The following is a 57671-nucleotide window of genomic DNA, read 5'->3' on the forward strand; positions in this document are numbered from 1 at the left end:
AAAAACGACTAAACCATCGTGCTCCAGTTGAATATCGGATCACGATGGCTGCATAGTCTTTTTAGAGCTGTCTACTTGACGGGGTTAAGTCCAAATGATTGGTCTTTTTTTTTGCTTTTGTTTGTACATTTGCCTAATCATCATTGGGAGAAAAATCATATGTTACTCGTAAGGGGGTGAAGAAGATGAATTATGCAGCTGGTTTATATTTAGCGTGTATTTTAGCAGGCTTTGCCTTAATAAAAGTGCCAACAATCGGTTTTTTAGCTGGCCTATATCCTTTTTTTCATATCGTTGGAGTTCTTGCCATTCTAATTTTTGCTTTTGCACTTATATATTATGGATTAAAAGCACTTATTAAAAGTTAGTAAGCGTTTTCGATTCTGGATTAAAAAAAGATCAGGTTATCCGTAACCTGATCTTTTTTTATGGAATCCTTTATTTCGATTTAATCATAATAATTTCTTCTTCGGCTTTCGCTATTTTGACTAAATGAGAATCGAGCCGGCGATTAATATTTTGAATTTCACTGCTCTTTGTCTCCTCAATTCGCTGAAGCGATTCTTTAATATCAGATAGATCAATTTGGTTCACAGCCACTCTGTGTTCGATACTATCTACTTTTTCTAATCTAGTAAGTCGTTTTTCAATATTATCTAATTTTTCATTAAATTTATTAATTAAAGTTTTGATATCATTAATATTCTCTGTCAAGTTTTCAAGTTCACGCTCCATGGTATCATCTCCCCTTCTTGTTGTCATTATTTTATCATCGTTTGCACTATGATGAAGTTGTTAAAAACGACAACAATGTTAACACTTAGAAACAAAAACGTGAACAATTTATTAACTCATCCTTAACGACAGAGCTAAGTGAATATTATCACAGGCAGATTACTAAAAAAATTATATTCTTTCAATATAGGGAAAAGATACTTCTTTCCTCTAATAATGTGATTCTTACCACGTGAAAAGGTTGGTGTAAAATATGTTCATTTCGATTGATGAAAAGGCTGCCAGATGGTTCACTAAAGAGTTTGAATTTAATAAGCCATTTAGTATTCGAATGTTCCCAAGATATGCGGGATTTGGACAGCAGCATAATGGTTATAGCCTTGCCTTCACTAAGGAAACTCCTGAAGACATGGGTTTTACAAAAGAAATAAACGGTATTACTTTTTATATTGAAGGAAACGATGTATGGTTTTTTGAAAATACGGAAACATATTTGTCAGTTAATGACCTGATAGATGAATTGCAGGTTACCTTTAAGGAAGAATTCGCAACTGCCATTAATTAAGGGATAAAAAAGCAAGCCGAATCGCCGGCTTGCTTTTTTCGATTATTTAGTTTACTTGTTTACCTAAGCTTGGAGCAAGCAATTTTGCCCCCTCAAATACTGCAGCAAGCTTCTGTTCACCTTGTGCAAAGGTCGCATCAGCTGCTTCAAATGCTGGCTTGTCTTTTTTCAATTCATCAGCCTTCGCTTGATAAGATGCAGCATAATCCTTAACAGCAGCCTCAAGATCCGCTTTCTGATCCTTTAATTCAGCAGGAATTTGCAGACTATTTAGGTCTGCCGCTACTGCTGCAGCAGATGCACTTGCAGCAGCTCTATCCTCAGCTGTAGGCAATTCTTCAGGTTTCGCATCCTCCTTTGAGGCCTTCGCAACGTAAGCATTTAAATCAACATCTTTTGCGTTAATACGCTTACCAAGATCCATATAGAATTTGACTAATTCTTTTTTTACGTCAACTTTAGGAGCAGCTGCTTCTTGTGATTCTTTTGTGTCCTTCTTAGCTGTCTTCTCCTCGTTGCTGCTTGAGCAGGCAGCAAGTCCAGCAGCCATTGTTAAAGCTGATAATAATAACAAAAACTTCTTCATATTGTTTTCCCCCTAATATTCTTTTTATAAGCCTTGCTTATTTTACAACATTTAATAAGACGAAAGATATAAAAAAAGGTTTCAAAGATAATAGTTTTATTACCAATTACAGAAATCAGACAAAACCTCCTCTCATTTTGAGAGGAGGTTTTGTTTATAGGTGCTGATTATTGAATCCAGGCACCATCTTTCCCAATTTTAAACTTACCAATCATGGTATTGACAGCCATATGTCCGTCATTGTATAGATAGTACCACTTGTTGCTCACTTTAATCCAGCCGGTTACCATAATACCGTCAGCATTTAAGTAATACCATTTTCCGCTAGATTGAACCCATGAATTTATTTTCATGACTCCATTCCAATCTACAAAGTACCATTTTCCGTTTGCTTGAATCCATGAATTTATTTTCATGACTCCATTATTATCGACAAAGTACCATTTGCCGTTGGAAAGAATCCACTTATTAGTTGCCATTTTTCCATTTGCAGCAACATAATACCACTTACCGCTTGATAGTACCCATGCATTTGAAAGCATTGAACCGTTTCCTGCAAAATAGAACCAAGAGCCGTCGATTTCTTTCCATCCAGTAACCATGGTGTATTCTTCTTCGTCAAGGAAATATTTCTTCCCGGCAATTTCTAACCATCCACTTACTAATTCTCCAGTTGCAGGATCAATATAAACCCAAACGTTCTTATTGACTTCAATCCAACCGGTTTCAGCTTTAATTACTGTGGTTTCTACCTTTTCACTTACATTACCAGAAGCATCAGTAGCTGTCAGAACTAATACCGTACCTACTGCCTGTGCTTGGATTTCAATTTCAAAGTATCCATCTTCGTCAGCAATACCTGAACCGATCAACTTATCTTTTACTCTTACTTCAACTTTTGAACCTGCATCTGCATAACCAGCAACAAAAGTATCGAATTGTGTTACATCATAAATTAATTCTGGCACCGAAGGCGCAATTACGTTCATAACAATTACTTCAAACGCATTACTTTCATTCCCTGCAGCATCTACAGCAGTTACAAGGATCTTTGTACCTGCAGCCTGCTTCTCAATAGTAATTGAGTATTTTCCATCTGCATCTGCTACTGCTTTTCCGATTTCTTTGCCACCGACTTTTGCAATTACAGTTGCGTTAACTTCGGCAGTTCCAGTGATGACAACATCGTTTTTCGAAACCGGATTGGCTATCGGTGTTTTTGGTGCTGTAGCGTCGCTTACTGTTACAATCACTTCAGTACTTACGTTGCCTGCTGCATCGGCTGCAGTTACGACAATCTTTTTACCTGCTACTTGTTTTTCAATTGTGATAGTAAATTTGCCTTCTTTATCGGCTGTTGCTTTACCGATTTCTTGTCCGTCTACCTTCGCGACAACTGTTGCTCCCACTTCCGCTGTTCCGGAAATGACAGTATCATTCTCAGATACTGGTTGTACTACTGGTGCTTCTGGCGCCGTAGTATCTGGAGCAATGGTTCCAACTAATTCTTTTGTATCTCTTACACGAATACGTGTACCCTGTGCAAAGGCACCAGATAGACCGACTGCTTCAAGAGTGTCACCCTTTGAAAGAACTGGTACCGGACCACTTTGGTTCACAATATAACCGTCCGTAAAGACTAATACATCACCAGAACCATCATTAATCACATAAGAATTATCATCAAACTTAGAGACTACAGTTCCCTTCACCTTCACAAGCAGTCCTTGGTTCGCAGCAGAAGTTGCTTCACCAGTTGCTACTTGTTTCGGTTGGACAGGATCGACAGTTCCAATTTTAATAACATCCTTAGCAAAACTTGTAAACTCTAATTCTTTGTTATTTTCAAACGTCTTAATGTGACCGTACACACGCACTTTGTCACCTGGTTTAATAGAACCTTCTGGAACCTCTTGGAATGCCATAATACCGCCCGTTGCATCTTGCACGTAGAAGGCATCAAAGAAATTGCCTGCACCAGTTGTAACGGTTCCTTCGACAACAACATCTGTTCCATCATCAAGAGTACGTACATCCGCAATATTAGAAACTTTTGCTTCGCGGTGCGCTAACCAGTTGATAGCGTTAAACGTGAACTCGTCGTTGCCTTTTGGTTCAAACGATTCATCCATTTGCTTATCGTTGAAGATGTTCATACCTGATACAATTATACGGCCTTGATTGCCAATTTCTTCTGAAGCAATCATTGGAATGGCAGAACCGCCCGTTGTATCGGATACAGAGTCATAAGTGTATCCACCCTTGACATTGCCTTGATAGGTTGTTTCGTTACCTTTTGCGAGGATGACAACCTTACCGCTTTCTGTTAGCGCTTGGTTATCAACACCTGAAAGACTTGTTCCGCTGTAATAATCGATAAACGATACGCGGTCAGTGATATAGTTTGAAACTAAACTAGGATGTAATCTCACAGCATATGGGCTGACTTTTGGATCACTCCAGAAGTTACCTGTTTTGCTGTCATCAAATACCCCGTCGTTACCCATGCGGATAGATGAACCAATATCACTTAATAATGCATTGTTAATCGTAGGGTCTGTGCTGTTATTGCTTTTTCCAGCCATTAACAGGGAGCCGCCGTTTTTCACGAACTTCGCTACGGCTGCATTTTCATCAGCTGATAAAGCTGTTCTTGCGTGTGTTAAAACTAATACTTTTACACTGCTTAACACTTCGTCGGTTAGTGCCACTTTATTTTCAACTACTGTGTAGCCTTCTTTTTGAAGCATGAGTGTAAATGCTTTTAAATTGTCTTTATACGTACCGCTGTCTGCACTTGTATTTTCGTTGCCGTGGTTGGCATCGATTAATACTTTAATGCCAAGCGGCTCTTTGATTTGAACTGGTACTTTAAAGGTTGTGTCACCTAGATCTAAGCCATCAAGCGATGTGACAACGGCAATGAGCTTATGGTCGCCTTTGATCGGACTTGCCCAAGTTGCTGTTGCAGCAGCTGATCCTTTAGATAGAATAGATGAAATATTGTTTGTTCCAATTAAGTTTTCAGGCTTAACTTCATCGTAATAGAAGTCTACCTTAAGATTTTTCACTACTTCTGTTCCGTTGTTCGCAACAGTTGCTTTTAATGTAGCAGGGTTGCCGCCGACAATCACGCCGCCATCGACATCGATGCTGTTTACTTTTACATCGACTGACTCTTCTTTTGACCAGATTGGTGCAGAGTAAATGCGTTCGCCGTCCATTTGTGTAACCTTTACAACAAACCATTGTTGTCCGCCCGTTACGGTGTATGATGGCTTCCAAGTGAATTCTTTTTCCATCGGTGAAATCGAATCTACCACTTTTCCACCGTTTGTAATCAATTCCACTTTTTGAATTCTATCATCAGACTTATAAGATGTTGGAAGGTAGTTATAGTCGCTGTCATTATGCGCTTCAGCCACTAAGTCGCTTCCTGTGATGTTGAAGCTCAATTTTTTGCTGTCAACTGTTGAACCCATGTAGTATCCATTTGCTAAAACATCCAATGTAAAGTTTGGATCTTCTTCCATGTACACGCGCATGTTACGCATAGAGTGTAATAGGGATGCTTGGGAAAGGTCGTCCGCTACGATTACGGTACGAGCATTTACTTGGCCCCATGTTCCTTCATGGTTGTCTTCTCCATAAGTTGGAGCAACGTGCCAGCCTAAATCAAGAGCAGAGTAGAATTTACCTTCTGCATTGGCATATCCATAATGACCAGAACCATTACCCACCTCTAACATCGTGAATAGCTTGTCTACGTCTTTGTTATAAGGTTTAAAGTTGTTAAACGCATTAGCAGACATATCTGGGTGGTTAAATTGACCGACAATGTCGTCGTATGTCATAACCCATGCATAATATTGATTTAAATCTTGATATTGCTTCCCATTAATGTTTCGGTCGATAAAATTATCTGTACCGAAGATATTGGAGTGACCCCAAGTAGTTGAAGTCATTTCAAATGCAGGAAATACAACATAATCACTTGTAGTGTATTGCTTAGCTAAGTCTTTTGTTAATTGCCATTGTGATCCGCCTGAACGCTCCGGAACAGACACACCTGAAGCTGTTTTACGATCTACTGTATCTGAACCTAATTTTTCAGGGTCGATATCATGTGAGTGGTCAGAGAAAGCGAACCAATCGTAATGATGGGCTTTACCAGCTTTTAATGCATCTTCTGGTGTACCCGCACCATCATGTGAAATATTCGTGTGGTTGTGTGTTGTCCCACGGTAATGGTTTCCACCTGTAAAACGTGGAACCACTTCAAAGGTCCATTCTTTTTCAGCAAGGTTGCCTTTACCGTCTTTTGCTGAAACCTTAACCGTATGTGTACCTAGTTCAAGATCCGTTTCAGGAACATATTTCACTTGTGTTTTACTGATCGTTGCTGCAGGGGCAGTAAGCTCCTTGCCGTCAAGCCAGAATTGAATTGTTGTATCGTCAACACCGCTTGGGTCTTCAAGTAAAGCGGAAATTTCCGGTGTTGGACTTTCTACTTTATCTCCAGACTGTGGAGTTTCACCGGTAATTGCTGGTCCAGTCTTATCCTCCACCAATACTACCGCATATGGTGAAGCACTTGTTCCAGCTGATTGGACTTGAGTCCCTGCCTTAGCTTCAATGTAATACTCGAATCCATTTTGTGGTACATTCGCTGCTGTTAAAGTCGCAGTATAACGTCCGTCACCGCCATTTACCATTGGTAATGCAGTATATTCAGTAGAATCTTTTGCTCTGTAGTATACAGTTACAGATTCTGCACCATCGGCATTAGCTTCGAATTCAACATTTGTCTCTTTGTATACTTGCGTTAATGCTGTGTGCGTAATGCCTAAAATTGGAGATATATCCTTTACATCACGTGGATAGACTTGATATCCGTTTGTTGCTGAAGCATTCGTTGTATATTGGCCTAAAACACCTGTAACGACATAGCTTTTTCCAACTACAAGGTCAGTGTCAGGTTTAATACCTGTGGCACCCATTACCCGTAAAGTAGTAGCTTTGGCGTTTTCATCAACAAATGTTACGTTATAGTTCGCACCTGATGCAGCAACTGCAGAAACCTTTCCAGTTACAGTTACAAGACTGCCTTCAACCGGCTCGGCCGATGCGTACGTATTTAGGTCTAATATCGTTAACGCTTTAGGTGTTGGAATTGCGTTCCCTTCATTGATTTTCTCAATAGAAGTCGGTTCGAATTCCGTTAAGCCGTTATAACCTAGTACTTTACCTGTGATCCGTAATTTATCGCCTTTTAAAACCTTGTATCCGATATCAAGAGAAGAGCTGAAAATGTTGATCCCGGCTGTATCATCTTGAAGATAAAAATTTTGTTTTTGTGTACCAAGAATTTGGTTATCAACAGTGGCTACACCTTCAACCGTGAAGAACTTATTCAGGTTTACCGGCTGGCCTTTTGAGTCAGAAGCACGTACGTCCGCAAGCTTTGCAAGTGCCGTTGTATCGGCTTTTGTCACTGAAACTGGAACACTTTCTAACTTAATTCCTGTTGCAGAGCTTGTCATTTGCGTTACATAAACCTTATCAGGAGCATTGTTGATCGTTACGGAGAAATCTCCCGTTGTTCCTGCTTTAATTTCTTGCGCATTTAATTTTTCTGTTTTTGTTGCCGTATCGTTTGGATAAACATTAATGATAGCATTTGCTGCGGCAGCTCCTGCGCCGCCGATTAATGTCCCGACACCATCGGCTACAGCATAGCTTAATTTTGCTTGTGTCACAGAGGCACTCGCTGTCGCTAAATCAATTTTTATCGCAGCACTTTCAGCCAGACCAGTCTGGGTAGCCGCTACATAAACCGATGTTAACGCAGTTGAAAAACTAATATCAAAGGAACCATCCGCATTGGCAGTTCCAGTCGCAAGAACTGTACCTTTGGATGCGTTATCATAAATCTTGATGGTAGAATTCGCATCAACCGCTTCAGCTAGACCTGTTACTTTTGCTGAAGTGCCATCTTGTAAAAATTGAATATTCATTCCTTTTGGCTGTAAGCTTAATACTGGAACCATTGGATCTTCTGTTGGACTTGCAGTGTTTCTTGGAACAACCGTTCCTACAGCAAAATCCGCTGCATTATCGTCTGTATCCCAAGCATTTCCTTTACCAGGTGCCGGGTCTACGTTTGCGTATGGTCTACGTTGAGCACTTGTTGAATTTCCTGGAGCTTTAGTAGCTGCAGAACCTTCAAAAGCAGTTGCAGTCCCCAAACCAACAAAATCAATTGCTTCTGCTGGTTTTGCCACAGATGATGCCGTAGTTTTATCCTTAAATAAAGCAACTTTTGCATTACTAGCACCCATTGTAATTGCGCCAGTAACATCTGGAGTAGGAAGTTCTACACCATTTCCAGCACCGGCTGCTTCAGCAATTAGGTAATAACCATGGGCTTTAATCGTTCCCTTTAGAGGAGTTACCTGCCAAGTTGCTCCGTTGTAGGAAGCATATTGGACAGACCAGTTATCAAGGACAACATCTTGATTAGTTGGATTGTATAACTCGATAAAATCATTCTTGTACGGAGCTCCTGTATTACCTCCACCGCCAAAAAACTGGGAGATAACAACATGATCAGCTTGCTCGGCATGAGCCCTGCCAATTAAACTGCTTGGCAAAAATGTGCTGATAAGTAGCAGTGCTGTCATAAATGTACTCGTCCAGCGCTTTAACTTTCGATTGCTTGCTATCATTCACCTACCACCTTTTGTCTATATATTTTGAAAACACAAAATAGAAAGCGTTTTCATAGGCCTTCTATCCTGCATCTAGTTCTCTATAATTCTACAAAATTTTCAAACTGAAAGATATAAATTTTTTGTAAATTTATTATATAGATATTAAAAAAAAATTTATTAAATATGTACAAACAAGCACAAAATATGATTATATAGAGGAGAAATTTTATTTCACTTTAAATTGGTAAATTCAAGTAATTATTTTAATATAATATTTATCGAGAGGATTTTTTTAATGTATCGTTCTAGCAAAATTCGACAAGGGTTGAAAGTCAGACCTCTAACCTTGATTTCCCTAGTGCTTTTACTATTTATCTTTACCTCCTTCCCCTCCCAGTCATCAGCACATGCGTATAGTGCAAGTTATACACAGATAACAATGAATCAAGTAAAGACAGAAGTGATCTTCTCCATTGATACGTTATCGATACTGGAGTTACTTCCAAAGATAGATAAAAATAAAAATTGGGTTTTAGAGAAAACGGAAATTAACAGCGACAGGCATCATCTAGATGAATTAATTACAGAGGGGCTTACTCTTGATAAGGGTAACAGGGAACTAGAACCGAAAATCGAAAAGATGAAAATCGTCAAGAAAGGAAATAAAGAATTTTTATCAACTTACATGAGCTATCCTGCATTCTCACCAGGTGAAACACTCTCTTATAATGATGGATTTTATTTCAATGACACGGGCACTAACTATGTTGATCTCATCTCAGCATCCTATTTGGGTGAAACGAGTGAAGCAGTTTTAGAGGGGAAAAATAGAACCTGGACCTTTCTGGCCACCGAGGTGCAACAAGAGCAACAGGCTCCAGGAGGGCAATCGGCTCAGCAAAATACAAATCAAAGCCCAACAGACCAAGCAGAGCTGGAAAAATCCAATACTCCTACTTCCTGGTTCTCTTTTTTCAAATTAGGAATGATGCATATTCTTACAGGATATGACCACTTATTATTTCTATTTGCCTTATTGTTAAGAAAACAAACCTTTAAACAATATGCTGCCATAGTCACTTCTTTTACCATTGCACATAGCATTACATTAAGTCTTGCTGTCTTGGGCTGGATCACTTTGCCTTCACGCTTCGTCGAGGCGACAATCGCCTTCAGTATTTGCTACGTAGCACTAGAAAATATTTTCCGAAAAGAGATTAAATATCGCTGGAGTATCACCTTCTTATTCGGATTAATACATGGGCTGGGATTTGCCACTATATTAAAAGAAATGGCCATTCCAAAAAGCCACCTTGCCGTGGCGTTAATTAATTTTAACCTTGGAATTGAAGCCGTTCAGCTTACAATTGTTCTAATACTTTTGCCTTTACTTGGTTTAATCCAAAAGAAAATTTCTTACAAAAAGATTGTCCAAATTGGCTCAATTATCATCACCCTTTTGGGTGGGTTCTGGTTAATTGAGCGAATCTTTACTTAAAAAAGGATAAATACTTCTTAAAAAATATTTCACTATTTTATTAAGAAGTATTTTTTGCTTTTTATAATGTTAAATTGAGATAATAACATTACCATATTTATCTAAGAACGAGGGGTACAAAAATGTTCAAGCAAAAAAATAAATCAAGGCATCTTGCCGCTATTTCCCTTGCTGTGATGGCAATTGGATTCATTGCTACAATGCCTTATCAGGATTCACTTTGGGGTTTAATCCTGCAGGGTGGTTTCGAGGCAGGACTTGTCGGAGGGCTAGCCGATTGGTTTGCCGTAACCGCTTTGTTTCGACATCCACTTGGTATTCCTATTCCACATACAGCCTTACTCCCCAAGAATCGTAAAAGAATCATCGGGGGCATTATTTCAATGTTGGAAAATGATTGGCTGACAAAGGAAAGTATTCGTAAGAAAATTGATACCTTTCATTTCTCGGATAAAATTCTTTCCTTAATTGAAAAGGAATTACACTCGCCTGGTGTGCAAAAAAATTTCAAAACCCTTATTCAATATCTACTTAACAAAGTAGATATTAATAAAATTGCTCCCATTATCGAAAAGGAAATAAAGAATTATCTAAATGAACTGGATATTAAACACTTTCTACCTTTACTTATTGATCAAGTATCGATTAGGAAATACGATGAAAAAGCACTTGATTTTGTATTAAAAGAGATTGATGAATGGGCAACTAAAGAAACAACGAAATACAAACTCGGGGGAATGGCAGTTGACGCTATTGAAAATATAAAGGCAGATGGTATCATGCAGTTTGCTTTGAAGTCCTTTAGCAATCTAGTTAATGAGGAAAAATTAGGAGGAATTCTCCAGAATCTAATCCTTAAAGGCGTAGATAGTTTCCGTGATCCCTTTAATCAAAATAGACAAACCTTGCTCATTCATATCCATAATAAATTGCAAAACATTAAAAGTGATGTAAAGATTTATGATGAGATCGAACATTTTAAAACTCAATTGATTGACAAATGGGAACCTGAAGAAAAAATTATCAGCTTTTTAACTAAACTTCAGCAGAAAGCTGTTGAAACTTTAGACGATCCTATATTTATTAATGAATACTTACTGCCTTTAATTGAAAATAGCTTAAATGAATTTAAAGCAAATCCTGAAAAAATAAACAATCTGGAATCTTGGATTAAGAGACATATTTCCAACTTTGTCGATAATAATCATTCAAAAATAGGCAAACTTGTCGAAGAGAATTTAGAAAAGCTTGATAACGAAACACTCATCAACATGATTGAAAACAATGTCGGAAAGGACCTCCAATGGATCCGGGTAAATGGGGCTGTTTGCGGATTTTTAATCGGCCTCGTACTAATTGGAATAAAAACCTTTTTCTAAGCAGCCTTAATTTTGGGCTGTTTCTTTTTGAAAAAAAACAAATTATGTCCTATGAAATGAAAGTTCTTTTTCCATGTAGTTCTTCATATTTAGTACTGAAGTCATATTTTTTAGCTAAATAAGGAGGCTGAGGAATGGGGATCAGGTTTATTAAAATCTCTGTCGTGTATTTTGTCATTGGGGTTTGTATGGGAATGTATATGTCCATGACAGAGAAATTTGACCTAACGCCGGTACATGTCCATGTTAATTTGTTAGGATGGGTGTCAATGGCCCTAGCTGGACTCATTTATGCAGTTTATCCAAGTGCAGCGGAAACAGGATTAGCGAAAGTTCACTTCTGGCTCCATAATATTGCATTGCCTGTCATGATGATTGCCCTCGCGTGCTTAGTTTCTGGAGTTGAATCCGCTGGTCCTTTCATTGCCATTGGCGGAACATTATTGGTTCTGGCCATCATTCTTTTCGCCATAAATATCCTAAAGAATGTTAAGAGCTAGAAAAGCAGTAAAAGAATAATGATATTAACAAAGGACCCCAGAGGGTCCTTTGTTTCATAAAATCGTAAATCATAATCTATATCCAATTATTAATTAAAGCTGTTTCGATAAACATAGGGATCTTTAGGCTGGTTGATTGTTTTATAACTTGTCACTTTGATAACAGGAATTCTTGTCTTCATTTGAGGATAATATACGGTATCCACTTTTCCTGTTACCTGGTACCATTGGTCATTTGGAATATGAATGTCATTCGGGAATTGAATCATCATACCAAAGGCCCCAGAGTCTGCTATACAATGGATGATCCCAAACCGAAGTAAAAAGATTTGATTGTTGTTTAGGTCAGGACCGTTATAAGAGAAACCTTTAAAAGTAATTGTTTTCCCGACGAAATCTCCAGAATAATTATAAATAACTTCCAATGCTTTTAAATAATCATTATCAGTCAAGGTAATATTGTTTTTTACTTTATAAGACTTGGACTCCTTACGAACTAAATCTAAGAAGGCATCTTGCCCTAAAAATTGGCTCATATCAGGATTAAGAACTTGATGCATTCCGTACTGATCATTGCCATCCTCTAAGGTAGGGAATTGAAACCCTTTAGCATTCACTAGCTGTGAATCCAATGTTGCAACAGGCAAAAGAACACCTGTAAGGGCAGGTATTAATACAAAGGTGTAAGATAAAAATCTTTTTACCTTTTTTCCTTTCGATACTGTCTTTTTGTCAATTTCATGGTTATGATTGTGTTCGTGATCATGGTCATGGTCGCAATCACAACCAATGTGTTCCTTTTGCAGCTTCCTGTCAGATAAATACCATCTTATTCCTTCAGCAATCGTCAACAGAAATAACACCACGATCATGCTTTTAGATAGGAAGGCATATTTCATGTTTATATATTTCGAAATGTTCCCTGAAAGGTGTAGAGTAAAAAATAAGTTGGTAAACAATAATAAGATTACAACTCTAAACATTTAAATCCTCCTTTACAGAAGAAGTGAGCCAATGAATACAAATACTGAAATTAAAGATACCAATATAATAACGATTTTTTTCTGAAAATATCCAGTCATCATCAAAACATTTTTTATATCTAACATGGGCCCTAATACAAGAAAAGCTACAATAGAACTTTGGCCGAAACTATTTCTAAATGATGAAGCAACAAAAGCATCCGCTTCCGAACAAATCGATAAGATGAACGCTAAGCCCATCATGACTAAAATTGCTGTAACTTTTGTATCACCTAAAGTAAGCAGAATCTTTGTAGGCACATAAACCTGCATAGCAGCTGCAATCATTGACCCCATGACAAGAAATTTAGCTACACTTAGAAATTCATCAATTGTATGTGTAACAACACTAATCAGCTTTTGTTTGGTGTTTTGGTTTGAATGATCATGCACGTGCACATCAATATTCTCTTTCAATGGATTTTCTTTTATAACAAAAGATAGAACAATACCAACCAAAATAGAAACAACCAACGCGAAACCTGCTCTGTAGAAAACCATTGTCCAACTATCACCAAAGGCGATGAATGTGGCGAATACTACAATGGGATTGATAATAGGCGATGAGAGCATAAAGGAAATAGCCGCATGAGGGGCTACCCCCTTCTTTATTAATCTTGAAGCTATTGGGACAATTCCACATTCACACCCAGGGAATAATACACCTAAAAAACTAGCTGTAATAACTGATAAAAATCTATTTTTAGGCATCAGTCGAATAATCATATTTTCAGAAACGAATACTTCTATCAGTGCAGAAATTAATGCCCCTATGACAATAAACGGGATAGCTTCAATCACAATGCTGATAAAAATCGTATTTAATTGTAATAATCGATCCATAGAAGTACCTCCTTGAAGAAACACTTCATTACTAGGTTTATTTAAAAAACAATTTCTATCATATCAAAAAACAATGTATTTTGTTATGTTTTCATTTTCCAAATGTGGTAGATTACTTGGTTCAAAAGAATAAATACATCATACTACTTTAATTTTAATAATAAAAGCAAAAAGACAGCTCCATTAAAATCGGAACTGCCTAATGATAATTACTATTAAATCATGGTTGAAATGGCTCTAAATTATCTTTCCTTAGCTTTGCTTTTTCAAGATCAGATCTTCTGGAATCATATTGATAAATGGCACCTTCCCAATCTCCATACATTGGATTAGGGAAAACAATTAACTTCCTTCCAAATTCATACCTTTGCTTGTCGGCCATTTGTGCTCTTTGGGTTACAGACAGCCCCTCAAATCCACTGAAATCTCCAAGATTATCACCGAACAACAACACAATATCATGTGTTTTGGCAACCTGCATACGGCGTGCTTCTTTTCCTCTTTCTCCCTTTTGCTTCAATAAAACATGTGCTGCATCCGCTTGAGGCGCTCCTATATTTTGTAAATTTCTTATCGTTGCTGCTTTTAGAGCCTCTTTACGATTGGATATATAGTAAATTGCTACACCTTTTGAATCAGCATACTTTAAAAAGTCTATCGCTCCTGGTAAAGCTTCGGCAGCAGAACGTTCAACCCACGTTCCCCAATTTAAATAGGCAGTCGGCGGTGACATGATTTTCTTAGCGAATAGCGGGCTATTATCAATAACGGTCTCATCTAAATCCAGAACAATTGCAGGCTTCAATCCTTGTTTCCATTGTTTTTTACTAAGGATGTCATCCAATCGCATTCTTCCAATGTTATATCCTTGATAAAATAATGCCCTTGCCTCCCCTGCTTTTTGAAACCATAGAACTGACATTGTATTTTGCTCCTGCAACGGGTTAATAATGGTTTGTGACTCTGCCTGATCACAGGAAAAAGAAAAAAATAAGGTTAATGCTGTAATGCAGAGCATTTTACTCTTTTTCAATATGCGGCCCTCCTTTTTGATTTTATCTTAGTATGTGGAATCAAAGTAAAAAAATGAGGCCCTTTTTCCTGGGCCTCATTTAAACTTAACTTATTTGTTTTTTAGATGTAGTTTGGTTTATATCTCTTTTATGAAAACCTTTTAAATAATAAACTCCAACCAAGAATACTAGGAATAGCGGGCCAATCACTAAGGCAATTCTTGTATCCGGATTATAAGCCATTAGAGCAATGACAAATGCTAAAAAGGCTAATGAGATATACGAAGTAATCGGGAATAAAGGAACTTTGTATTTTAAATTCGTCACTTCATTCGGCTTTAAAGATCTACGATAACGAATTTGCGATAACAGGATAACTCCCCATGTCCATATCGCTCCAAATGTTGCAATACTAGTCACCCATGTAAAAACTTTTGCTGGAACGATATAGTTCAGCACTACACCAATTAATAAAGCACCTGCAGAGGCTAAAACCGCAATGCCTGGAACCCCATTTTTTGTTATTTTAGCAAAATTCTGAGGTGCTTCGCCGTGCTCCGCTAGATTGAATAGCATCCGTGCTGTACTAAAAATACCGCTGTTACAAGAGGAAAGGGCTGCCGTTAACACGACAAAGTTTATTATTCCTGCTGCTCCTGGAATGCCGATTTTTTCAAAAGTAAGAACAAACGGACTTCCTTTCGTTCCAATTTCTTCCCACGGATAAATCGACATGATCACGAACAAGGCACCTACATAAAAAATTAAAATTCGCCAAAAGACAGAGTCAATCGCCCTTGAAAGAGATTTCTCGGGATTTTTTACTTCCCCGGCTGTTACCCCAATCATTTCAATTCCAAGATAGGCAAACATAACCATTTGTAAGGACAGGAGAACACCTTTAATTCCATTTGGGAAAAAACCGCCATGTTCCCATAAATTTTTAATTCCTGTTGCAAGGCCGCCGTTTCCTAATCCAAAGAAAATCATTCCTGCTCCTACAGCGATCATTGCCAAAATGGTTACAATTTTAATAAGAGCAAACCAGAATTCCAATTCCCCATACGCTTTAACCGCTAAAAAGTTTACAGTTGCCATAATGACAAGTGCAGCAAGTGCCCAAATCCAACGTGGAACACCCGGGTACCAATATTCCATATAGATTCCCACTGCCGTAATTTCAGCCATACAAGTAACGACCCACAAAAACCAATAATTCCAGCCTGTTATATAACCTGCAAGCGGTCCCAAATAATCACGTGCGTATTTACTAAATGAACCGGCAACAGGTTTTTGAATCGCCATTTCCCCAAGGGCCCTCATAATGAAAAACATAATCAAGCCGCTAAAGGCATATCCAAATAAAATACCTGGTCCAGCCATTTTAATTGCGGTTGCCGAACCTAAAAACAGTCCAACTCCTATCGCTGCCCCTAAAGACATCAAGGTAATATGCCTTTCTTCTAAACCGCGATGAAGTTCTTTGCCATGAGTGTTCTTGCTCATATATTAATCTCCCCCTGATTAATCAACTTCAATTTCTCTTCCATCCCAATTCATTTGATTTTATTAAAATAGTAACAATATTATTTATTTTACCACAACGGTATAAAGTATTAGTGTTTTTTTCTCCCTTTTTCCTAATTGATAACGCTTTCAAAATAGAGTTTCTTAAATAATTACTTTTTTGAATATTTCTTGAAATTATCTTAACATTATTGTGAGCGATTTTTTTTGTAAAAAAACAAGAAATTTGCGCTTTTATTTTGTAAAATTAAACAAAGGTTATTATTAATTCTTCCATTATGGAGGTCACAAGTTTGAGTAATAGATTACATGATCCTTTTAGAACAGCATTTGATAGTTTAGATGAATTTGCTGACCTCATTAGTCAGGTTTTGAAGTGTCCTGTGACCATTGAGGATTCGAATCATCGGCTTCTTGCCTATAGTACCCATGATGAACGGACAGATTCGGCAAGAATTTCGACGATTATTGGCCGCAGAGTTCCAGAGAAAGTTATTAATCAATTATGGAAAGAAGGAACGATTCCTGCTCTCCTTAAAACAAATGAGCCAATTCGTGTAAAGAGTATTGATGAAGTAGGACTCAGCAACAGGGTCGCCATTTCGATTTGGAAGCAGGAAGAGGTAATCGGATTTATTTGGGCATTAGAAATCGACAAATCCTTAACGGATGATGATTTTAGCCTATTAAAACAGGCTGCAGATGCTGCCAAAAATAAACTCCTTCAGCTTCAGACAAGGAAAAATAAAAAGGAAGAACGTTCTCAAGAATTTTTCTGGAAGCTTTTAACCGGTCATTTGAAAGTTCAGGAAGAAATATTGGAAAACTTCCATACTTTGCAAATAACACCTTCGTCTTCGTTTGCCGTTTTAGTTTTCCAGTTTAATAAAAATATTACCAGTAAAGAAGAGCAAAACATCTCTTATCTTTTAAAAACAAACCAGCGCCTGAAAATAATGCTTTATACCATAGACTGTAACCAGCTCATTCTATTAATATCTGCTGAAGGATTAGAAAACCCGCTTTCAGAGCTTGAACAATTTAGTAAGGTTTTTGTACTAAAGATGGGGGATCGATACGGAGTTAGGGATATCACACCTGTTTTGAGTGGTATTTATAAGGATTATCAAAAAATCAGGCAAGCCTATGAAGAGACATTATCTGTTTTATCTGTTAAACAAAAATTCCCTTTCGAAACAAAAGACATATACAATTATCAAAAGCTTGGCATTTATCAATTCTTAGGTCTCCTGTTGGAAAAAAGGAAAAACGAAGAATATGAAAACTATTCCTTAACAAAGCTACACGATTATGATCAGAAGCATAATAGCAATCTTGTGGAAACCTTAGAGATTTTTTTAAATAATGATAATAACATTAATGATGCTGCTAAGGAATTAAATGTCCACGCTAATACGTTAAATTACCGCTTGAAAAGAATCGCCGAAATTGGCGAGGTGAATTTTAAGGATCCGAATCAAAAAATGATGCTTTACGTAGATTTAAAACTTGAAAAATATCAGGGGATTTGAACCTTTTGTGAAAATCCCCAAAAAGTGAAAGAATCTTTCTCCTTTCTTAACAAAGAAATTTTTTGGCTAACCTTTTATACTTTAGCCATAGGTAAATTACTTTTAAGTTAATTAGGGAGGAATTTGGGTTATGTTTATTGGTGTACCTAAAGAAATTAAAAACAATGAAAATCGTGTAGCACTTACTCCAGCTGGAGTTGTTTCATTATTAAATGCGGGTCATATTGTTTTAGTAGAAAAGGACGCCGGTATTGGAAGCGGTTTCACTAATGAGGATTACGCAAAAGCCGGTGCTGAGATTATCGACAGTGCTGAACAAGTTTGGACAAAAGCGGATATGATTATGAAGGTAAAAGAACCTCTTACAAGTGAATACAAGTACTTCCGTCAAGGTTTAATCCTATTTACGTATTTACATCTTGCTGCTGAGCCCCCTCTCGCTCAAGCACTTAAAGATAGCGGCGTAATTGCTATTGCTTACGAAACAGTAACAGCAAACAGAACGCTTCCACTTTTAACTCCAATGAGCGAAGTAGCTGGACGTATGGCTGCTCAAATCGGAGCACAGTTCTTACAAAAGAATAATGGCGGCCAAGGCATCCTTCTTGCAGGTGTACCTGGGGTTAACCGAGGTAAAGTAACCATCGTCGGCGGTGGGATTGTTGGAACAAACGCTGCAAAAATGGCAATTGGTCTTGGTGCAGATGTTACCATCATCGACTTAAGCGCTGACCGTCTTCGCCAGCTTGATGATATTTTCGGAAATCAAATTAAAACATTAATGTCTAATCCCTTCAATATTGCAGAAGCAGTTGCAGAAGCAGATCTTTTAATTGGTGCAGTTCTAATTCCTGGTGCAAAAGCTCCTAAGCTTGTAACAGAAGAAATGGTTAAAACTATGAAACCGGGTTCAGTTATCGTGGACGTTGCCATTGACCAAGGTGGAATTGTTGAAACAATCGACCATGTCACAACTCACGACAATCCAACTTTCGAAAAGCATGGAGTGATTCACTACTCTGTTGCGAATATGCCTGGTGCTGTTCCTAGAACTTCAACTATTGCTTTAACGAATGTAACGGTTCCATATGCCCTTCAAATCGCTAATAAAGGCGTTTATAAGGCTATTGCTGAAAACGCAGCATTAAAACAAGGCGTGAACGTTGCTAACGGTGAAATCACATTCGAAGCGGTTGCCAAGGATCTTGGTTATGAGTATGTAACAGTAGAAGATGCTCTTCAAAAAGAACTTGCAGCTATCTAATAAAAAAATGTGCCCCTCAAGAGTTTTCTTGGGGGGCACATTTTTTATTCCTTCCATTTATATAAAGTAATATCATGATATACAGGGTCAAAAAGTTCATTTGATTGAAAGCTTGAGACCTTTGTAATTTTTCCGTCCAAAGAAACCCCTTGTGCCCGGAAACCTTTTACGACCTTATCCGTCAGCAAAATTGTTTTACCATGATAATACTTTAAATCCGAGAGGAAAAATTCGTACGTTTCGATTCGTTTGTGAGTATATGGGGCATGCAAGTATTGCAGAACCCTTGTTTCTTCCCATGTATATAGCACGATTGGCTCGTCAATTTTTTCAAGGTAAGCATTCATTTTATAAATAGCCGGGCTTTCTGTTGCCTCTGCCTTTACTAATATAACATCGTGCCAAACCTGTTGTCCCAATAGGAACAAAGACAGTGCAAGAATCAGAAAAGAGGATTTCCTTGAAAAAATGATGATACATAGTAAAAATACCAACAGAATTACAAGCGGCAGCGTGTGCCGTGCCTTATCAACGTTTTGTGCCAGCAGGCCCCATATAAAATAACTGCTGAACATTAAATATACCAACCTCATTAAAGGGTGAGCAGGTTTATTTTTTTTAGATAAAGCTAGCAGGATTGTGTAAATAAGAATGATTATGGCTGATTTGGCTGCGAGTCCTGTCCAGATGATATTATCCCAGGTAAAAATAAAAAACCTTTCAAAAAAACTTATTTTGGATGTTTCAATTGCACCGCCCCAGTCATTGAAATGACCGCTTGTAAAGGCTAAGGAGAGCTTGATAAAACCAGTCAGACTGCCTTCCGAATAAATGAGTGCCACTACCCAGCAGGCTTGAAAAGCAAAGCCAAAGAGAGAAAAATAAATAATCTCTTTCCAAGTGGTGGTATTATTTTTCATTTTAGAATAAAAAAGAAAAAGGATGCCGATTGCAAAAGGCAAATAAGAAAGGCGAATACCTAACATGATACTTAACAACCCTAATGGCAGCAAAATATAGGTTGAATTTCTCCTTTCAAATGCAAAAAGCAAACTCCATAAATACCACCAAAAGGCGGCAAGTGCCGCCCCTTCTGACATAGGCTGATTGACCATGATAATACAATAACTGGTTGAATAGATTATAGCTGTTGAAAGCCATGAATAAGGGCACGTTAATAATCTCCTGCATAACTTGTAAACGGGAAAAATTGAAGAGGCATAAAATAAAATATTAAATAACGTTAATGCCTCTGATGGATTTTTCACAAAAGGACTCAACATTTTACCGCCAAGAATAAAAAAGGGATATCCCGGAAAGTGTGGCTGCATCGCCATTAAATCAAAACGCAAGACGGCAAGAGTAAAATCAACTTGATCCCAGGACGAGGTAAACGGATTAACAAACAGGAGTTGAGAAATAAAAACGATTATGATTGACAAAATAGATAAGGTAATTAACAGGGTGCATTGCAACGGAATAGATATTTTCATATTTTCACACGCCTTATAGAGAAAAAGTACAAGGCATTATTGCCTTGCACTTTTATTATAAAAGATTATTTTGCTTGTGGTTTAAGAACCTGAGCATTGTTTGGAGCTTCTTCCTTTTTATGCTTTGCAGCCGACGGCTTAGAGGATGTCAGCAGCAAAATTGCGACAAAGTACCCGATATAAGCTAACACTTCTTCAATTGATGGCATCGAAGAATAGCCAAATAATGCTTTTAAGAATACACCGATATCTCCCGAAAGAATTGGAGCCGTTCCGTGGTCACGCAGATAATGTGTATAATCAATCGGATGCTCTGGCAGAAACCAGGTTAAATCATAAACATGAGGAAGAATACTTCCGATTATGTTAAGGTCCTGCATCATGGAGATTGCTTGAACGAGTAATCCAGCAGATATTAAAATGATAAAAGCACCTGTAAATTTAAAGAAAGTACTCAATGGCACTTTCATAGTACCCTTAAAGAACAAATAAGAAACAATCGCGGCTATAACTACCCCAGTGATGGCCCCCCACCCCTGCATGGCAGCGCCGATGTTTCCGCCCGTAATAGCCGCAAAGAAAAACACAGTCTCTACTCCTTCACGAAGAACAACGAGAAACGAGTGGATAACCATGCCGACGACATTGCCGGTGGAAATAAATTTATTCATTTTTCCTTCCATGTTCCCTTTTATATCACGGCTATGACTCGCCATCCAGAAAACCATTTGGGTTAATAAGACCGTAGAGACCAGCATAATCCCTATTTTGAGATACATTTCGCTTCCCATTGCAGCAAAGCCGGTAAAAACTAGTTGGAATAATAGGGCTACCCCAACACTCGCTAAAACAGCAAGCCCAGCCCCTAACCAAACATATTTATTGAACTGCTTATGATTAACTCTTCTTAAATAGGTTGTAATAATCCCAACAATTAATAACGCCTCTAAGACTTCACGAAATGTAATTAACAGTGCTTGAATCTCCACAGCCTTTTCTCCTCCCCAATGGTGTCTTTTTATTTTCTTCTTCTACGGATTACAAAAATAATAACGGCAATAAGGACAGCGACGATTAATACGAGCGGAATCCAGTTTCGAATATTAGAAGGATCCGTCCAGTCCTTTTTAGCTGCAGCTTGTTCGGTGGCACTTTCAGCAAAATGACCGACCTCAAGGCTTTTTAATTTAAATTCTGTTTTTAAACTATTTAAGATTTCATCTTTATTTTCTTTAAAAGCATCTAAATTTGCTTCCTTCTTCCCTACTCCAAACAATCCTGGATTCCCCAATGCTTCGAGTGATTGATCAAAATCCGCTCGAATCTTTTTATCATTCTCAGGATTTTCAGCCTCAACCTTAGGAGATAAAGCATCGTATGTAGCAAATCCTTTGGCAAGCAGACGTTTGGTTGTGTCATATTCTTTAAAATTGCTTTCAATGCTTTCCAAGCGTCTGGCAATATTTAAAACCAACAACTTTTCCATATTGGAAATGGCGGCTTCTTTATCTTTTGCATCGAGATTGCCAATAATTAATTTAGCAGGCTCAGGACCCATATGCATGTCAATTTCTTCTTTTACGGTTTCGAATAGCTTTTTCGCAGATGTGAAATTGGGAGGGTTCTCATCAAGCTTTACGACCATTTCCTTGTATACTTCAGCAACCTTCTCTTCATTTGGATCCCCGTAGGAATAAGCATGGGCCCCGGTAATGGAGAAGCTGTTCAATATGATTGCCATAATAAAAAATAAAACTGAGAATTTTTTCATCTACAAATTCCCTCCTACACTGATAATGATAATGATTATCATTCGTGATGTCAATGACTCAAAACAGAATGTCACATAATTAACATAATTATCTTATTTATTGTTCTTGGTTGCTATTCATATAGGGATGTACCTTTCCATTCACCTTCCGTTTTATCCTATCTTCTTTTTTCACAGGTCTTCGCATTTCTTTTAAAATGGCTGGTAAGACAGACGTCATATAGGCCTTAAACTTAATAAAGGATTCTCCTGTTTTCCGCACTTGATAACGAATCGGGATTTCCTTCATCCGAAAGCCCTTACGGATCAGATTAAGCGTGACTACTTGGGCATAATTGTAGTCATGGATAATTTCTGCTTCAATCATCGCATGCCGGGAAAAAGCTCTCATACCAGATTGACCATCATAAATCCATTTTCTTAGCAGAAGTGCCTGGAGAAAAGTAAAACAGTAATTTCCGAGTCTTCGGTTCCATCTCATTCCCTTTATTGTTCCAAGGAATCGGGAACCCATCACATAATCATGCGTTCCTAATAAGATTGGTTCAATTAATTCCGGAATTTGCTCAGCAGGATATTCATTATCTGCATCAATCATTACACCAATGTCTGCACCATTTGATACACATAACTCTAGACCTTTGCGGACGGCTGCACCTAAACCTTTATTTTTTGGAAAGGTGTGAACATAATCAGCACCTGCTTCCCAAGAAAGCTCTTCAGTTCGATCACTCGAACCATCATTGATGACTATAACTTCCACACTTACATTTTGATTAAAATGTCTTGGGATCTTCTGAATGACCTCAACGATTGATTCTTCCTCATTAAAGGCTGGTAGAAAAACAATGACTTTTTGCTGCTTCATTCCTTAATTACTTCCTTCCTAATTGCATCAATTAAAACAGGACCTCGGGATTTATCCGGGAAAGGAGCCCCTAATAAGTAAGAGATAGTCGATGCCATCGATACTAAACTATGCTTTTCCTCGACACTCTTTCCTTGTTCAATCGCAGGGCCGTACATAAAGAAAGGTACAAACCGTTCACCTTCATCCAAGTGGCCATGGCCTCCGATACCATCTGCCTGGCCATGATCGGCACATACAATAAAGGTGTAATTATCAAGCTTGCCTTTCTCTTTAAGCCAATTAAAATACTCTTCAATCAGGCTATCAGCTTCTTCAATTTTTTGAATGTATTCATCATATAAAACGCCGCGGCTGTGTCCGGTTTGATCTGTACTAATTAATTGTACAATCTGCAGGTCTGGATTCTTCTCGTCCATGATGTTTTTTGCTCGTTCAATAATGCTCCGGTCGACGATACTATTATTCATTACGGCCGTATAGGTCTCGACATCCTTACCAAATGAATCAACGAGGTGGGCAACAGCTAATAATGATCCCTTTTTCCCTATTTTTCTTAGACTATCGAACACACTCTCTACTTTAATCCCGAGCTTCCACACCATATTGGATTTAATTCCGTGTTCAAATGGATAGGTTCCTGTGAACATGGAAGAAAAGCAAACGACCGTTCTCGCCGGATAGACTGTTTCCATTCGGGTATAGTCTGTGCCATTTTTTCTCAAAAAATCAAGAAAGGGGGTATTGGCCTCTTCAAACCGTTCTTTCCTCATGCCGTCAATAACCATAACGATAACCTTTTCGTTAATGGCAGAATCTCTCGCTTGTACATTGGAGGTATAGGTAGGAATCACTTTTGGTTTCCAGTCAAATAGGTTTTTATGGAGAATCCATGAAAATAATAAGATCCCAGCATAAAAAAGAACCAATAATCCAACGTCTCTTCCAGACCAATCCGGTTCTGATGCTGCTAAATTCCAAAGTGACAGCAGAAGCAGAAACTTAGGTAATTGTTCTTGGGCATTTCCACTTGTTGAATCACTATTCTTTAAAACCAGCTTCCAAAACCGGGTAAAATTTAGCCATGACGTTCCAATCCGTAAATGATAGTAAAACGTTCCCCAAAAAAAGACGGTAAAAAAGAAATATAAACCGATTGCTGTTAGAAGCAGACCGAGATTAACATTGTTCCAGATAATAAGATAGGCGGTAAATGGAATCCATAAATAATTTCTTAAGAACAATGGATAGTCGAATAAATAATAAATAACCAGCATTGGTATAATAGCAAGCAGCCCTAAAGAAAAATCCGCTAAAAATGAAGGGTCACTTAGTTTGGAAAATGAATAAATGACGATGGTGCCAACCGTAAAAATAGGGGTAAACGGCTTTCCCTCATTTAAAAGGTTCCAGCACCTAGCTGCCGTTTTTTCAAATTTTGATGCTTTTTTCATTCAGGTCTTCTCCTCATTAAAAGAATTTCTCTAATTTGGTTGATTTTTGTTCTCGGTGAATGGATTAAGAGCAGGAATCCAACAAAATAGGAAAAAATAAATTTATAGCTATGGCTAACAAGCGCTGCCATATAGCCATCCTTGACCGGATAATGAAAACTTGATAATGCGGCTGTCATAACGGCTTCATAGGTAGAAATACCGCCAGGCGTAATTTGAAAAACCTGACCTCCTACAGTAATGGAATTGACCCATATTGCTTTGTAAATAGGCAAACAGCTCCCTAGCGAGGATGTAACTCCCCAAATAACAGCTCCTTCAAGAATCCAGCTACAGGCAATAAGTAAAACAATTAAATAAAACTTCCTGCCGGCTAAGTTTGTTCTTAATAAAAGAATATGCTTTTCCAGAAACAGCGGGCGAAATTTATTAAGAATTAAGAATCCAATGAAACCAAATACAAGTAAAAAAAGTGCAATGGGTAGTGAATATCGGAACGTAAATGACCTCGATAGGGCGATTAATCCAATAAAGGAAAACAACAAAAGAAAAAACATATCCAATATCCTGAGAACGATCACCGAGTGGGCAGATATTTCCGGCTTGATATTTTTTTCCCGCCAGGATAAAACACCGATTCGAATCGCATCTCCTACTTTAATCGGTGTAATATGATTGACAAACAGACTCAAAAGTACACCCTGAAGACAGCTGAAAAACCTAACGTTTTTTCCTAAATATAATCGCCAAGCTTCAGCCCTCAGGATAAAAGAACTCAAATAGGAAATTGTAACAATCAAAAGGATTATCGGGTTGTCAATAAAGAACTCTTTAGTTTCCTTTAAAAAATTTTCATGATGAAAATAACGAATGGATAATACGATAAATACTCCTATTAAGAGGACCCCTGTCAACCTGATGTATCTTTTAACAGATTTCCGTTTCATGTTTTTTCGCCCATTCGATTGTATTGGCAAGTCCTTCTGAAAAAGAAACGGAAGGATAATACCCAAGCTGCTCTTTTGCTTTTCTAATATCTGCCCATGTCGAATGAACATCACCTTGACGAAAAGCCCCCTGCCCAACATTTAATTCAGGAAAATGGCCCCTAAGCTTATCCACTAATTCCTCTAAGTAAATGGGCCTGCCTGATCCGATATTATAGGTCCCTACCCTTACTTTTTGATTGAAAGCACTTAAAATTCCATTCACACAGTCATCAATGTATGTATAATCCCTGGCAGTTCCCTTACCGAATAGAGTAATTTCCTCTTTCGCCAGTAATTTTTTTATAAACTTTGTAATGGCCATATCAGGCCTTCCCCAAGGTCCATAAACGGTAAAAAAACGGAGTATTGAGACTTTATAAGGAAATAATGAAGCATAAGCATGACAAAAGGCTTCAGCGCTGAACTTGGCAGCCGCATATGGGGAGACTACCCTTCCTGTTGCCATTTCCTCCTCAAGCGGTACGTTTTTTTGTTCTCCGTAAACGGAAGATGATGAGGCAAAAATAAATTGTTTTGCATCAGAATCACCAGCAAACCGAAGAGCGTTAATAGTTGCTTTTATGTCATAATCTACATATTCATTCGGGACTTCAATGGAATGAGGGACTCCAGGTATGGCAGCAAGATGGATGACGGCTTCAGGCTGAAAGGATAAAAAAATATCTCTGACTTCCTTTTCATTATGTATAAGACTTTTTTGGAAAAAGCGAAATTCTCCTGACTCCTTGATAAACTCAAGGTGACGGTTTTTTCTATTGATTGAATAATAGGGGTGAAGTTCATCAATGATGACTACTTCATGTCCCTCATGGATTAACTTTCTGGAAAGATGAGAACCGATAAATCCTGCTCCCCCCGTTACAACAACTTTCAATTTAATACACCTCTATTAAGTCATAATTCGAGAAAATAGGAAAAACCTTGTGTTTGTAACAAGGTTTTTCCTCTGCATTATTTCGCTTTTTCTACGATTGTATTCAGAGTAGAAATCAAGTCGTTTAATTGCGCATCACCAGCTGCTTTATCTTTTGCTTTTGCAGTATTGACATATTTCTGGGCTTTTTCATTTAATGTCTTATAAGCTTCTTCACCTAAAAGCGTTTTAATATCTTCGCCAATGATATCGATAAATAATGCTCCCTCTAAACCAGTAACTGCTGCCTTATCCTCGCCTTTTTCTAAGAACTCTTTACTCTCACTGTACTCAGAGATAGCAATTTTTGCAAATCCGCGGACAAACGCTTTGTTAACAGCTGCAGGATCTAGAGCTTTAACATCAGACTCAAGTGTAAAGGATTTTTCAATATAGGCAGTTTCTTCTGCAGCATGGCTATTCAAATAGCTGTATAAGGATTGAAAGAATGCCCAGCCTTCAGCCTGCTCAACTTTTGCTGCTGCAGCATCTTCTTTTGCTTCAGCCGCTGTTTTTGTCGCATATCCATTTGGAAGAGCGCCAGTTGCAAGATAGAAAGTCTTCATTAGAGTCTTATCAACTACTTGCTTGCCTAAGTTAAAGCTTAATTGATCATTATTTTTAATCGCCGTTTCGATTTCATTAAATCCGCCATCGATCACGCTGACAAGATTGGTTCCATAAGCCGCATCGCGCTTTTCTACCGTAGAATTTAGAATAGCATAATAGCCTTTTGCTTCTTCAAGTTCCCCATTTACTTCCTCTGTGTTACCCCATTTTTCTGTTACTTCAGTAAAATCGTGCTTAATAGATGTATAGAACACTTTTTGCATTAATTTATCAAAAATCTGTCTAACAACCACTTTGTCCATTGAACCATCTTTACCAGCAGTTAATGCTGCAGTGATTTTTTCATCAAGGGTATCTTCAAATTCAGCATCACGGTTTTGAACCAGCTGTTTTAAATTTTTATTGTATAAATCAGTTACTTTTGCAAAATCAACATCTTTACCTTCTTTGGCTTTATCAAGCTCAGTGATGGCTTCGCCAAAGACTTTCGCATAATCAACTTCTTCTGTTTTCTCAGCTTCTTCCTTCTCCGCTGATTTTTCCTTGTTTTCTACTTTTGGTTTAGTTTCGGTTTCATCAGCTTTTCCGCATGCTCCAAGTACTAATGAAAGTGCTGCCATTGCTGCAAGAAGTTTAAATTTGATAGACATCCTTTTTCCCCCGGTTTGTTTTATATTTTTCTGTTTGATAATGATTATCATTTACATTTTTCATTATAGAGAGAATGATTCTCAATGTCAATGAGGTTTTTTCAATTGTAACAAAATAGACACTATATTTATAGTAAAAAGTTCATTCTGTTATTTTCAGGATTAACCTAACTTTTTCAGACTTTAGTCGTAGAAAAAGCTGTACTTTTTTCTAAGGCTTGCTGGAATAAAAAACGTTATAATAATGGAAAGAGTTAGAATTTTCTGGGGGCCTTTTAAATGAACGAAAACCATCTTTCTGAATTAAAAATATTGAAAGAAATTGCCGAACTTCTTAACCGTGGCACTGATATTCAGTCTATCCTTACAGAAGTTCTTAAAAAACTACTTAATGTAACAGGTTTACGGACAGGCTGGATTTTTCTGATTGACCGTACAGGCCGATTTGAACTTGCTGCGAAAGAAAACCTCCCTCCGGCATTGACTGAGAATCAAAATACACTAATGTGCAGCGGGGACTGCTGGTGTATTAACCGTTACAATAATGGCCGTTTAGATAAAGCTACCAACATCATCGAATGTAAAAGGCTTGAAACTGCCATTGAACAAAGACTTGGAGATACGTGTGGATTAACACACCACGCCACTGTCCCATTAAAAGCGGGAAATGAAAAATTCGGCCTCTTAAATGTTGGTTCCCCCTATAAAACAAGATTTAACCATGAAGAGCTCGCGTTATTAGAATCTATTGCCCTCCAAATTGGATCTGCCTTAAAACGAATAAACCTGACACAACGAGAACAAGAAATTGCTTTAACGGCAGAAAGAAACAGACTTGCTAGAGATTTGCATGATTCCGTCAACCAGCTTCTCTTTTCCTTGAGTCTGACGGCACGGGGCGGCATGGAAATGACAAAGAATAAGGAAGTTAAAGAAACCTTTTGCTATATTCAAGATTTGGCTCAGGAAGCCTTGAACGAAATGAGAGCGCTTATTTGGCAGCTGCGTCCAAAGGGACTAGAAAAGGGCATCGTCAGTGCTTTGTGCAGTTACGGAGACATGCTCGGATTAAAAGTCAACATAAATGTGAATGGTGTTATCCATTTGCCAAGTTCGATTGAGGAAGGATTATGGAGAATCGGTCAGGAAGCTCTAGCAAATTGTAAAAAACATTCTGGGGAGACGGTTGTTCATCTTTCTATCCATTCAAGTGAAAATAAAATTTCCCTTGAGATTAAAGATCACGGCACCGGATTTCATTATGATGGAACCAAAGAACTCCCATCTCTCGGATTAAAAAGTATGAAAGACCGAACTGAAGCATTAGGGGGGACTTTTCAAATCAAAAGTGAAACAGATAAAGGGACAATAATTAAAGTTAATATACCTTTCTAAGGGGAGAAGAACAATGAGTACCATTCGAATACTTATAGCTGATGACCACCATGTTGTCCGAAGAGGCTTGGTATTTTTCTTAAAAACACAAGAGAACATCGAAATCATCGGGGAAGCGAAAAATGGAAAAGAAGCTGTCGAGCTGGCGGACACCCTTTTACCAGACGTAGTCTTAATGGATTTAGTCATGCCAGTAATGGACGGAATTGAAGCAACACGAAAAATTAAAGAAAAGTATCCGAATATGAATATCATGATCTTAACCAGTTTTTCTGACCAAAACCATGTCATTCCAGCAATTGAAGCCGGTGCATCTGGATATCAACTAAAGGATATTGAGCCTGATGAACTTGTTAAAGCCATTAGACACTTAATGAAAGGCGAAAATCAATTACATCCCAAAGCGACAACTCATCTTTTAACTCAATTCTCTTCAAAGAATAATGAAGAAAAAAAGTCTTTAGAAGATTTAACAAGAAGAGAATTGGAAGTACTCAAAGAAATCGCCAGCGGAAAAAACAATAAAGACATTGCTGCAACCCTCTTTATTACTGAAAAAACGGTTAAAACCCATGTCTCCAGCATATTAGCTAAACTAGAACTCGCTGATCGAACACAGGCAGCTCTTTATGCAGTAAGAAATGGTGTCATAAAAAACAGTTAAAACACGGCTTATGAAAAAAGCCGTGTTTTTTGGTGGAATTCTTTGTCCGGTTGTAAAGAAGTTTCTCACACAATTCTGTATCCACTTGTTTTTTTAGGAAAGACTATACATCGGTATCTCATTAGGATCGGCTTCTAAAGTTTCATTAGCATGGTCGATGTAACGAAGCAGGTTATATAGTTTCTTTTCAAGAACACTGTAGTCACTTTCAAAATTGTAAGCATGCAGGAATTGTTCAATCTTTTTGGATAAAAATTGATCTTTTGTTCGAACCATTAAAATCAGTAAATTATCCCATTCTGACCGATGCGTATAATATAACGCCCGGTCATAATCCACTTTATTCATTTTTTATCTCTCCTCCTTATTAGGAGTTGAGTTTATTGTATGACATTTTTAAAAGAACTTTCACAGAAAATGTTGGACATCCTATTCTTATGCCCTTTTCAACTTTTACCTGTATAAATTCTTTTGGGGAGGTTATATGATTAAATATCTTTGTTTACTAATAGTACTCTTCCATGCATTTCAAACCACAGCTAATGCCGCTATTGTTAAAACGAATAAACCATATTCTTATGAAATCCTAGAACATGACCTTAAGCTATTGAAGGAAAAATATAAAGAAGAAATGGAATTAAAAACAATCGGAAAGACCCATTTTGGACAAAATATTTTGGCGGTTAAGCTTGGCTCCGGGGAAAAAAATATCGTCTTAATTGGCTCCCATCATGGTCGTGAATGGCTGACAAGTATGCTTTTAATGAAAATGCTGGAGACTTATGCCCATGATTATCATGCATTGGAAACGACAGGCTCCAAAAATATTTTAAACGATATTTCGATTTGGTTTGTCCCCATGCTAAATCCAGATGGTGTTGCCATACAACAACACAACTTTAAACAATTTTCAGCGAAACAAAAGGATCAAATATTCCATATGAATGATGATTCAAAGCGATATAAAAGATGGAAAGCAAATGGAGTAGGTATAGACCTAAACAGGCAATATCCCGCAGGATGGGAAAGTCTAGATACAAAAACGAACAAACCATTTTATAAATTTTATAGAGGAAAAAAACCGCTGCAAGCGAAAGAGGTCATAGCCTTGACCAATTTTATTAAAGAAATTAATCCTTCCATTGCGGTTGCTTATCATACGGCTGGAGAAGAAATTTTTTGGAAATATAAAAATGGAAAAAATCTTGTCCGGGATAAATTAATCGCTAAAAAAATTGCGAAGATAACAGGATATAAATTAAATACCCCCCCTGATGATGCGGTTGGAGGAGGATTCACTGACTGGTTTATCACCACTTATCACAAACCCGCCATGACGATTGAAATTAGTTATCTTGTTGGAGAGACAAGCCCTCCTTTACTTGTTTTTAAAAAGGAGTGGAAACGAAATCGATTGGTGGGACTAAAGCTTGCCCAAGAAGCGAAAAAAATTTCCAAATAATACATAATGCAGAACATTTTGGGCAAAATATTTTCAAATGCTTTTTTTTGGAGGGATTTTCTTGAGAAAATTTTTAGCAGGCCTATTTATTATGTTGTGTTTTTTAGTCTATGTTAACCTGCAAGGAGAGGCACAAAAGCCTGACTATGAAAAATTTGGCAGGATTGCCATAACAGTTGTACAGGCAGACTTTCCAGGAGCCCCAATTAAAGATTATGAATATTTGGGAAGGAAGAAAATTGATGCAGCAAAGGTAGAGGATGGTTTTCGTTTTAAGGTGCAAGAAAATAACCAGAACTTCTTTGTGATTGTAAGAGTGAGTCATGATGCTACAAATAATAAGGTTTTAAATATAACCGTGGAAAATCAAAAACAATAAGCAGCCTTGCTTATTGTTTTTTGGCTTCTTTCTCATCATTCCCTGTTTACCCTCATACATTGTGGTAAGAGGAAAAGGGGGGAATGGCAATTGAATGGAGAAGAACGCAAATCACTAGAATATGCAATTAGTGAAATTACGGAGATTGCAAAAGGATTTGGGCTGGATTTTTACCCAATGCGGTATGAAATTTGTCCTGCTGAAATTATTTATACCTTTGGAGCCTATGGAATGCCAACCCGGTTTTCACACTGGAGTTTTGGAAAGCAATTTCACAAAATGAAACTCCATTATGACCTGGGTTTGAGTAAAATTTACGAACTGGTTATTAATTCAAATCCATGCTACGCCTTTTTACTTGATTCTAATACCTTGATTCAAAATAAGTTAATCGTTGCTCACGTTTTAGCCCATTGTGATTTCTTTAAGAACAACGTCCGTTTTCAAAATACGAAGCGTGATATGGTAGAAAGTATGGCCGCTACAGCCGAACGAATTCATAAATATGAAATTCAATACGGAAAAAAAGAGGTAGAAACATTTTTAGATGCAGTATTGGCAATTGATGAGCATATTGATCCTTCGTTGATGAGGCCAAAGCTTGCTTGGTCAATTGGCGATCAAGAAGAAGAATCGGGGGAAAGCACAATCATCACTCCCTACGATGACCTATGGAGTTTAGATGAAAAGGAAAAACAGGAACCTGCACAGCCAAGGAAAAAGAAATTTCCACCTAGGCCAGAAAAGGATTTGCTCCTTTTTATTGAAACCTACAGCAGAGAGCTAGAAGATTGGCAGCGGGATATTTTAACGATGATGCGCGAAGAAATGCTCTACTTCTGGCCGCAGCTGGAAACAAAAATCATGAACGAAGGCTGGGCATCCTTCTGGCATCAACGGATATTACGAGAATTGGAATTAACAAGCGGGGAAGCCATTGAATTCGCCAAATTAAATGCTGGAGTCGTACAGCCTTCAAAAACAGGCATTAATCCTTATTATCTTGGTATTAAAATTTTTGAAGATATCGAGGAGCGCTACAATAATCCAACAGAAGAAATGAAGCTTAGGGGAGTACAGCCAGGTTCTGGGCGTGATAAAATATTTGAAGTTCGTGAGGTTGAATCAGATATTTCCTTCTTACGAAATTATTTGAATAAAGACCTTGTCATGCGAGAGGATATGTATCTCTTCCAAAAGCAAGGACGGGATTATAAAGTTGTTGATAAGCAGTGGGAGCATATCCGCGATCAATTAGTCAATATGCGGGTAAATGGAGGGTTTCCGTACATTACCGTTAATGATGGGGACTACCTCAAAAATGGTGAACTTTACTTAAAGCATTGGTATGAAGGCGTTGAATTAGATGTGAAATATCTTGAAAAAGTATTGCCATACGTTCAGCAGCTTTGGGGAAGACCGGTCCATATTGAAACCATCATTGAGGAAAGAAAAATGCTGTTTTCCTATGACGGCAAAGGTGTACATCGGAAATATTTATAATATTGGAGTGAGCTATCCTGCTTAAAGCGGGATGGTTTTTTTTGCTAGGCTTTCATTTACTGTCCGGGTTCCTTTTTCAGTCGCTTCGGGCATTGAATTGGCTTTTCATTTACAGTCCGAGCTCTTTTTTAGTCGCTTCGGGCAATGAAACTATATCTACGTAACCGTAATATCCTCTTCAGCATCATTCCGGTAACGTAGACCCTTTCTACGTTACCCTTTCCTCTTTCCAACCACGTTCTCGGTCACGTAGACCCTTTCTACGTTACCCTTTCCTCTTTCCAACCACGTTCTCGGTCACGTAGCCCCCTTCTACGTTACCCTTTTCTCTTCACCGCCTCGTTTTCGGTCACGTAGACTCCTTCTGCGTTACCCTTTCCTCTTCATCACCACAATTTCGGTAACGTAAAGTCATACTTCCTGCACTTGCTTCACTTTACCACTTCGATTTCAATCCAGTAACCATTTTCAAAATAATAACCCCGAAAGACACTTTAGCCTTTCGGGGTTATACTTATGCTATGGTATTAATTCTTCCTTACATGATGTTATTCATGGATGCTGTTAAATAATTAAATTTCTTTCACCATCTTGACTTTTTGATCTACAAGGTCCATAAAGTCCTTCTCAATAGCTTCTAGTTTCGCTTTACTATTATTCAGACTTTCACTATTTACTCCGAAATAGAATTTTACTTTCGGTTCAGTACCTGAAGGTCTTAAACATACCCAAGAACCGTCTTCGAAAGTATATTTTAATACATTGGATTTTGGCAATTCAATTCTTTCTTCCTTATTTCCGCTTACACGAAGTCCCGTTAAATAATCCTCAGATACTGCTGTTTTCAATGAGCCAAGGTTCTCAAGCGGATCGTTCCGGAATGAGGCTAAAATGCGCTGAATTTGTTCCGCTCCCTCTTTACCTTTTAACGTTAAAGAGCGTAGACCTTCCTGATAATAACCGTACTTTTCAAAAACCTGAATCATTCCTTCATAGAGGGACATTCCTTGTTTTTTATAATATGCGCAAACCTCTGTTGCCAAAAGTGCAGCTTGGACTGCGTCCTTGTCACGGGCAAAATCGCCAATGAGATATCCGTATGATTCCTCATAACCAAATAGGTATGTATGCTCACCTGTAGATTCATACTCTTTTATTTTTTCTGCGATAAATTTAAAGCCTGTTAATACATCAATCGTTTCTAATTGGAAAGCGGAAGCAATTTTTCGACCTAATTCCGATGTTACGATCGTTTTTAACACAACTCCATTTTGAGGCAAAGTTCCTTTTGCCTTTTTCTGCGTTAAAAGATAATCAAGTAAAAGAGCCCCTGTTTGATTTCCAGTTAAAACAACATACTCGCCCTCAGGATTAAGGACTGCAATGCCAAGTCGATCTGCATCCGGATCCGTCGCAATTAAAAGATCTGCCCCTACTCGTTTCCCATCACGAATGGCTAATTCAAAGGCCGCATGTTCTTCCGGGTTTGGACTTTTTACTGTTGAAAATTCAGGGTCTGGAAGCTCTTGCTCCTTCACCACTGTTACATTCTTATAGCCTAAAGCAGCAAGCGCTGAACGAACCGGTTTATTGGCCGTTCCATGTAATGGTGTAAATACTACATGAAGATCCGTTTCTTCTGCAAGATGCGGATTCTCGGAAATTGTTTTTAAGTTTTCAAGGTAAGCTTTGTCCACTTCTTGACCAATGGTTTTAATGAGTCCCGCAGCTTTTAACTTTTCCTCGCTGTCGACCTCGATTAATAATTCGTTCTCAAGTTCATTTACCCGGCTGATTACTATATCGGCATCAGCAGGAGGAAGCTGGCCGCCATCAGAACCATAAACTTTATATCCGTTATATTCCGGAGGATTATGACTAGCGGTAATAACAATTCCGGAAAAGGCATTTAAATACCTTAAGGCAAACGATAATTCAGGAGTTGGTCTTAATTCATCAAATACATATGTTTGAATTCCTTTGGTGGCAAGTGTTTTGGCAGCCTCCATTGCGAATTCCGGTGATTTGTGACGTGAATCAAAGGCAATCACAACTCCGCGTTGTTTTGCTTCTACGCCATGTTCTTCTATGTATGCAGCTAGTCCGGCAGAAGCCTTTCGGACCGTATAGATGTTCATACGGTTTGTCCCAACACCTAATTCACCGCGCATACCGCCAGTTCCAAATTCCAAATTCTTATAAAATGCCTCTTCAAGTAGTTTTTCTTCTTTCTTTATTTCTTCTAATTGATTATGTAATTCAACATCCAAATCCTTAAATTCAATCCAACTATTTGCTACTTCTTTCCAGTCCATGAGGGGCCCTCCTGTTTCATTCTAAGTTTTTATTTTTTCTTAGTTATAACATGTTACTCCTTTAAAAATCGCATAAAAAATCCGACAATTTTCGCAAAAATGTAAATTACTCAATATTATTGTACCTTATAATTTTAATAAATTAAAAAAATGCAAAGTAAAATGCCTGCAAAAAATGCAGGCATTTTACTTTTTATATGAGCAATTCGTTATCTGCTTTCGTGTATATACTAAGGATCGTATTTTTCAAACTCTTGGCTTCAATAAACTGTTCCAATTCAAATGGGAAAAACAATCCAAATTCCTGCAGATTCGCAACATTTTTATCAAATAAAGCAGCATACTGTTCATCAAGAGGTGACGCCTCAAGAATGGAAATAATCGTTTGAATGCTTGTCATGACCTGAAAGGCATCCTTTAAGGTACTAAAATCTTCAACATGCTTCCCTGATGTATGCAAGACTTTTAACTGTTCAAACTGAAAAATTTCCTCATCAGTAAAATAGAGTGGAAAAATATTAGAGTAAATATACCTCACAAGTTCACAAATTTCTTGCTCCTGACTTGGTGTCGAGGCAAAAACAATTTTCACTTATAACCCACCTTTGCCATCGCATAATTCTATCGTAATATATATGATAAGAATAACATAACAACCAATGAATAAAGTGTGGTAATTAATAGAAAGTAAAGGAGTACTTATGCTAAATACAATACGACAGGGAGATTGGCTGCAAATCATCATCCCAAAAGAGTGGGAAGGCAAAACAACTGATGAAATTTTCCGCCATGCTTGGAAAGCTCCCAAAAAAGTCATTCATTCTTTTAGGATGGAAGAAAAGGTACGCTTGGAAGGGAATCGAGTAGATTGGAATTTGCCGCTAACAGCAGGCATTAAACTGCAAATTCAAATTTTTGAGGAAGAAGATATTCAGGTCACGCCATATTACCATGAAATCGATGTTTTGTTTGAGGATGATCATTTTCTTGTTATCAATAAGCCGCCGTTTATGAATACTCATCCAAATGATACAAATACGGAAGCAAACACTTTAATCAATGCCGCCTCTTTTTATTTATTGTCAAAAGGTGAAATGAAAAACGTCCGCCAAATCCACCGCCTAGACCGGGATACCTCAGGAGCAATCTTGTTTGCGAAGCACGTTTTAGCTGGTGTTATCTTAGATAGAATGCTGGAAGAGCGTCAAATAAAGAGAACCTACCTTGCAATGGTTCATGGCTTATTACAGAGAAAAAAAGGGACCATTAATGCTCCAATAGGGCGTGATCGCCATCATGCAACGAAAAAAAGAGTTTCTCCTTCTGGCCAGGCAGCTATTACCCATTATCAAGTATTAAAAGAAGTTAAAGTACGGAAGCTGTCATATGTAAAATGCTGGCTGGAAACGGGGAGAACACATCAAATCCGCGTTCACTTAAGTCACCTCGGCCATCCTTTAGTTGGAGATATTTTGTACGGAGGTAAACCGATTGTAAACAGGCAGGCCCTTCATGCCGCTAAGCTTGAATTTGTCCATCCGTTTACACAAGAAAAAATCAGCTGTCACGCACCTTTTATCGATACTCCAGCTATTTTTGATGACATTGATGTATATTCGATATAAATAGATAAAGCCTCCCATATTGGGAGGCTTTTATTTCTTAATCGGCTCGTCTAAATGCCCTCATGATGAAGCTTAGCAGGAGAACAAGCACAGCAGCACCAATTATCGCCGGGATGATGGCAAAATCGGCAACACGCGGACCCCAGTTTCCTAAAATCATTGTTCCAAGCCATGCGCCAACAAATCCTGCAATTATATTACCAATAATGCCACCAGGAATATTTCTTCCAACGATTAGACCTGCTAACCATCCAATAATACCACCAACGATTAATGACCAAATAAAGCCCATTACGAACACTCCTTTTTAGTTTTCACCTTTTTTTAAGCGTCTGAGCCTGCATTTCAGGCAGTGGGTGAAGAAATTGAATTCTTCCTGCCTGTACCTATAAATTACCCAATTTTTATTTTATTACTCATAGAAAGAATAAAAACCGGATTCAATGAATCCGGTCTAGATTATGGTAAATCAATCAGCATTAATCTGCTTTTATTAGCAGCCTTTATCTGTATTTCATTAATATCTTTTATCCGAGCAGAATCACGCTTATTCAACTTATAATCTTGGTTTAGTTCTACATCTCCCTCAATCACAAAGAAGAAAATCCGCCGATTTTTTTCTTGTTGAAAAGTCAACTCACTGCCCTCATCTAAATCAGACAAATAAATGGTTAAATCCTGATGGATAGCAGCTACTTTTTCACCTGCACCATTTTTCGCTACAATTGGTAACAGCTTATTCTTCATTTGCTTTACATCAAATTCTGTTTTCTCATAGGATGGTGAAAGTCCATTTTGCTCAGGCATAAACCATAATTGTAAGAAGTTTACTTCTTCTGCAGCTGAAGGATTTACCTCAGAATGAATGACCCCAGTTCCTGCTGACATCCTTTGAACCCCGCCAAAGGTCGTCACAGCACTTCGTCCGGTACTATCTTCATGCTTTAATTTTCCCTTTAAAACTATGGATACGATTTCCATTTCACGATGCGGGTGTGCCCCGAAACCTCTTAAGGGCTGGACAACATCATCATTTAAAACGCGCATTGGTCCAAAATGCATGTTAGCTGGATCATAGTATTCAGCAAAAGAAAAACTAAAATTACTTTTTAACCAGCCATGGTCGGCAGTGTATCTATTCTCAGCTTTATAAATGTTTATCATTAGCTTTCACCTCAATTGTTTTATAATAATTTTTTGTACTTCACAATCTCAAAATCAAATATCTTTAATTCAAGATAATCATACTACCCGCATCTAAATTAGTCAACTTCATACATAATGAAACAATACTATGGAAAAAGTAAAAAAGTACTATTTAACATGAAGTATTATTATTCAGAAAATTCTAATGTTAAGTTTTTGTAAATTTCGTTAAGATATGTTTCTTTTTTCGACAACTTTCCGATAAAATAATTTTCGGTAAGTATACAAACTTTTCATATGAATATTGGAGGTAATTACATGGCATTCAAAAAAAATGATAAGTTCTCGGTTTTATTAAATAATATTTCCGCTAACTTAAAGGAAAGTGCCAATTTCTTTACAGAATACAAATTAAAAAACGTGAGTGATTTAAAAATTTTCTCTGAAAAAATGAAAGAGCTTGAAACAAAAGGAGATTCCTACGTTCATGAAGTGATTAAAGAATTAAATGACGCCTTTATCACTCCAATTGAACGAGAAGACATTCTGCATCTTGCCATGAGTATGGATGATGTCCTAGATGGACTTGAAGGATGTTCAGCGTTATTTGAAATGTATTCTATTACTAGTGCTGATGATTTTATGGTTAAGTTTGTAGAAGCTATTCAGGGAAGTGTTCATGAAATCGATAAAGCCGTTGTACTTCTTTCCAATAAGAAGCTTACTCAAATTAGAGAGCACGCCATCAAAATAAAAGATTTTGAATCAAAATGCGATAATATCTTAAGACAATCCATCAAAAATTTATTTACTGTTGAAAAGGACCCAATCCGCATTATTCAATACAAAGAAATTTATGAAAATCTAGAGGACATTGCTGACTACTGTCAATCAGTTGCCAATACTCTTGAAACCATTATTATGAAAAATGCATAAGGAGCTTAACTATGACTCTAATTATATTAATTGTAATTGGTGCCCTTGCATTTGACTTTATTAATGGATTCCATGATACCGCAAATGCAATTGCAACATCTGTTTCTACAAAAGCGTTAAAGCCCCGTCATGCCATCATTTTGGCTGCGGTAATGAACTTTGTTGGGGCGATGACATTTACCGGTGTAGCTAAAACAGTATCGAAGGATATTGTTGATCCATTCAGCTTAAGCAATGGTACTGTTGTAATATTAGCTGCCTTAATTGCTGCCATCGCATGGAATCTAATCACTTGGTATTACGGTATTCCAAGCAGTTCCTCCCACGCGATTATCGGTTCCATTGCCGGTGCAGCGGTTGTAGCAGAAGGATTTAATTCACTTAACTATGGCGGGTTTTTAAAGATTCTCGAAGCACTAATTATTTCTCCTATTTTAGCGTTTGCCGTCGGTTTCATTATTTATAGTATTTTTAAAATTGTTTTTAAGAATTTCAATTTAACAAAAACCAATCGAAACTTTCGTTATATCCAAATAGCTACAGCTGCTTTACAGTCCTATTCACATGGAACGAACGATGCACAAAAATCGATGGGGATTATCACAATGGCCCTTCTTACTTCAGGTACAATTCAAAGCGATGAGGTTCCTTTTTGGGTTCAAGCTTCCTGTGCAATTGCCATGGGACTTGGGACCTCCATCGGCGGCTGGAAAATCATTAAAACCGTTGGCGGAAAAATCATGAAAATAAGGCCTATTAACGGTGTCGCCGCGGATATAACTGGAGCTGCAATCATTTTTGGTGCTACTTACGTCCATTTACCAGTTAGTACAACCCACGTAATTTCTTCAGGAATCCTTGGGGTTGGTTCTGCTCACCGTCTAAAAGGGGTTAAATGGGGTACTGCCCAGCGAATGATTATCACTTGGGTTATTACATTGCCAATTACTGCGGTATTAGCAGGAATCTGCTACTTTATTTTAAATCTTGTTTTTTAACAGTGATAAAAAGAGGAAGAAACTTTTGTTTCCTCCTCTTTTTTTATTTGTTCACTTCTAAATGAAGGCACGCTTCATAACTTAAATATAAGAGGACAAGTTTTGAGGTGAAAATTATGTTTGAAAAAATATTCGCAATGATGATTGGTTCAATTTTATTAAGTTTAGGCGTAAACGGTTTTTTAGTCCCCTATCACTTGCTGGATGGGGGTGTAATTGGTTTAGGATTAATCATTCATTATTTTTATGGCTGGCCCACTGGACTTAGCATCATTATTCTAAGCCTTCCCCTTTATGTTTTAGCCTGGTTTTTTGAAAGGCGTTATTTCTTCTATAGCCTTCATGGTTTAATTATTTCATCCTTTTGTATTGATCTTTTTTCCTTTATTAATGGAAGAATCAATCTGGGCATTTTACCAAGTACAGTCATTGGAGGCTTGCTTGTTGGGATTGGCATCGGCGTCATGCTTCGCTATGAAACAAGTACGGGCGGGACAGATTTATTAGCCCAGCTGTTAACTAAATTTACTTCCATTAATATAGGAATTATCATTTTCATAATTGACGGGCTGATTATAACAAGCGGCATTCAAGTAGTTGGATTGGAAAAGTTTTTTTATTCCCTTTTGACAATAATTTGTGTTGGACTCATGACAACTGTAACTGTGGCAAGGAGACCGGAAACACATTAGAAAACCACCAGCAATTTTTGCTGGTGGTTTAGTTTTAATCAATCCATTTAGTCACGATTTTCTTAAAAACTTCATCATTCACAAGAATGCGATTCATCCAGTATGCATCGTTGTTAAGAGTAATTGATCTAGGTGCAAGAATAGATGCACTTTTAAATCCACTTCTCTGAATCACAGCAGCTAATTCATCTTTTCCATTTCCATAAGGGTAGGCAAAATCTTCTACCTGCACTCCTAAATTTTTCTCTATCGTCTTTTTACTAAGCAAAAGATCATTCTCAAATGCATGGAGATTACTTTCCACGAAAAAGATTGGTTTCTCACCAACTAATTTATGCATATCAAAAGTATGCGATCCCACCGTAGCTAGTCCGCTATTAACCATCTCTTGGAGTTGATCCCATGAAGTAAGTTGTAAATTGTCAAAATCCCTTCCAACATGTCCAGCAATCACAAACAAAGTAAAGGGTATATCATTTTCTTTCAAAATCGGAAATGCATTCTCATACATTGAAATGTCAATATCATCAAAGGAAACCCAAACACATTTTTCAGGAAACTTCCCCGTTTCCTGAGCTTTTCTTATTTCATCTGGATTTAAAAATACTGCTTTTTGTTTTTTTAAAATCTTTATTTGTTTTTTAAAAACATCCTCATACACATTATAAACGGTTAATTCATCTGTCCCTGTTAGGAATTCAACTGTTTTATTAAAAAAATTGTGTTTGCGTACACGATGGTAAGTTAAACCAAGACATCCCTTTTGGTCAAGTTCTTCTGGAAAACTCATCGCTGATTTAGAAAAATCCGCATGTAAATAGAGATTGCAGCCCCCAGTAATAACTATTAAAACGATACAAATGCCATAAAAATACTTTTTCAATGCTGCCACCTAGTTTCAAATATCTTTTATGGGGTTTTTCTCAAATACTACTACCCTTGATTGATGCAAGGATTGAAAATCTTCCTCGCTCATTAGCTTAAGGCGTAATAAATCTTCTTTTGTCGTATTATTTGGCATTGATCTCCTTTTTAATGGACCAAACCTTTTCAAATTATAATTTTTCCAACTCCATAGTCCGATATAAAAAAAAAGCAAAAGACAGAAAACCATTAATAAAAAAGAACGAATATCGCTATTTGTCATCTTAAATGCAATTCTTATGAGACCTAGATATTGATCATTATAATCAAATAATGCACCTATAAAAAAAAGCAAAACCCCTAAGCAATAAATCCAAACAAAGATTGAAAAGAACGATATAATGATTTCCCTAAACCAATTGATCTTTGTGCGGATAATTATCTCGTTTTTCGATTCCCTCTGTCTGGACTTACCCATGTAGCATAACCACCCTTCATTCTTGATTTAATTGCTTTAGGGAGAGCAAACATGACGATAAATGCATTTAGAATCCAATAGATGACTGGATACCATGCAGCCCATAAGTAATACTTTGTTATATTGTCATACTTTGAATCGACTTTTATCGAGGCCCAAAGTTGGATTAGGCTCATAAATACAAGGGCGAAGGACGAAAAAGTTATCCATATAAAAAGCTGTTGAATCGTAGAGACTGAAAAAAAATAATAAAGGGTGACAAATACCCATGAAAAGGACCAAATTAAACTAACCCATTGTTCAAGATAAACTGGCCAAATCCTTCTTTGCCGCCAGTCTAATAAAATCTTCCAGTATTTCATCATCACTTCTTGTCCACCTTGAGCCCAGCGAATTCTTTGTTTCCATATGCCACTTATCGTTTCCGGAACAAGCATCCAGCACAATGCACGTGGTTCATATCGAATGTCCCAAAATCGTTGCTGCAATTTCCAAGAAACAGATATGTCCTCTGTGATCATATCCCGATCCCATAAACCAACATCAACTAGTGCCCTTTTTCGAAAGGCTACAACTACACCCGAAACGGTCATAATTTTACCTATTATTCTTTGAGTTCTTTTGATCGCTCCTATGATCGACGCGTATTCTACAATCTGTAAACGACTTATTAATGTATCACGATTTCGAATTCTTGGATTTCCTGTCACCGCTCCTAGTCTTTCCCCCTTATGAAGGAAGTGGTAGATGAGATAGTGTGCTGCGTATGGATCTAAAATGGCATCAGAGTCAACACAGACTAAGAACTCCCCGTTAGATGCATGACAGGCAATGTGTAAAGCATTTGCTTTTCCCCTATTTTCTTTACAATCAATCACTTTTAGATCAGAATAACGATCTACAAGACTCCGAAGGATAGTAAAGGTGTTATCAGTACTCCCATCATTCACGGCAATAATTTCCTTTTTCGGATAATTGATATGAGACAAATAATGAATGGTTTCTTCAACAGTTTCCTCTTCGTTAAAACATGGTACTAAAATACTAATTAACGGCCATTCAATTTGATCAAAATTAATAAGGTCTTCTTGTTCACGATAATTAAAAAATAAGTGAGTACCAGCTATCCAAACCAAAGACATTAATAATGGATACCAAAACACAAATTCTGATACATACCTAATTATTTGTTCCATTTTTTTCACCCTTCATATTTGGATAAGCAGCTCCTTTCGTTTTATTTTTTCCAATTTTATAAAAAAAGGACCCATAAATGGATCCAAAGTGAAATCACCTTAACTTTTTTACCTTATCCGTACAGCTCTCCATCGCAGTTAGGATTGCTCCGCGAAATTGCTTTTTCTCAAGAGCAGCCACAGCTTCAATGGTTGCCCCCCCAGGAGTACACACATTATCCTTAAGCTCGCCAGGATGAACACCAGTTTCCAGAACCATTTTGGCTGCGCCTAGAATGGCCTGAGCTGCAAGTCGATAGGACTTGTCCCTTGGGATTCCTTGTTGAACTCCGCCATCTGCCATGGCTTCAATTAGCATATAAACATAAGCAGGGGATGAGCCACTAATGGCTGGCACTGCATCCATCCATTTTTCCTCGAGTCGCTCAGTTTTTCCAAATGTCTTGAACACGTGCTCAACTTCCATTAATTCTTCTTGACTAAGACGGTCATTGGGACAAATGACACTCATTCCTTCTCCTACTAGGGAAGGTGTATTTGGCATGGTCCGAACTGCTTTAACTTTCTGGCCAAAGGCATGTTCAAGATCAAGTAAAGTAATACCCGCTGCAATCGTTACAATAATTGTATCTTGTTTAATTTCATGCTTAATTTCCTCAATTACGGAAGTATGAAGTTCTGGCTTGACAGCGAGGATAAGAATATCTGCAAACCTTGCAACTTCAATATTATGTAAAGATGTCCTAATCCGGAAAATCTCAGCAATTTTATCAATTGTATTTTTTGTTGCTGAACTTGCCATGATGTTTTCACGTGAGATCACTTCTGATTTTACGATTCCCTCCAGCATGGCCTGCGCCATTTTCCCCGCTCCAATAAATCCTATCTTTTTATTCATGCTCTCCACACCCTATTCTTGTTACTTGTACATTTCATTTTCTAATATGATGACATTTTCTGCAAACGTTGTTCTCCCAACTTCTTTTGTATTTTCTACTAAGCGATAAATATTGTCACAGCATCTTTTTGCCCCTTTTACTAATAAAGGCACTCCGATAACATCAATTTTTAAACCTCTCGAAAAAAATCCACCCATTGACATTAAAAATGGTACTGTTGGGGATGTATTGGAAAACACAATTTTTTCATCAAACTTAAATTTTTCTTGCAGCAATAAACTCATTTCTTTTAATGCCGGAACTACATATTTATTTCTTTTCCGTCCAATTGTGTACACAGAATGACCTTCTTCATCCACCCCGTGAAAAATAAGCTTGCCAAAATCCTGTTTCGTTAATTTATTGAAATATTTCACATTTAATATTTCTTCGGTCGTCAATTTCTGTTCCGATTGCGGCAATTGTTTTAAATGATATGCAGCTGCTAAAGAAGTTGTATGTGTGCCACCATAATCATTATAGATATAAATCATGGTATCATCCTTTATCCTTTTGTCTATTTTTATTATGGATGATTATTGAAAGATTAACCAAAAAAAGAAGCTTTTAGATAGACCTAAAAGCTTCTTTCGAAAAATTATTTATTTAAATCCTTCGGCGAAAAAGCACCTGGAAGAAGATCTTTTACAAGAATTCTTTGAATATCACCCTTTAGATTGGTAAGAACCACTTCCATATCTTGATCACAAAGCTCAGAAATCACCTGACGGCAGGCGCCGCATGGAGGAACAGGCCGCTCTGTATCGGCTACAACTACAAGCGAAGAAAAGTTAGTTATCCCTTCTGAATAGGCCTTAAATAATGCGGTCCTCTCTGCACAGTTGGTCATACCATAAGCGGCATTTTCAATGTTGCAGCCATGAAAGACTTGACCATCGCTGGATAAAAGGGCTGCGCCAACTTTAAACTTTGAATAGGGAACATAAGCAAACTCTCTCGCTTTATTCGCCTCGAGCATTAAATCTTTTTCTTCCATCCTTCTCACTCTCCGCCGTGGAATATTAATGTTGAACTAATTTAGTAATCCATTCAAGTATTACACCGCCAAAGTATACGCCGAAAACACCAACGACTGCGGAGAATACTGGGGGTGCGGGTAATGGCAGTTTTAAAAACTTAAACAGCATTCCAACAACTAAGCCAGCTATTAACGCCATTAATACATCTCTCATGTTTTTATGCCCTCACATTAATTATTAGTAATTACTATAAGAAAGTTCACCTTTGGCAATTGATACTCCAGAACTTGCGCCAATACGAGTAGCTCCTGCCTCCACCATTGCCAGTGCATCTTCACGGCTGCGAACTCCGCCGGAAGCTTTTACACCAATTTCAGGACCAACTGTTTCACGCATTAAGCGAATATCCTCAACCGTTGCGCCTCCTGTTGAAAAACCAGTAGATGTTTTAACAAAGTCTGCACCTGCTTTAACGGATATTTCACATGCTCTTATTTTTTCCTCATTCGTTAATAAACATGTCTCAATAATAACTTTAACTAAAGCTTTTCCTTTTGCAGCTTCTACAACTGCACGAATATCTTTTTCCACTAAAACATCTTGTTTATCTTTAAGAGCTGCAATATTTATGACCATATCAATTTCATCTGCGCCGTTTTCAATGGCATTTAAGGTTTCAAATGCTTTTGTCTCAGGTGTTGAAGCTCCAAGCGGGAAACCGATAACGGTACATACCTTCACTTCAGGTTTATCCGCAAGAATTTTAGCTGCCGTACTTACCCAAGTAGGATTGACACAAACTGAAGCAAAAGAATACTTTTTAGCTTCTTCTGCTAATAGTATGATTTCTTCTTTCGTAGCGTCTGCTTTTAATAATGTATGATCAATCATATTTACAATATTTTGAGTCATGATTGGAATTCCTCCTCGATTTTTAAAGACATTTATATTTAAATATTAAAGGTTTAATTATCACACTGTTACTATAGCAAAGACACTGAACATTTGTAAATACTTTTATGAACAAATGTAAATTTTATTTATGTATATTCACATAAAAGACAAAAAAACAGCTCCAAGGCTGTTTTCTTTGAGCTATTATTCCTTTTTATCAAGTAAAAATTGAGCCGTAAATTGATCAGTTACAAGAACATTTGCATAACCGCCTTTTAAAGCACCGTATATACCATCAATTTTGTTTGGCCCACCAGCGACAAGAATAGAATGCTCTTTCGCCCTTAGATCATTTAAATTGACTCCTAAGGTTCTTTGATTCAGGCTTTCGTTGCAGATCCTCCCATCATTATCGAAGAAACGAGAGCAAATATCGCCGACTGCAGTTCCATACAATGATTCCAAGTCACTGTCGGTAAAATAGCCCAACTGAAATAGTAATGAATCAGTTTTTATTGGGCCAATGGTAAACAGGGCAATGTTCGCCTGCCTGCCAAGTTCAAGAATTTTACGAATATGCCGATCTGCCTCCATTGCCTGCCTTACCACCACATGATCCACAATAGCAGGAAGTGGAAGGTTGTGCGGCGTCGTATTATAGGCTTTACCAAAAAGATATAAAATTTCTGAGGCATACGTATTCGTTTCGGCATGGCTGACTCCGCCTTTTAGCTGAACAACTTTTACATCTTTAACAAACTTCTGTTTCAGCTCTATTGCGATATGGTAAAGGGTTGTTCCCCATGTTACACCGATAATGTCATTATCCTTCACAATTTCATCAAGAAATTGGGCTGCTTTTTCGCCAAGATAGTTTTTAATGATGTGGTTTTCATATTGCGGAATCGATGCGACAATGGCTTTTTTCAAATTAAATTTTTCTTCTAATTGATGTGACAAATTTTCAACATTTTCTGTAGGGTCCATGATGCTGATCTGAACGATACCATCACTTTTTGCTTGTTGTAATAACCTGGATACTGTCGGGCGGGAGACCCCTAAAACTTTGGCTATCTCATTTTGATTATAATCCAGTAAATAATATAACTTGGCTGCTTCAATCACCTTACTTAATTTTTCTCGATCCATAGGTCCCACCTAAAAAGATTTTTTCTATATTGTATCAAAAAAACGAGCATAGTCATAATAATTTTACATTTGTAAAAATCGATATGAACATATTCTAATTATTAACGGCATAGGAGTTAATTTAAACAGTGAATTTTCAAATTGATATAAGGGGAAAATTTATTAACCAACTGTTTTCCTGCGAATAGGGAGTGAAACGATGAAAAAATTTGGCGGATACATTTACCAAATGCGAAAATTGATTTTAGGACTATGGATAGCAATCATTATCTTTTTTGGATTTTTTGCATTACAACTGCCATCAGTTTTAAGTGGAAACGGCTTTGAATTTAAAGGGGAATACAGTGAAACAAGGAGGATTTTAGAGCAGGACTTTGGTCAGCCCAAATCATCGCTTATTTTAGTTTTTGAAAAAGAAAAACAAATAAGTGAAAAGAAATTTCATGACTTTATTCAAAATACATTTGATAAATTGAGAAATTTTGATGGTGCACATAAGGCTACAACTCCTTTTGAGCGTGATGGGATGCTAAAGGGAAACTATGCCTATGGGCTGCTCACTTTTAATAAAAAACCCGAAAGCCTTGGTACTGAGATTGATGAATTAAAAAAGTTCCTAAAAAATAAAAACGGCTTAAAGGTTACCATAACCGGTGAACCCGTAATCGTCAAAGACTTAAATGCCGCTAGCCAGGAAGATCTCGCAAAAGCTGAAATGATTGGCCTGCCAATTGCTCTCATTGTACTTATTCTAGCTTTTGGCGGTATTGTGGCTGCCTCACTCCCGCTTGTTATTGGCGTGGTTTCCATCTTAACAACTATGGGAACTGTTTACTTTTTTAGCTATGGTGCTGATTTAACTATTTTTATTTTAAATATTGTCCCGATGATTGGTCTTGCTTTAAGCATTGATTTTGCATTATTATTTATAAACCGCTTTAAAGAGGAAATCGATACGAAACCAATTCAAGAAGCAATTGAGATAACAGTGGAAACCGCCGGCCGTTCGATTATCTTTTCAGGACTTTGTGTGTTTATTGGTTTATCAGGGCTTTGGTTTATCAAGATAGATATTTTTCAAAATGTTGCCTTGGGCGGAATGACGGTTGTATTTTTATCTGCTCTGTGCGCTTTAACCTTTCTCCCTGCCATTTTGTCTATACTAGGGAAAAAGGTAAATAAATTAAGTTTACTGCCTGTTACAGATAAACAAACTAGTTTATGGTATAAGTTCGCTAAATTTGTGATGCGGCGTCCTGTTCTCATGTCGATTACAGCATTTTCAATTCTTCTTGCCGGCCTTATTCCAGTTAAACAGATGATCTTAACCATCCCTGGGACAGATTCATTGCCGGCGAAATATCCTTCAAGAGTAGCATTAGAAACCTTCAAGCATCAATTTATCGCTAAGGAGAAACGAGACGAGAAAAAAGTAACCATCGTCTTAACCACGAAAGGAAAAATCTTTGAAAAAAACAATTTTAATAAAATTGGTCATATAATAAATCGACTTGAGGAGGATCCTCTTGTTAATACTGTTAATTCACCTTTTTCAGTAACAGGAATAAACGATTCAGACCAGCTCCTTCAGTTTTTAACCACTGGGGACAAATCTAAAGTTGCACCGATAATAGACTATTTTATAAAAGATAATAAGATGCTTTTTGAGGTTTATTTAAAAACAAGTGAGCATTCTTCTAAAGCGCGAGCTTGGGTTGAAAAATGGTCAACAAAAGATTTAGGCTTGAAAGCTTCTTTTGGAGGACCAATAAAATTTGAACAAGAAATTTTTACGGAAATTTATAAAAAAGCACCTTATGGATTACTTTTAATTGTTATTTCCACACTTGTGATTTTGATGGCGGCATTTCGATCAATTCTTATTCCAATAAAAGCAATCTTAATGAATATATTAAGCCTTGGCTGCACCTTTGGCATTGTCGTTTGGATATTTCAAGAAGGCCATTTAGGTATGACACCTGCAAATATTGCCTTAATATTGCCAGTATTTGTTTTTACTCTTGTCTTTGGGCTTTCGATGGATTATGAGGTCTTTCTTATCTCGAGAATTCAGGAGTTTTATCTAGAAACAGGTAATAACAGCGAGGCGACAATCTATGGCTTAACCTATACAAGCAAGATTATTACGTCAGCAGCGGCTATCATGATTGTTGTAACTGGTGCCTTCGCCTTTACAGGAGTCATGCCAATCAAGCAATTGGGTGTTGGAATTGCTACAGCCATTTTTATCGATGCGACCATTGTCAGGATGGTTCTTGTTCCGGCCTTAATGAAGCTTCTCGGTGACTGGAACTGGTGGTTCTTTGGAATCAAAAACAAAAATCAATTGGAGAAACGAAAAAAGCCAGCCTGACTTTTCAAGGTTGGCTTTTCCCCATTTATCTAGGACTTCATTTAGGACATAAATGAAAGGATAACTTTTTGTGGTAAATCTGTCTCACTATCAGTTTTTCTTTTTAAACGTTCACAGGATGGCATTTCATATGAAAAATCCTCAACATTTACTGGAATGACTCCCCTTTGCTGCAATTGTTCAAATACTTGCTTCATCGCCTCTTCTGTGGTAATCGTTCCTTCTGAATCCTCCATTTGTAAGTAATCTACACATGTTTCGATAATATTTTCATCAATTTGTTCTTGAGTAAACACTAATTTTGCACCTGTGATATTTTCGACTTCCTGGTTTTCTAATTCAATAATGGTTGTAATGTTCATTTTTTCTTACCTCCACTTTTTTATGACTTCATTATAAATCATTTTCACTTCCCTAATGTTTGAAATCTCTTTAATTCGTTTTTTATTCAAATGTTTTTGACAAATTTCTGTCCATTTTCATTACTCCCTTTAAAAGGTATTAACAACCGTTTTAGGCAAAATAATAACAGTAGAAAAATGATGCAGGAGGTACAATATGCCTAGAAAAAAGGTTCCTTTCCTACTAATCACGTTCATTCTTCTTTATTGTTATATTTACCCTTTAAGCACTTATGCTGAAGAGGTTAACCAAAATAATAACGGAATAATCGATTTGCGAATCTTAGAAACAACCGATTTACATGCTTCATTGGTCAATTATGATTACTATCAAACAAAAGTGGATAACAGGATTGGCCTTGTTAAAACCGCTACCCTTATTCAAGAAGCAAGAGGCGAGGTTAAAAATTCATTATTATTTGATGATGGGGACCATCTAAAAGGCAATCCACTTGGTGAGTATCTCGCAAGAATCAGGGGGATTAATAAAGGTAAAACGCATCCAGTCTACCGTGCCTTTAATTATTTAGATTATGACGCAGTTGCCATTGGAAATCATGAATTTAATTACGGTCTAAAGTTTTTAAACTCAGCGATAAAAGGGGCCAAAATGCCTGTTTTAAATGCGAATGTTTTTTCGGTAAAAAACAACAAGCCATATTTTACACCATATACAATTTTAAAAAAGACTGTTGTCGACCAAAGTGGAAATAAGTACTCATTGAACGTAGGGGTTATCGCCTTCATGCCCACCCAGATTATGAAATGGGATAAAGCAAATTTAGAGGGAAAGGTCTATGCAAAACCGATTGTTGATGCAGCAAAGGAATTTATTCCGATTATTAAGGCCGAAGGAGCAGATATAATAATTGCCCTAGCTCACACTGGTATCAGCAGTGAGCCATATAATCCCGATACAGAAAATGCTGTCTATTATTTAACACAATTGCCGGAAATAGATGCTATACTAGCCGGCCACTCACACAGTGTTTTCCCTGGCCCTGTATTTCAACACCTTCCCAACACAGATATAGAAATGGGCATTATCAATCGAAAACCCGTTGTAATGGCTGGTGCTTTCGGAAACCGTCTTGGTATAATCGATTTAAAAATCAGGAAAACAGCTGGGAAGTGGACGGTTTTAAAAGGGACCTCCACCACCAGGGCTATTAGTAATGAGGATGGGAAGGCGCTTGTAAAAAATGATAAAAATTTATATAAAATTATAAGACCAGAGCATCAGGAAACGGTAGATTTTATTAGAAAATTAGGGTTGTAGCAGCCTTCCCAAAAGGTCTTACTTTACATCCCAGTTATATTTTAATAATATTAAGTTAATATATATGGTGTAATTTTGGTGGAGTCTGTCAAAGCAGGCTCCTTTTTGCATTTTTTTAAACACGTATAAAAATAAGGGGGATGAGGAAAAACATGTCAACACAAGCATACATTGCATTGGGCGTATTTCTTATTACATATGCCTTTATCGTCACAGAAAAAATTCACCGAACCATTATTGCAATGGCCGGCGCCATCATGATGATCCTTCTAGGAATCGTCGGTCAGGAAAAGGCCCTCCATCATATTGATTTTAATACGCTCGGGTTACTAACTGGGATGATGATTATTGTCGCAATAACCTCTGAAACGGGACTTTTTAAATACATAGCGATTTGGTCTGCAAAAAAAGTAAAGGGTGACCCGTTAAAAATACTGCTTGTCCTAGGGGTCATTACGGCTTTAGGTTCAGCCTTTTTAGATAACGTTACCACCGTTCTATTGATGGTACCTGTAACTTTCAGTATCACCAGACAATTGCGGGTAAATCCGATTCCTTTTTTGATCACCGAAGTAATCGCTTCCAATATTGGCGGAACTTCGACCCTGATTGGAGACCCGCCGAATATTATGCTTGGAAGCGCTGTAAAAGAGCTGACATTTATGGCGTTTATCAACAATTTAACAGCTATTACTTTTTTCATTTTATTTGTGAATATCGGAATTTTAGCTTTCATTTACCGCAAGGAGCTTAAAACGTCTGTTGAATTAAAATCGAACCTGATGGATTTGGATGAAAAGGAAGAAATTACAGACAAAGCTCTTTTAATAAAGTCGTTAATTGCCCTAACATTAACCATTTTTGGATTCTTTCTGCATCAGCTTTTTCATATAGAATCTGCGACAGTAGCTTTAGCAGGAGCTTTTCTTTTACTTTTATTAACAGGGGAAAGTTACTTAGATAAAGCATTTGGCAAGGTAGAATGGACGACCATCTTTTTCTTTATCGGTCTTTTCGTTCTTGTATCCGGATTGATTGAGACAGGTGTGATATCGTTATTAGCGGATTATTCGGTTCATTTAACGGGAGGAGATGTTACCTCTACTTCCATTTTAATTCTTTGGGTGAGTGCAATTGCCTCTGCCTTTATTGATAATATCCCATTTGTGGCGACGATGATTCCAATGATTAAAGATATGGGTGACCTCGGTGTCCAAAATTTAGAGCCGCTGTGGTGGAGCTTGTCTCTTGGAGCCTGCTTAGGCGGAAACGGAACTTTAATAGGGGCCAGTGCTAATGTCATTGTCGCTGGTCTTGCAGCAAAAGAAGGATATAACATAACTTTTGGCAAATTTCTGATCATTGCTTTTCCATTAATGATTCTTTCTATCATAATCTGTACTATTTATATTTACTTGAGATATTTAATATAGGAGGAATTGGAATGAAGACTGAATATAATTATAATGAGCAATTACTTGAGATAACGGAAACGGTAAACGGGGATGATATTGAAATCTCCATTACTCTATTTGACAGTCAGCTAAAGAAAAACCTAAAAAAAGTTCGGGAGTTTTTTGATGAAAATGACGTTATTTCAGATATCTACTTTTACATTCATCCAAATAATAAATATCAAATTATTGTAAGACAAGACTTCTACAATGAATTTTTCATTCAACTATTCAGACAGCAGTTATTGACGGAAATTAAATGGGTATAACAGAAAGAGGATGTCCTAATAAGATGGACATCCTTTGATTGTCGAGAAAGGGAATTTTCTCGGCAATTTTTTATTTGAACGTACCTGCTAAATGACCTGTTGATTTCCGCTCCGGGCACTGGCTTTCCGCGGGGAGGTCCTGGAGCCTCCTCGGCGCTTTTGCGCCTGCGGGGTCTCCAGTGACCTCTCGATACCGCAGGAGTCGAGTGCCCTCCGCTCCAATCAACAGGGGGCAAATCAACCTAATGTATTGGAACACACTTTTTCAAGAAGAAACGTGATGTCAATTTATTTTTTGATAAAACGAAGAAGGTGGTCATCTGGAACAAAATCATCAATAGAAACAAATTTACATTAACTTTGAAAAAACTCTTTGGCTTAAACATTCTTTATTATTTACTGTGATTTGATGTTCTTATTGAAAACACCTGTTGATTGGAGCGTAAGGCGCGAAGACTCCTGCGGGAGTACGGGGCTGGGGAGACCCCGCAGACGCTTCAGCGTCGAGGAGGCTCCCCGGCACGCCCGCGGGAAGCGAAGCGCCTGGAGCGCAAATCAACAGACTAGTTGAAAAGCCTATAACCATTAAAATATTAAATATATTAACGCAGTGAATTGTTTAAGAATATAAAAAAAAATAAAAGGCTATCGAAAGTTTTTCGACAGCCTGAGGATGTCCTAGTAAATGGACATCCTTTTTTGTTTGATTATTACCCAATCCACTTTTTCTGGAAGGCTGAAATGTTTGCGTATTCTTCTTTTAACAGTCGTGATAGGCGAATATAGATTGGGATTAATTCCTGATAAATTTCAACATTTTCAGGAACAGGTTCATGATGATTTGTTGCCCCGACCATTTTTGAAACCACATTTAATGAATTTACTTCTCCTAAACTATATAAGCCTAATATGGCAGCACCCAGACATGAGCTTTCAAAGCTTTCAGGAATACTTACTTCTTGATTAAATATATCAGCCATCATTTGACGCCAAAGCTCTGACCGGGCAAATCCGCCAGTGGCCTGAATTTTTTTCGGTTCCCCGATTAATTCCTCTAAGGCCAAGAGTACTGTATACAAATTGAAAATAACTCCTTCTAATACAGCCCGAATTAAGTGCTCTTTTTTATGATGCAATCCTAATCCGAAAAACGAACCTCTTGCATTCGCGTCCCAAATTGGCGCCCTTTCTCCGGCAAAATAAGGATGAAATAAAAGTCCGTCCGAACCAGGTGTGATGCGTGAAGCAATCTCTGTTAACACTTCATAAGGGTCCTTCCCCAGACGTTTTGCGGTTTCCACTTCGGCGGACCCAAGTTGATCCCGAACCCATCTAAAAAGCATGCCGCCATTATTAACCGGTCCCCCGATAACCCAATGATTTTCGGTCAGTGCATAACAGAAAATCCTTCCTTTTGGATCGGTGACTGGTTTATTTGTCACAGCCCGTATGGCTCCACTCGTTCCAATGGTAACGGCTACAACTCCTGGATCAATTGCGTTTACACCTAAATTGGACAACACTCCGTCACTTGCACCGACAACAAAGGGAGTGTCTATCGGAATCGTCATCTCTTCCGCAAAACTTTCATTTAAACCCGTTAGACTGAAGGTAGTGGAGACCGGCTTTGATAACTTGTCAGAAGAAATCCCTGCAACGCTTAGTGCTTCTTCATCCCATTGCAAGGAAATTAAATTAAACATCCCCGTTGCTGATGCAATCGAATAATCGATTACATATTCTTTAAAAAGTTTATAAAAAACATATTCTTTAATTGAAATAAATTTATATGTACGATTAAAAATGTCTCCCTGTTCATTCCTTAACCAAATTAACTTTGAAAGCGGGGACATTGGATGAATAGGGGTTCCAGTTCGAAGATATATTTCATGCCCATTCATTTCGTTTAATAATTTCTCCGCCCATTCTGCACTTCGGTTATCTGCCCATGTAATACAATTGGTGAGAGGCTTACCAGATTCATCTACTGCAATTACACTGTGCATTGCTGAACTAAACGATATACAAAGGATATCTTTTGGTGCAGTTCCACTTTTTTTAATGACTGTCTTTATAGTATCAATCACAGCTTGAAAAATTTCTTCAGGGTCTTGTTCCGCAGTAGCTGGCGTTGGCGAAAATAAAGGGTATTCAATTCCATGAGTCGCTATCACTTTCCCGGTTTTTGAGAACAGAACTGATTTTGTACTCGTTGTACCGATATCAACGCCAATAACATATTTTTCATTCATAAATCCATACCTCCAAAAAGGAAACTAGTTAATATTTTTTACTTTTGTAATCGTTTGCGGGAAATATTTTTTCACAGCTATTATTATGTTATACTGATAGTATCTACTGACTTAAGAAAGGAAATCCGTAATGACAGAAAGCTGCCTTGGAAAAATACGTTCGTATTACGCAAGATTTAGCGATAAAGAAAAGAAAATTGCCAATTATATTTTAGATAATCCAGATAAAATTATTCACTGCACAATTAATGAGGTAGCTGAAGATTTAAACGTTGCCGATGCCACAGTGTTTCGTTTTTGCAAACGAATTGGTTATAAAGGCTATCAAGCATTGAAAATTGCCCTTGCTTCAGAAATCATCACGCCGATTCAGCAAATCCACGAAAAAATTTCAGAACATGACAGCGAAAAAACCATTTCGGAAAAGGTCTTTCAATCCAATATTCGCACCCTCGAAAATACATTACAAATCATGGACAGTGATTCCATCCGAAAAGCAGTTGAATTGCTTCATTCTGCTGACAAAGTGGAGTTTTATGGAACGGGAGGCTCGGCACTTATTGCCATGGATGCGTTTCACAAGTTTATTCGAACTGGTATCAAAGCATTTGCTTTTTTAGATTCCCATTTTCAGCTCATGTCTGCATCACAGTTAACAAAGAATGATGTCGCAGTAGTCATTTCCCATTCTGGAACCAATAAAGATACAACTAATATTTTAAACACTGCAATTGAAAGCGGTGCCAAGACGATTGGAATTACCAGTTTCCCCAAGTCACCGATTAGCCAAAATGTCGATGTTGCCTTATATACTAGTTCAGACGAGACAGAATATCGCTCTGAAGCACTTGCTTCGAGAATTGCCCAATTAAGCCTTATTGATGCCCTTTATGTAAATTTGATGATCCTAAATAAAGAAAGAGCTAAAACAGCCATTGAAAAAATTAGAGGTGCCATTTCTGATACGCGTATATAATGAAAACTTTAAAAGATGAACCCAATGCGGGTTCATCTTTTTTATACAACTCGTGATGCTATACAAATACATTTAGGATGAGAATAAACACTAATGCTGCTGTTGCTATGATTGTTTCAAGTGCAGTCCATGTCATTAATGTTTCTTTTACTGACATTCCAAAGTACTCCTTGAACATCCAGAAGCCCGCATCATTAACGTGTGAAAGAATGAGTGACCCTGCTCCAGTTGCTAATACCAGTAGTTCAGCGCTGGTACCAGGCATAGCTGCTGCAATTGGTGCAACAATTCCAGCTGCTGTCATCATAGATACAGTAGCAGATCCTGTTGCAACGCGGATCATCGCTGCAATTCCCCAGCCTAAAAGGATTGGTGACATATGTGATTCTTTTGCTAAGTCAGCGATGTATGTTCCGATACCAGAATCAAGTAATACTTTATTAAATGCTCCGCCTGCACCAATCACTAATAGGATTGAAGCAGTTGGTGCTAAACAGTCATTCGTAAATTTCAAGATTTTTTCACGATTCATGCCACGAGAGAAACCAAGGCTAAAGAAAGAGAAAACCGTTGCAATTAATAACGCAACTACTGGATCCCCCAAGAATTTAAGTGCTTTATAACCAAAGCTTGCTTTATCTAATTGGATTTCCGCAATAGATGCAACAAGCATAAGAATAACAGGAAGAAGAACTGTAAAAATTGTATTGAAAAAGCTTGGTAATTCTTTTAAATCCTTCGGAGCTGACATTTGTTCAGCTAATTCTTTTGGAACATCCTTGTGAATGCGTTTTCCAATCCAGTTTGCATATACTGGACCTGCGAGAATTGCAGTTGGCAATCCAACGATAATGGAATAAAGAATGGTTTTACCAACATCTGCTTTAAAAATTCCTACTGCGGCCATGGCTGCTGGATGCGGAGGAACCAAACCGTGCACTACTGAAAGACCAGCTACCAAAGGTACCCCAATTTTAACTAAAGAAACACCTGTTTGACGAGCAATCGTAAAGGCTAATGGAATTAATAACACAAAACCAACCTGGAAGAATACAGAAATACCTACGATAAAACCAACAAACATCATGGCCCAGTGTACATTCTTTTGACCAAAACGGTTAATCAGCGTTTGAGCAATTCTTTCGG

At 37.6% G+C, this 57671-nt stretch carries 53 protein-coding genes (1 of these 53 running past the window's edge); 21 read left to right on the forward strand and 32 right to left on the reverse strand.

Annotated features, from left to right (window positions below):
* Positions 1–185: 185 nt before the first annotated feature.
* On the forward strand, positions 186–368 hold the full coding sequence (locus PH210_RS21570) for a hypothetical protein (protein ID WP_289988391.1): 183 nt from the start codon (positions 186–188) through the stop codon (positions 366–368).
* A 70-nt stretch (positions 369–438) separates the two neighbouring features.
* Here PH210_RS21570 and PH210_RS21575 read toward each other — a convergent pair whose 3' ends face one another.
* Positions 439–762, reverse strand: coding sequence for a hypothetical protein (locus PH210_RS21575; protein ID WP_289988392.1), 324 nt, complete (start codon positions 760–762; stop codon positions 439–441).
* A 226-nt stretch (positions 763–988) separates the two neighbouring features.
* On the opposite strand from PH210_RS21575, the gene PH210_RS21580 reads away from it, so the two are divergent.
* A complete protein-coding gene (locus tag PH210_RS21580; protein WP_289988394.1) occupies positions 989–1300 on the forward strand; it encodes a HesB/YadR/YfhF family protein in 312 nt (103 codons plus the stop codon).
* 46 nt (positions 1301–1346) lie between these two features.
* On the opposite strand, the gene PH210_RS21585 is transcribed toward PH210_RS21580, so the two are convergent.
* A complete protein-coding gene (locus PH210_RS21585) occupies positions 1347–1886 on the reverse strand; it encodes a hypothetical protein (protein WP_289988396.1) in 540 nt (179 codons plus the stop codon).
* A gap of 167 nt (positions 1887–2053) precedes the next feature.
* Positions 2054–8614 (reverse strand): Ig-like domain-containing protein, encoded by a 6561-nt coding sequence (locus PH210_RS21590; protein ID WP_289988397.1) that lies wholly within the window; start codon positions 8612–8614, stop codon positions 2054–2056.
* A 280-nt stretch (positions 8615–8894) separates the two neighbouring features.
* Between PH210_RS21590 and PH210_RS21595 the strand changes: the two genes are divergently transcribed.
* From PH210_RS21595 to PH210_RS21605, 3 genes are all read left to right on the forward strand, one after another.
* Positions 8895–10097, forward strand: coding sequence for a HupE/UreJ family protein (locus PH210_RS21595; protein ID WP_289988399.1), 1203 nt, complete (start codon positions 8895–8897; stop codon positions 10095–10097).
* Between the two features lie 122 nt (positions 10098–10219).
* Positions 10220–11476: a DUF445 domain-containing protein gene (locus PH210_RS21600; protein ID WP_289988401.1), complete on the forward strand. Its 1257-nt coding sequence runs from the start codon at positions 10220–10222 to the stop codon at positions 11474–11476.
* Between the two features lie 134 nt (positions 11477–11610).
* Entirely contained in the window at positions 11611–11976 is a 366-nt protein-coding gene (locus tag PH210_RS21605; RefSeq protein ID WP_289988404.1) for a cytochrome-c oxidase, read from the forward strand.
* Between the two features lie 89 nt (positions 11977–12065).
* On the opposite strand, the gene PH210_RS21610 is transcribed toward PH210_RS21605, so the two are convergent.
* The 4 genes from PH210_RS21610 to alaP form a co-directional block, all read right to left on the reverse strand.
* On the reverse strand, positions 12066–12959 hold the full coding sequence (locus tag PH210_RS21610; protein ID WP_289988405.1) for a TIGR03943 family putative permease subunit: 894 nt from the start codon (positions 12957–12959) through the stop codon (positions 12066–12068).
* A gap of 12 nt (positions 12960–12971) precedes the next feature.
* Positions 12972–13841: a permease gene (locus tag PH210_RS21615; protein ID WP_289988407.1), complete on the reverse strand. Its 870-nt coding sequence runs from the start codon at positions 13839–13841 to the stop codon at positions 12972–12974.
* 220 nt (positions 13842–14061) lie between these two features.
* Positions 14062–14874 carry a 5'-nucleotidase, lipoprotein e(P4) family gene (locus PH210_RS21620; protein ID WP_289988409.1) on the reverse strand — a complete coding sequence of 271 codons (813 nt, stop codon included), beginning with the start codon at positions 14872–14874 and terminating at the stop codon, positions 14062–14064.
* 85 nt (positions 14875–14959) lie between these two features.
* Positions 14960–16360 carry an alanine permease AlaP gene (alaP, locus tag PH210_RS21625; RefSeq protein ID WP_289988412.1) on the reverse strand — a complete coding sequence of 467 codons (1401 nt, stop codon included), beginning with the start codon at positions 16358–16360 and terminating at the stop codon, positions 14960–14962.
* A gap of 314 nt (positions 16361–16674) precedes the next feature.
* Between alaP and PH210_RS21630 the strand changes: the two genes are divergently transcribed.
* Together PH210_RS21630 and ald are read left to right on the forward strand one after the other, a co-directional pair.
* On the forward strand, positions 16675–17913 hold the full coding sequence (locus PH210_RS21630; RefSeq protein ID WP_483312136.1) for a PucR family transcriptional regulator: 1239 nt from the start codon (positions 16675–16677) through the stop codon (positions 17911–17913).
* Between the two features lie 130 nt (positions 17914–18043).
* Positions 18044–19177: an alanine dehydrogenase gene (gene ald, locus PH210_RS21635; RefSeq protein ID WP_289988416.1), complete on the forward strand. Its 1134-nt coding sequence runs from the start codon at positions 18044–18046 to the stop codon at positions 19175–19177.
* A 44-nt stretch (positions 19178–19221) separates the two neighbouring features.
* Here ald and PH210_RS21640 read toward each other — a convergent pair whose 3' ends face one another.
* The 8 genes from PH210_RS21640 to PH210_RS21675 all read right to left on the reverse strand — a co-directional run bounded on the left by PH210_RS21640 (position 19222) and on the right by PH210_RS21675 (position 27906).
* The gene (locus PH210_RS21640) at positions 19222–20670 is read right to left on the reverse strand and encodes a glycosyltransferase family protein (RefSeq protein WP_289988418.1); all 1449 of its coding nucleotides are present in this window, start codon (positions 20668–20670) and stop codon (positions 19222–19224) included.
* Positions 20671–20735: 65 nt separating this feature from the next.
* A complete protein-coding gene (locus PH210_RS21645; protein WP_289988420.1) occupies positions 20736–21659 on the reverse strand; it encodes an FTR1 family iron permease in 924 nt (307 codons plus the stop codon).
* Positions 21660–21688: 29 nt separating this feature from the next.
* Positions 21689–22441 (reverse strand): EGFR-like transmembrane domain-containing protein, encoded by a 753-nt coding sequence (locus PH210_RS21650; protein WP_289988422.1) that lies wholly within the window; start codon positions 22439–22441, stop codon positions 21689–21691.
* Positions 22442–22538: 97 nt separating this feature from the next.
* Complete coding sequence (locus PH210_RS21655) at positions 22539–23309, reverse strand: glycosyltransferase family 2 protein (protein ID WP_289988424.1); 771 nt, start codon at positions 23307–23309, stop codon at positions 22539–22541.
* A complete protein-coding gene (locus PH210_RS21660) occupies positions 23306–24763 on the reverse strand; it encodes an alkaline phosphatase family protein (RefSeq protein ID WP_289988425.1) in 1458 nt (485 codons plus the stop codon). The genes PH210_RS21655 and PH210_RS21660 overlap by 4 nt, the downstream gene beginning before the upstream one ends.
* Positions 24760–25710 (reverse strand): lysylphosphatidylglycerol synthase transmembrane domain-containing protein, encoded by a 951-nt coding sequence (locus PH210_RS21665; RefSeq protein WP_289988426.1) that lies wholly within the window; start codon positions 25708–25710, stop codon positions 24760–24762. The genes PH210_RS21660 and PH210_RS21665 overlap by 4 nt, the downstream gene beginning before the upstream one ends.
* Positions 25691–26647 carry an NAD-dependent epimerase/dehydratase family protein gene (locus tag PH210_RS21670; protein ID WP_289988428.1) on the reverse strand — a complete coding sequence of 319 codons (957 nt, stop codon included), beginning with the start codon at positions 26645–26647 and terminating at the stop codon, positions 25691–25693. The genes PH210_RS21665 and PH210_RS21670 overlap by 20 nt, the downstream gene beginning before the upstream one ends.
* A gap of 77 nt (positions 26648–26724) precedes the next feature.
* Positions 26725–27906, reverse strand: coding sequence for a hypothetical protein (locus tag PH210_RS21675; RefSeq protein ID WP_289988429.1), 1182 nt, complete (start codon positions 27904–27906; stop codon positions 26725–26727).
* 279 nt (positions 27907–28185) lie between these two features.
* On the opposite strand from PH210_RS21675, the gene PH210_RS21680 reads away from it, so the two are divergent.
* Together PH210_RS21680 and PH210_RS21685 are read left to right on the forward strand one after the other, a co-directional pair.
* Positions 28186–29301, forward strand: a complete 1116-nt coding sequence (locus tag PH210_RS21680; protein WP_289988432.1) for a GAF domain-containing sensor histidine kinase — start codon at positions 28186–28188, stop codon at positions 29299–29301.
* Positions 29302–29314: 13 nt separating this feature from the next.
* Complete coding sequence (locus PH210_RS21685; RefSeq protein ID WP_289988435.1) at positions 29315–29965, forward strand: response regulator; 651 nt, start codon at positions 29315–29317, stop codon at positions 29963–29965.
* Positions 29966–30058: 93 nt separating this feature from the next.
* Here the strand turns inward: PH210_RS21685 and PH210_RS21690 are convergent, their stop codons facing one another.
* On the reverse strand, positions 30059–30313 hold the full coding sequence (locus PH210_RS21690; RefSeq protein WP_289988436.1) for a YhdB family protein: 255 nt from the start codon (positions 30311–30313) through the stop codon (positions 30059–30061).
* 136 nt (positions 30314–30449) lie between these two features.
* Between PH210_RS21690 and PH210_RS21695 the strand changes: the two genes are divergently transcribed.
* The 3 genes from PH210_RS21695 to PH210_RS21705 all read left to right on the forward strand — a co-directional run bounded on the left by PH210_RS21695 (position 30450) and on the right by PH210_RS21705 (position 33309).
* Positions 30450–31427: a M14 family zinc carboxypeptidase gene (locus PH210_RS21695; RefSeq protein ID WP_289988439.1), complete on the forward strand. Its 978-nt coding sequence runs from the start codon at positions 30450–30452 to the stop codon at positions 31425–31427.
* 61 nt (positions 31428–31488) lie between these two features.
* Positions 31489–31806 (forward strand): DUF3889 domain-containing protein, encoded by a 318-nt coding sequence (locus tag PH210_RS21700; RefSeq protein ID WP_289988440.1) that lies wholly within the window; start codon positions 31489–31491, stop codon positions 31804–31806.
* A gap of 90 nt (positions 31807–31896) precedes the next feature.
* Positions 31897–33309: a SpoVR family protein gene (locus PH210_RS21705; protein ID WP_289988442.1), complete on the forward strand. Its 1413-nt coding sequence runs from the start codon at positions 31897–31899 to the stop codon at positions 33307–33309.
* Between the two features lie 572 nt (positions 33310–33881).
* Here PH210_RS21705 and PH210_RS21710 read toward each other — a convergent pair.
* Together PH210_RS21710 and PH210_RS21715 are read right to left on the reverse strand one after the other, a co-directional pair.
* Positions 33882–35624, reverse strand: coding sequence for a phospho-sugar mutase (locus PH210_RS21710; protein WP_289988444.1), 1743 nt, complete (start codon positions 35622–35624; stop codon positions 33882–33884).
* A 193-nt stretch (positions 35625–35817) separates the two neighbouring features.
* On the reverse strand, positions 35818–36216 hold the full coding sequence (locus PH210_RS21715) for a YhcU family protein (RefSeq protein ID WP_289988446.1): 399 nt from the start codon (positions 36214–36216) through the stop codon (positions 35818–35820).
* 109 nt (positions 36217–36325) lie between these two features.
* On the opposite strand from PH210_RS21715, the gene PH210_RS21720 reads away from it, so the two are divergent.
* Positions 36326–37249 carry an RluA family pseudouridine synthase gene (locus PH210_RS21720; RefSeq protein ID WP_289988448.1) on the forward strand — a complete coding sequence of 308 codons (924 nt, stop codon included), beginning with the start codon at positions 36326–36328 and terminating at the stop codon, positions 37247–37249.
* 37 nt (positions 37250–37286) lie between these two features.
* Here the strand turns inward: PH210_RS21720 and PH210_RS21725 are convergent, their stop codons facing one another.
* On the reverse strand, positions 37287–37541 hold the full coding sequence (locus PH210_RS21725) for a GlsB/YeaQ/YmgE family stress response membrane protein (RefSeq protein WP_289988451.1): 255 nt from the start codon (positions 37539–37541) through the stop codon (positions 37287–37289).
* Positions 37542–37708: 167 nt separating this feature from the next.
* Positions 37709–38413 carry a pirin family protein gene (locus PH210_RS21730; RefSeq protein WP_289988452.1) on the reverse strand — a complete coding sequence of 235 codons (705 nt, stop codon included), beginning with the start codon at positions 38411–38413 and terminating at the stop codon, positions 37709–37711.
* Positions 38414–38713: 300 nt separating this feature from the next.
* On the opposite strand from PH210_RS21730, the gene PH210_RS21735 reads away from it, so the two are divergent.
* From PH210_RS21735 to PH210_RS21745, 3 genes are all read left to right on the forward strand, one after another.
* A complete protein-coding gene (locus tag PH210_RS21735) occupies positions 38714–39331 on the forward strand; it encodes a DUF47 domain-containing protein (protein WP_223593039.1) in 618 nt (205 codons plus the stop codon).
* 11 nt (positions 39332–39342) lie between these two features.
* Positions 39343–40329, forward strand: a complete 987-nt coding sequence (locus tag PH210_RS21740) for an inorganic phosphate transporter (protein WP_289988455.1) — start codon at positions 39343–39345, stop codon at positions 40327–40329.
* Positions 40330–40445: 116 nt separating this feature from the next.
* Positions 40446–41021, forward strand: coding sequence for a YitT family protein (locus tag PH210_RS21745; protein ID WP_289988457.1), 576 nt, complete (start codon positions 40446–40448; stop codon positions 41019–41021).
* Positions 41022–41055: 34 nt separating this feature from the next.
* Here PH210_RS21745 and PH210_RS21750 read toward each other — a convergent pair whose 3' ends face one another.
* The 9 genes from PH210_RS21750 to deoR all read right to left on the reverse strand — a co-directional run bounded on the left by PH210_RS21750 (position 41056) and on the right by deoR (position 47520).
* Positions 41056–41904, reverse strand: a complete 849-nt coding sequence (locus tag PH210_RS21750) for a polysaccharide deacetylase family protein (protein ID WP_289988460.1) — start codon at positions 41902–41904, stop codon at positions 41056–41058.
* A gap of 15 nt (positions 41905–41919) precedes the next feature.
* Positions 41920–42363 (reverse strand): poly-beta-1,6-N-acetyl-D-glucosamine biosynthesis protein PgaD, encoded by a 444-nt coding sequence (locus tag PH210_RS29980; RefSeq protein WP_502306729.1) that lies wholly within the window; start codon positions 42361–42363, stop codon positions 41920–41922.
* Positions 42324–43559: a poly-beta-1,6-N-acetyl-D-glucosamine synthase gene (gene pgaC, locus PH210_RS21755; protein WP_289988462.1), complete on the reverse strand. Its 1236-nt coding sequence runs from the start codon at positions 43557–43559 to the stop codon at positions 42324–42326. The genes PH210_RS29980 and pgaC overlap by 40 nt, the downstream gene beginning before the upstream one ends.
* A 94-nt stretch (positions 43560–43653) precedes the next feature.
* Positions 43654–44457 (reverse strand): pyrroline-5-carboxylate reductase, encoded by an 804-nt coding sequence (gene proC / locus PH210_RS21760; protein ID WP_289988464.1) that lies wholly within the window; start codon positions 44455–44457, stop codon positions 43654–43656.
* Between the two features lie 21 nt (positions 44458–44478).
* Positions 44479–44991 (reverse strand): DUF3189 family protein, encoded by a 513-nt coding sequence (locus tag PH210_RS21765; protein WP_289988466.1) that lies wholly within the window; start codon positions 44989–44991, stop codon positions 44479–44481.
* A gap of 104 nt (positions 44992–45095) precedes the next feature.
* A complete protein-coding gene (locus tag PH210_RS21770; protein ID WP_289988468.1) occupies positions 45096–45494 on the reverse strand; it encodes a cytidine deaminase in 399 nt (132 codons plus the stop codon).
* Between the two features lie 25 nt (positions 45495–45519).
* Positions 45520–45690, reverse strand: coding sequence for a DUF1427 family protein (locus PH210_RS21775; RefSeq protein WP_289988470.1), 171 nt, complete (start codon positions 45688–45690; stop codon positions 45520–45522).
* 24 nt (positions 45691–45714) lie between these two features.
* Positions 45715–46389, reverse strand: coding sequence for a deoxyribose-phosphate aldolase (gene deoC, locus PH210_RS21780; RefSeq protein ID WP_289988472.1), 675 nt, complete (start codon positions 46387–46389; stop codon positions 45715–45717).
* A 186-nt stretch (positions 46390–46575) separates the two neighbouring features.
* A complete protein-coding gene (deoR, locus tag PH210_RS21785) occupies positions 46576–47520 on the reverse strand; it encodes a DNA-binding transcriptional repressor DeoR (RefSeq protein ID WP_289988474.1) in 945 nt (314 codons plus the stop codon).
* A gap of 199 nt (positions 47521–47719) precedes the next feature.
* Here deoR and PH210_RS21790 point away from each other — a divergent pair, with 199 nt between their 5' ends.
* Positions 47720–49894: an MMPL family transporter gene (locus tag PH210_RS21790; protein ID WP_289988476.1), complete on the forward strand. Its 2175-nt coding sequence runs from the start codon at positions 47720–47722 to the stop codon at positions 49892–49894.
* A 41-nt stretch (positions 49895–49935) separates the two neighbouring features.
* Here PH210_RS21790 and PH210_RS21795 read toward each other — a convergent pair whose 3' ends face one another.
* Complete coding sequence (locus PH210_RS21795; RefSeq protein ID WP_289988478.1) at positions 49936–50256, reverse strand: hypothetical protein; 321 nt, start codon at positions 50254–50256, stop codon at positions 49936–49938.
* Between the two features lie 196 nt (positions 50257–50452).
* Between PH210_RS21795 and PH210_RS21800 the strand changes: the two genes are divergently transcribed.
* The 3 genes from PH210_RS21800 (at position 50453) to PH210_RS21810 (ending at position 53297) form a co-directional block, all read left to right on the forward strand.
* Positions 50453–51574, forward strand: coding sequence for a metallophosphoesterase (locus PH210_RS21800; RefSeq protein WP_289988481.1), 1122 nt, complete (start codon positions 50453–50455; stop codon positions 51572–51574).
* A gap of 152 nt (positions 51575–51726) precedes the next feature.
* Entirely contained in the window at positions 51727–53007 is a 1281-nt protein-coding gene (locus tag PH210_RS21805; RefSeq protein WP_289988484.1) for an ArsB/NhaD family transporter, read from the forward strand.
* 11 nt (positions 53008–53018) lie between these two features.
* A complete protein-coding gene (locus PH210_RS21810) occupies positions 53019–53297 on the forward strand; it encodes a hypothetical protein (protein ID WP_289988486.1) in 279 nt (92 codons plus the stop codon).
* A gap of 710 nt (positions 53298–54007) precedes the next feature.
* Here the strand turns inward: PH210_RS21810 and gntK are convergent.
* Positions 54008–55549 carry a gluconokinase gene (gene gntK / locus PH210_RS21815; RefSeq protein ID WP_289988487.1) on the reverse strand — a complete coding sequence of 514 codons (1542 nt, stop codon included), beginning with the start codon at positions 55547–55549 and terminating at the stop codon, positions 54008–54010.
* A gap of 130 nt (positions 55550–55679) precedes the next feature.
* On the opposite strand from gntK, the gene PH210_RS21820 reads away from it, so the two are divergent.
* Positions 55680–56525 (forward strand): MurR/RpiR family transcriptional regulator, encoded by an 846-nt coding sequence (locus PH210_RS21820; RefSeq protein ID WP_289988488.1) that lies wholly within the window; start codon positions 55680–55682, stop codon positions 56523–56525.
* A 58-nt stretch (positions 56526–56583) separates the two neighbouring features.
* Here PH210_RS21820 and PH210_RS21825 read toward each other — a convergent pair whose 3' ends face one another.
* On the reverse strand, positions 56584–57671 hold the 3' portion of the coding sequence (locus PH210_RS21825; protein ID WP_289988490.1) for a GntP family permease. 268 nt of this gene lie beyond the right edge of the window; 1088 of the gene's 1356 nt are visible here — the last part of the coding sequence; the start codon falls outside the window, past its right edge; its stop codon occupies positions 56584–56586.

Origin of the sequence: Paenibacillus sp. BSR1-1 (assembly GCF_030403775.1) — a bacterium.
Taxonomy (GTDB): Bacteria; Bacillota; Bacilli; order Bacillales; family Cytobacillaceae; genus Neobacillus.

Excerpts from the sequence above, each read along its gene's own strand:
- PH210_RS21570 (WP_289988391.1), top strand. The coding sequence starts at position 186 with ATGAATTATGCAGCTGGTTTATATTTAGCGTGTATTTTAGCAGGCTTT.
- PH210_RS21575 (WP_289988392.1), bottom strand. The coding sequence starts at position 762 with ATGACAACAAGAAGGGGAGATGATACCATGGAGCGTGAACTTGAAAAC.
- PH210_RS21580 (WP_289988394.1), top strand. The coding sequence starts at position 989 with ATGTTCATTTCGATTGATGAAAAGGCTGCCAGATGGTTCACTAAAGAG.
- PH210_RS21585 (WP_289988396.1), bottom strand. The coding sequence starts at position 1,886 with ATGAAGAAGTTTTTGTTATTATTATCAGCTTTAACAATGGCTGCTGGA.
- PH210_RS21590 (WP_289988397.1), bottom strand. The coding sequence starts at position 8,614 with ATGATAGCAAGCAATCGAAAGTTAAAGCGCTGGACGAGTACATTTATG.
- PH210_RS21595 (WP_289988399.1), top strand. The coding sequence starts at position 8,895 with ATGTATCGTTCTAGCAAAATTCGACAAGGGTTGAAAGTCAGACCTCTA.
- PH210_RS21600 (WP_289988401.1), top strand. The coding sequence starts at position 10,220 with ATGTTCAAGCAAAAAAATAAATCAAGGCATCTTGCCGCTATTTCCCTT.
- PH210_RS21605 (WP_289988404.1), top strand. The coding sequence starts at position 11,611 with ATGGGGATCAGGTTTATTAAAATCTCTGTCGTGTATTTTGTCATTGGG.
- PH210_RS21610 (WP_289988405.1), bottom strand. The coding sequence starts at position 12,959 with ATGTTTAGAGTTGTAATCTTATTATTGTTTACCAACTTATTTTTTACT.
- PH210_RS21615 (WP_289988407.1), bottom strand. The coding sequence starts at position 13,841 with ATGGATCGATTATTACAATTAAATACGATTTTTATCAGCATTGTGATT.
- alaP (WP_289988412.1), bottom strand. The coding sequence starts at position 16,360 with ATGAGCAAGAACACTCATGGCAAAGAACTTCATCGCGGTTTAGAAGAA.
- ald (WP_289988416.1), top strand. The coding sequence starts at position 18,044 with ATGTTTATTGGTGTACCTAAAGAAATTAAAAACAATGAAAATCGTGTA.
- PH210_RS21640 (WP_289988418.1), bottom strand. The coding sequence starts at position 20,670 with ATGAAAATATCTATTCCGTTGCAATGCACCCTGTTAATTACCTTATCT.
- PH210_RS21650 (WP_289988422.1), bottom strand. The coding sequence starts at position 22,441 with ATGAAAAAATTCTCAGTTTTATTTTTTATTATGGCAATCATATTGAAC.
- PH210_RS21655 (WP_289988424.1), bottom strand. The coding sequence starts at position 23,309 with ATGAAGCAGCAAAAAGTCATTGTTTTTCTACCAGCCTTTAATGAGGAA.
- PH210_RS21660 (WP_289988425.1), bottom strand. The coding sequence starts at position 24,763 with ATGAAAAAAGCATCAAAATTTGAAAAAACGGCAGCTAGGTGCTGGAAC.
- PH210_RS21665 (WP_289988426.1), bottom strand. The coding sequence starts at position 25,710 with ATGAAACGGAAATCTGTTAAAAGATACATCAGGTTGACAGGGGTCCTC.
- PH210_RS21675 (WP_289988429.1), bottom strand. The coding sequence starts at position 27,906 with ATGTCTATCAAATTTAAACTTCTTGCAGCAATGGCAGCACTTTCATTA.
- PH210_RS21680 (WP_289988432.1), top strand. The coding sequence starts at position 28,186 with ATGAACGAAAACCATCTTTCTGAATTAAAAATATTGAAAGAAATTGCC.
- PH210_RS21685 (WP_289988435.1), top strand. The coding sequence starts at position 29,315 with ATGAGTACCATTCGAATACTTATAGCTGATGACCACCATGTTGTCCGA.
- PH210_RS21690 (WP_289988436.1), bottom strand. The coding sequence starts at position 30,313 with ATGAATAAAGTGGATTATGACCGGGCGTTATATTATACGCATCGGTCA.
- PH210_RS21695 (WP_289988439.1), top strand. The coding sequence starts at position 30,450 with ATGATTAAATATCTTTGTTTACTAATAGTACTCTTCCATGCATTTCAA.
- PH210_RS21710 (WP_289988444.1), bottom strand. The coding sequence starts at position 35,624 with ATGGACTGGAAAGAAGTAGCAAATAGTTGGATTGAATTTAAGGATTTG.
- PH210_RS21720 (WP_289988448.1), top strand. The coding sequence starts at position 36,326 with ATGCTAAATACAATACGACAGGGAGATTGGCTGCAAATCATCATCCCA.
- PH210_RS21725 (WP_289988451.1), bottom strand. The coding sequence starts at position 37,541 with ATGGGCTTTATTTGGTCATTAATCGTTGGTGGTATTATTGGATGGTTA.
- PH210_RS21730 (WP_289988452.1), bottom strand. The coding sequence starts at position 38,413 with ATGATAAACATTTATAAAGCTGAGAATAGATACACTGCCGACCATGGC.
- PH210_RS21735 (WP_223593039.1), top strand. The coding sequence starts at position 38,714 with ATGGCATTCAAAAAAAATGATAAGTTCTCGGTTTTATTAAATAATATT.
- PH210_RS21740 (WP_289988455.1), top strand. The coding sequence starts at position 39,343 with ATGACTCTAATTATATTAATTGTAATTGGTGCCCTTGCATTTGACTTT.
- PH210_RS21745 (WP_289988457.1), top strand. The coding sequence starts at position 40,446 with ATGTTTGAAAAAATATTCGCAATGATGATTGGTTCAATTTTATTAAGT.
- PH210_RS29980 (WP_502306729.1), bottom strand. The coding sequence starts at position 42,363 with ATGGGTAAGTCCAGACAGAGGGAATCGAAAAACGAGATAATTATCCGC.
- pgaC (WP_289988462.1), bottom strand. The coding sequence starts at position 43,559 with ATGGAACAAATAATTAGGTATGTATCAGAATTTGTGTTTTGGTATCCA.
- proC (WP_289988464.1), bottom strand. The coding sequence starts at position 44,457 with ATGAATAAAAAGATAGGATTTATTGGAGCGGGGAAAATGGCGCAGGCC.
- PH210_RS21765 (WP_289988466.1), bottom strand. The coding sequence starts at position 44,991 with ATGATTTATATCTATAATGATTATGGTGGCACACATACAACTTCTTTA.
- PH210_RS21770 (WP_289988468.1), bottom strand. The coding sequence starts at position 45,494 with ATGGAAGAAAAAGATTTAATGCTCGAGGCGAATAAAGCGAGAGAGTTT.
- PH210_RS21775 (WP_289988470.1), bottom strand. The coding sequence starts at position 45,690 with ATGAGAGATGTATTAATGGCGTTAATAGCTGGCTTAGTTGTTGGAATG.
- deoC (WP_289988472.1), bottom strand. The coding sequence starts at position 46,389 with ATGACTCAAAATATTGTAAATATGATTGATCATACATTATTAAAAGCA.
- deoR (WP_289988474.1), bottom strand. The coding sequence starts at position 47,520 with ATGGATCGAGAAAAATTAAGTAAGGTGATTGAAGCAGCCAAGTTATAT.
- PH210_RS21790 (WP_289988476.1), top strand. The coding sequence starts at position 47,720 with ATGAAAAAATTTGGCGGATACATTTACCAAATGCGAAAATTGATTTTA.
- PH210_RS21795 (WP_289988478.1), bottom strand. The coding sequence starts at position 50,256 with ATGAACATTACAACCATTATTGAATTAGAAAACCAGGAAGTCGAAAAT.
- PH210_RS21800 (WP_289988481.1), top strand. The coding sequence starts at position 50,453 with ATGCCTAGAAAAAAGGTTCCTTTCCTACTAATCACGTTCATTCTTCTT.
- PH210_RS21805 (WP_289988484.1), top strand. The coding sequence starts at position 51,727 with ATGTCAACACAAGCATACATTGCATTGGGCGTATTTCTTATTACATAT.
- PH210_RS21810 (WP_289988486.1), top strand. The coding sequence starts at position 53,019 with ATGAAGACTGAATATAATTATAATGAGCAATTACTTGAGATAACGGAA.
- gntK (WP_289988487.1), bottom strand. The coding sequence starts at position 55,549 with ATGAATGAAAAATATGTTATTGGCGTTGATATCGGTACAACGAGTACA.
- PH210_RS21820 (WP_289988488.1), top strand. The coding sequence starts at position 55,680 with ATGACAGAAAGCTGCCTTGGAAAAATACGTTCGTATTACGCAAGATTT.